Source organism: Bradyrhizobium sp. 6(2017), assembly GCF_011058295.2.
GTDB lineage: Bacteria > Pseudomonadota > Alphaproteobacteria > Rhizobiales > Xanthobacteraceae > Bradyrhizobium > Bradyrhizobium septentrionale.
Genome location: NZ_CP049289.2, coordinates 9,894,150 through 9,951,820 on the forward strand (window position 1 = coordinate 9,894,150; position 57,671 = coordinate 9,951,820).

Consider the following 57,671-nt stretch of genomic DNA (forward strand, 5'->3'; position numbering starts at 1 on the left):
CGTACTCATGCGCTGGCTCCGTTCAGGATTTCGGCGATGTGAATGAACTTCATCGGAACGCCGATGCGCTCGGCGCAGCCTCGCTGATGCATCAGACACGAGCTGTCGGCCGAGACGATGTATTCAGCGCCGGCATGCGCATGGTCGCTGACCTTGTCGTAGCCCATCTTGGTGGAAACGACCTCCTCGAACACCGAAAAGGTGCCGCCGAAGCCGCAGCATTCGTCGGGACGCACCGGCCGCGCGAACTCGATTCCGTCAATTTTGGAAAGCAGGTCGATGGGCTTGGAGAAGAACGGCTCGTGCAACTCCGACGGAAGCGCGTGCTTGAGCCGGCGCAGCGTGCCGCAACTGTTGTGCAGGCCGACCCGATGCGGAAATCTGGCCCAAGGAAAAGCGTCGACTTTCTGTATGTCATGCAGGAAATCGACCAGTTCGAAAGTTCGCGAGCGCACCTCCTTGACCTCCTCGGTCTGCTCTATCGCGAAATTGTCCCGCACGTGGTGGACGCAACTGCCGGATGGTGAGACGACGTAGTCGAAGCGGGAGAAGTTGCGCACGAACAGCGCCTCGGTATCGGCGCCTTCGGCGTCGAAACCACTATTGGCCATCGGCTGGCCGCAGCAGGTCTGGTCGGGAGGATAGTGGACATCGTGGCCGAACCGCTCCAGGAGTTCGAGCGTCGCGATGCCGACCTTTGGGAAAAAGGCATCAATGTAACAAGGGATGAAAAGCCCGATTCGCATTTGTATCTCCTTGGGTTGACAGCCGCGATCAGTAGTGTTCGGCTGTTGATCCCACTTTGCCTCAAGACGCTGCAGCTGAGAGCGGGCAACCGTTCGAGCCGGTTCGGTGAACGCTCACGCCGGCGCGCGACATAGTTTCAAGCGAGCGCCCCAAGAGTTCGTCAGCTAATCGGGAAAGTGTTTTGCGGCTTTGGAAGGAGCGCGCGCTTCGCACCACAGTCAGGCAACTGCCGCTCCGTTCTTAATGGTCGGATCATCCGAACGAGCGATGATCGAGCATTCTTTCCCTCACCCACGCTTGAGATTACCCGCGGAAACTGGTGTTCGCGCCGCCAAATCGACGGGCTCTGACCAAAAGCTCGCCGAAAAAGTCTGCACAAATGCGCTTGGTCCGAGAAACCGACGCGCAAAGCAATCTCGCTTAGGGGTTCCGTGTTTGTTACCATTAGTTGACAGGCTCTCGCGAGCCGCCGTTTAACCACGTAGGCATGCGGCGGTTCTCCGAAGGCTTGTTTGAACGAACGCGAGAAGTGTGCCTGGCTCCGCTGAGCTACAGCGCTGAGATCGCTCGCGCTGATATTGCTGTGTAGATTCTCCTCTATGAATGCGCGCACGCGCGCCATCTGCCAACCGGCCAATGCTGCCGGCCTGGAACCGTTGGCTCCCGAGTGACGTTCAATCTCCGACCGCAGAATGCATGATGCCGCGGCCAGCGAGGCCTTCGCCGCTTCCCGGTCGCTGTCGAGTTCACGCTGCGCCGTCTCAAGAAGCTGAGCCAGGCTGCTTGCCAAATAGTGGAACGGCAGACCGGCCGCAGACGGCGCGTCCGTGGCATTGTTTGGACGGGCTTCTGCTAATTGACGAGCAACGCCTCTCATACTCACGCTCCACCTTGTAGACACCATAGATCCCTTGCGTCCGACGGGGCGCGAGCGAATATCGACCGCGCACTGCTGTGTAGGACCCATTGTGGTGCATCCGCAGGTGGCTCGCGAGTACGCTCTGGTTTACAAAGCTGGATTGTTAAGGCGATCGAAAGGTACAACGCCGAGTTTTGCGGCCAGGGCGCGTTTCAACGATCGAATCGTCTATCTGTTGCCGTGCCCGTGTATGGGTTCGCCTAACGACGGCAAGGAGCGAATGACCGGCCAGTTTGGTTTGGCAGATACATGTTCGTTAGACAACTTCGCGCGCAGCTTTCATGGATTCCATTCCGCGTTGGGCAACGTGAATTGAAATAGGGCGCCGCGAGGTTCGTTTGGGGCAGCCCACAGCCGGCCTCCATGCGCTTTGATGATGGACCGGCAGATCGATAGGCCCATTCCTAACCCACTGGATTTCGTTGTGTAGAACGCCTCAAAAACACGATCCAGCTGTTCTGGATCAATTCCAGGGCCGGAATCTTTCACTGCAACGAGGGTACCATTTGTCTGGCTTGGCTCGGTTGTGATCAGTAGTTCTCTCTCTCCCCCTTCAACCGAGCTCATTGCTTCGACCGCGTTCAAAATCAAATTCAGCACAACTTGTTGCAGCTGAACGCGATCGCCTCGCACAGGAGACAGCCCATCCCTCAGCCGGGTTTGGACCGTGACCTCATTCTTGCTTAAGGCGCTGTGCGCCAGCACAACGATTTCGTCGATTGCGTTGTTGAGATCGAACCAATCCCTTCGCGGAGGGGCCTTCTTGATGTGATCTCGAAGGCGATCGATAATGTCTGCGGTTCGGTCGGCATCGCCAACCACACAGTCGAGGGCTTCCTTGACCTCGCCAAGGTCGGGCAAACGTTTCTTTAAGAAATTCAGTGCAGCTCGCGCGTTATTGCGCGCGCTGCCAATCGGCTGTTTAAGCTCGTGAGCTAACGAAGCCGCCAGCTCCCCCATCACGCTCAAGCGATTCATGTGCGCGAGATCTGACTCCAGTTCGCGCAACGCTCGCTCCGCTCGCTTGCTCGCTGTCAAATCGAGCATGAATACGACACACTCGGGACCCCCGTCCTGGAACAACGCGCCTCCAACTAGGACCGGCACCTGGCGTCCATCCTTGCGCACGAACTCATCTTCGTACGGCTGCAATGTTCCCGCCATCCCTAAGTCCGGGATTCCTCGCCGTGCATTGCTATCAAGCGGTTCGGACGGCCTGAGATCCGTCCAAAGCAGCCGGCCGGTTACCAGATCGTCGCGATCATACCCTACGGTACGGAGAAAGGCGTCGTTGGCCTCTCGGATGAGACCATCAAGATTTCCGATCGCGATTCCTATTATGTTTGCGTCCACCAGACGGCGAATTCTCGCTTCGCGTTCCGCGAGATCGTTATACAACCGGGTATTCTCGAGCGAGATCGCCGCCTGGGACGAGAGCACCATCAGCACGGTTATCCTGGCCGGAGTGAACACGTGAGACGCCAGGCTGTTCTCGAGATAAAACATTCCGGACAATTTGCCCTGCTTTACCAGGGGAAGGCAGAGCACCGAGCGCACGCGATTACGGCGCAGGTAGCCATCGGACGAGAACGGCGTCTTGGCTCGTGCGTCGTCGAGGATGACAGGCTGCTGGGTCCGGCGGACGTGCGCGAGGACCGTCGCCGGCAGGCCAGGCGCCGGGGCGTCTCCGCCAACAAGCCTGACGCTGACAGTTTTCGCCGTGCTCTTCGCCTCGGCCTCGACCCGCAAATCATCGCCGTGCGGAAGGACAAGAAGGCCGCGGTCGGCGCCGGCATGCTCGATCGCGATCGTCATGAGAGTCTCTATCAGCCTGTCCAGCAGGAGCTCGCCCGCCACGGCCTGCGACATGCGGATGACGGTCGCGAGGTCGAGGTGCTCGAGCGACGTCTCGACGGTCGGGAAGTGCGGTTGGGAGACCTTTGGCGCGGCTTCCGGGTGGCGTCGGTCAAGCTGGGCTACCTTGCCCAATGCCCCCCAACGGCGGTAATAGTCCCGCGCCTCGCATCGGTAGCTCTGCGCTATTCTCTCTAGCCCACGACCGGCGAAGAAGTTGGCTGCGAGCTCGGCGCCGAGTGCTGCTTCCTGGATGAAGCCCTTTTCCAAAGCCGAGCGAACGGCCTGCTCATAGAGGCGCATGGCCTCGCTGTCACGGCCTTCCAGACCCGCAAACTCTGCAACGGCGAGGTCACGCTTGTGCGCGTAGGTGTGCGGCGCAGTGTCGGCGAGCGTCTGGAGCGTGGCGAAGCTTTCTTTAAGGCTCTCGCGAAGTGGGTTCGGCTCCGAAGTGGGTGCAGATCGGACGACCGCCAGGAGCGCCAGTGCATGGTAGAACTGAAAGGTTCCGGCCTGGATGTGGCATCGCGCCGACCATAGCGACGGTTTGGCGTTTTCTGCGGCTTCGAGGGCGGCCACAGGATCCCCCATCAGGTAGCGGAGCTGAAGCTGGAGAATCCAGTAAAAGCACTGGACGACCGGGATACCCGTTCGCAGCAAGGTCGCTTCATCGCAGATGAGGTTGTCGTTCGAGGTATCGCCTCTTAGCGTCGCGATGTAGCACTGAATCGCGAGCAGGATATCGATGATATGCGCATATCCTTTCTTTCGGACGAAGGTCAGGGCGTTGATTGACTCCGGCCAGATCAGATCAAGACGATCGCCACGGGCCAACTGGTTTGTGATGCGGTGCTCCGCACTTAGGGAGGCATACACGACCTCGCCCGTCTCCGCGGCGGCTTTGTCCGCAACGTCAAGGCATGCCAACGCCTCATCGATTGTGCGCGTCCAAAGAGTTGTCATCTGCAAGATGACATAAGCGGCGGGCCGATGCGCCAGGAAGTCGTGGCGCTCGGTAACCGCCACTGCCACCCGGGCAAACCGCTCGCCGTCTTCGAAGCGGCCGAACGTGGGACCGAGGATTATCCCCAGGCCGCCGTATCCGAGGATGCCGGATGCACTATGTCCGAAGTCGATCGATAGCTTGATCATCCGGCAGGTAAGAATGCCATAGAGATGGTGGTCGACGAAGTAGGAAGACTGGCCGAGGGTCACCAATATGCCGCTGAGCGCGCGGATTTCAGGATCCTCCATCAGCGGAAGATCAATGAGATTCTCGATCGGTCGAGATCCGATCCGGCGCTGCAGATCGTGGTATTCCTCGCGAACATCCTCGGCGGTCGGGCGCTCGGAAAACGTCATCTCGAACATCTTCAGGCACTCGAGCGCTGTGCGAAGGGCCAGCGCCATGTCGCCATGGAGCAGCTGAAGCGTGATCCTGAGCCTAAAGCCCTCCGTGCGATCCGTCTTGGTTCGCGCGTTCGCGAGCAGCAATTCGATGAGTTCAGCGGAGACGGCCGAATTCGCGTTAGATAGTTCGCACTCAGCGCGTTCAAGCAACAGCTTGAACGCAAGCTCGTAGGCCTGCTCCCAACCTTGATCGCCGAGCGTCGCGAGGCCAGAGGCGAAGTAACTGCAGGCGGAGGCGTATGCTGTTGAAGCCTTTGCCCGCAGTCCGGCCTGGAGATTGAGCCGAGCTATGCGTGCCTTCTCGTCCGGATCGTTGCACGCCGAAACTCCCAGGTTCAGCTGGTTGACGATGTCGAAAATCCGTTCGGCGACCTCATCATCCGTCAGTGCGGCCAGCAGCCGTTGCCCTGCGTGGAAGTGAAGGGCTGGCCGCCGGGCGTCGGGTATAAGTGCGTAAGCTGCTTCCTGGACGCGATCGTGAAGAAACCGGTAGTGCCCTCCGCGCGAGACGATGATTCCGGCTTGGACCGCCACACGCAGGCTTTCATTGAGTTCGTACTTGGGTGCGCCGAGTACCAGTTCCAGCGTTGCGATCTCGGCATTGCTGCCGAGGCACGCCAGCAGCTTCAGCGCGTCCTGGGCACTCGACGGCAGGCGCCTCAGCCGCCCGACCATGAGATCAACGAGGTTATCGGTGAATCCTTTGGCGTCAATTCCCTCAAGGTCCCAGGTCCAGGCGTGAGTCTTCGGGTCACGCCTGATGAGGGCCTCTTCGGCCAGATTGGTCAGGAACTGCACGGCAAAGAACGGATTTCCACCCGTCTTGCGATAGATAAGGCCGGCTAGCCTATGGGCACGCGTCGGCGGACAGCGCAACGTATCGGCAACGAGTTGGGTGACATCGGCGAGCGAGATCGGGCCCAGCGCGATTTCTTCGACAGGCGTTCCCGCTTGGCGGATGGCGGCCATTGTGCGGAAAAGCATGTGGTCCAGTCCGACTTCGTTGTCCCGGTAGGCCCCGATGAGCAGCAAATGGCCGATGTCCGAATCGATCGCGAGTTGCTCAATGAAGGCGAGCGTCGCCGGATCGAGCCATTGGAGATCATCGATGAAGATCAGTAGTGGATGCTCCCGCTGAGCGAACACGCCCACGAAGCGCTGGAGTACGGCCTGGAAGCGAAGTTGAGCATCGAACGGTGCGAGATCAGGCAACTCTGGCTGGGGACCGATCATCCGTATCAGCTCAGGAATCAAGTCCGTGAGCAGACGACCGTTGGCCCCAATCGCCTCGAGAATGCTATCACGCCAACGCGCGATTTCGGCCGATTTTCCATTCAGGATTTGGCGGATCAGTCCCTGGAATGCCTCGGCCACAGTTGCGTAGGGGATGTCGCGGCTGCGTTGGTCAAACTTGCCGGAGATGAAGATGCCACGCGGAAGGACGATCACTTTGTGCAGTTCGTTGACTACCGACGATTTGCCGATCCCGGAATAGCCTGACACAAGCACGACCTGCGTTTCGCCGCCGCTGGCCACTCGATCGAAGGCCGTCAGCAGTGTCGCTACCTGACTTTCGCGTCCGTAAATGCGCTCCGGTATAAGGAGGCGATCCGGCGCATCGCTCGCCGCAAGCGGGAATGGCTCGATCCGGCCGGTCTCTTCAAGCGCGGAAAGACATGTCCGCAGGTCGGCTTCGAGGCCGGCAGCAGTCTGGTATCGGTCTTCCGCAGCCTTGGCGAGCAGCTTCATCACAATTGAAGAGACCTGCTCCGGCGCGCGAGCCGCAAGCACGTTTGGTGGCGCGGGCTCGCGCGCGATGTGACAGTGAATCAGCTCGATCGGATCTGAGGTCGTGAAGGGCAATGTGCCCGTCATCAATTCGTAAAGAGTGACGCCGAGCGCGTACAAATCGCTGCGGGAATCGGTCGCGCGGTTCATGCGACCGGTCTGCTCTGGCGCCATATAGGCGAGGGTCCCCGCGATGACATCCGGGGGCTCTGGCGCATGAAGCTCGCGGGATAAGCGCGAAGCCAGGCCAAACCCGGTGAGCCGTACCTCCGTGCCTCCATCCATCACCAGAATATGGGCGGGTTTAAGGTCCTTGTGGACTAGCCCATGCTGGTGAACCTTGCCCAGCGCCGAGGTGATGCTGACAGCCAAACGCAAGAAGACTCCGATCTCCAATGGAGCTCCGAGAAATCTAGCCAGCGGCTGGCCTCCCCCATCGTTGAGTAACAGCGTGGTGCGGCCGCCTTCGCGCTCAAGAGCCAGAGGCTTCACTGCCCATGCCGGGTCCAGCATGTCCCGCAATGCGTATTCGTGAGCCAAGCGATCGAGGCTAGCGGGTGTCGGATGTTCTGTGGCCGGCAGAACGAGCAGCACGGCCTGCCGGCTGCCATCAGTGTTCTCGCGCCAACCTCGGCTGAACAGGAGCTCGCCGTCTTCCCAAGAATCCGAACGGCTGCCATCCCGAAACAGCGCATTCAGCGAATGAGGGCTCATTATCCGATTTCCGGCGTGGGGCTGCTGAGCCCTACCTCGAAAACAAGGTTTAAGCGCAGCGCATTGCGACCCCCTCTTCGTCGACCGTCTTCGTGGGGCAATCGCTGCGCGGCAGTAGGACGCGATGTGGATATGCTTGCGCTAGCTAAATCTTGGTTTAGGCAGGGCGCGAAGAGGATCGCGCGCCATCGTCCCTACTTCGAGCAGCTCGGTGAACCGAGCGGGATCGTAAGCACTCCGGGGGATTCGGCTGATCGGTGATCCGGTGACGACAGGCTTTGGCGTTGAGGGTGAACAATTCGGCTGGCTAGGAGCGTTGCGATTTCTCAGGCACCAGGTTGAGCCTGGCCGCCATTTGGCCGAACTCGGGAAGCGAATGAGCGTTCATCTTCCGCATCGCCCTGCTACGATGGACCTTCACCGTCGCTTCGGCAATGCCGATATCGCCGGCGATCTGTTTGCTAAGGCTCCCCCGCGCGACCTGAATCATGATTTCTCGCTCCCTTGGGCTTAGCGTCCCGAAACGCCTTCTGAGGTCGGCCGTCGCGCTTTCATTTTCTCGACGGACACGATCGCGCGTCAGGCCGAACTGAATTGCATCAAGAAGCTCCTGATCCCGTATTGGCTTCGTGAGGAACTCAATCGCGCCACCCTTCATGGCTTGCACCGACATCGGAATATCGCCGTGCCCGGTTATGAAAATGATTGGTAGCTCTCTGCCCGCCGCCGCGAGCTCGCGCTGGAATTCAAGACCGCTTTCCCCCGGCAACCTCACGTCCAGCACCAGGCAACTGGGCCCCGTCGGCGCTTCAGATCCGAGAAACTCGGAAATGGACGCAAATAGCTTGGAATTCAATCCGACGGATCGCAACAGGCGCCCGAGCGAGTTGCGAAGATCGACGTCGTCGTCGATGACCAGGACCGTTGAAGTTGCGTCAAGCATAGCTGCCGCTCGAGCCTGCCAAAGTGAGCCTAAGTCTCCATTCGCTAAAATCGGCCAGTGGCAACGAGCCTAATCCCAATCCGCGAACGTGAACAAGCCCGGTGTCGACCCGCGGGGGCGGCATAGACCATGATTTAGGCGGTGAAACTACCCGGCCGTTATTGTGGGGATGATTTGCTCAGTCAGCAAGCCGGCATACGCCAAGGTTTAGGGAGGTCGAGATTGCCCGGCGGCGCACTTTGGCGCAGGCTCAGGTCTGCAAGTCTCATGCGGCCGCGGCACTATCTTCGGAACGCCTGTATGACATAATTGAACGTACTGCTGGAGGCCGTATGCCGAAACGGTCGTTGGTCTCGGTCGTCGAAGATGATCAGTTCTTTCGCGAGTCAATGAGAAGGCTCATGAGATCACTGGGCTACAGGGTTGAGGCCTTCGCATCGGCAGCCGACTTCCTCGCCTCCCCTCGTCTTGGTGAGACTGCCTGCTTGATCGCTGACGTCAACATGCCTGTGATGACCGGCATCGAGCTCCACAGACACCTCATGGATTTGGGTCACACGATTCCGACAATTCTCGTTACAGCCTATGCTGACGATGACGTCCGGACCCGTGCGCTGAATGATGGCGTCATTGGTTACCTTCGAAAGCCGCTCGACGAGAAGCATCTAAAGCGATGTCTTCATGCGGCTCTCCAGTCTCGTCGGCCTGGCAATTGATGATTTCGCTTCCGCGCTCGGCAAGGTGAGCTGAAATATCGCACCGCAGGGTTCATTCGCCTCTGCCCACAGCCGCCCACCATGGGCGTCGATGATAGACCGGCAAATCGACAGCCCCATCCCCATGCCGCTGGACTTCGTGGTGTAAAAAGCATCGAACACGCGCTCGAGATGCGACGGATCGATGCCGGGCCCGGAATCTCGCACCGTCACAAGGACGCCTGTGTGGTCTTGCTCAGTGCTGATCAACAGCTCTCGTGCCCCTGCCTCTCTCGATCCCATCGCCTCGATCGCGTTCAGTAGCAGGTTCAGGACCACCTGCTGCAATTGAACACGATCGCCGTGAATGGGAAATAACCCCTCAGAAAGCCGGGTCTGAACCGTGACGCCATTGTTGATGATTGCACTTCGCCCCAATACAATCACCTCATTGATTGCCGCATTGAGATCAAATTGCTCTTTTCGCGGAGGCGCCTTCTTGATCTGCTCACGGATCCGGACGATCATGTCTCCGGCGCGATCGGTATCGCCCACAACGCAGCTAAGGGCATCCCTGACCTCACCCAAATCCGGCGGCTGCATGTCCAGAAAATTCTGGGCTGCACGGGCGTTGTTGCGGGCGCTGGCGATCGGTTGCGTGATTTCGTGAGACAGCGAGGCGGCCAGTTCTCCCATCATGCTCACGCGGTTCATGTGGGCGAAATCCGATTGCATCTGCTCCAATCGCGCCAGCGCTTGTGTGCGATCCTCAATGTCCGTCAGTAGGAGGTACCAGCGCGCGATGCGTCCGGAGTCATCGCGAACTGGGACGTGGCGGTTTTCAAACCACCGATATTCGCCGTCGAAGCGCCGTAGGCGAAGTTCGAAGTTGAAGGGAATCCCCGAGGTTATCCCTCTCTTAACAAGTTCAAGAACATGGGGAAGGTCTTCAGGATGCACCACATCGCTCGTTCCCCAGTTCTTTAGCCATTCCAGCGATCGGCCAAAATACTCGAAGAGTTGGCGGTTGGCGGTTTCGAGTTCACCGTTCGGGGCCAAGACCGCAAGCAGACCGGCTATCCCGTCAATTGCTGAACGTGCACTTCGCTCGCTTTCACGCAGCGCCTCCTGGGCGTGCATGATTGCCGTCACGTCTGTACCGGTGCCTCGATAGCCACGGAATTCTCCGTTGGCGTCAAACATTGGCTTGCCGCTGGCCCTCACGTACATCGGAGAGCCGTTGCCGCCCAACCCGCGATATACGAAGTCGCGGAACGGTTTACGTGAATCGAGGGTTGCCCAGACAAGCCGCCACTTCTCGGGTTCCGTTTCAAGGTCGTAAGCGTGATCCCACCACGCCGTGCCGAGTCGGTGGGCCGCGGGTGCGCCAAACGCATTCTCGGTCAGCTGCGTGAATTTGTAGTCCGGGCCGATTTCCCAAAACCAATCCGAGGCGGTCTCGGCGTAGTCGCGGAACTTCGCCTCGCTCTCCCGCAATGCTTCTCCGGCCCGCTTGCGCTCCGTCACGTCGATCTGTGTGGCGACCACCTCGACCAGCTCCCCATTTGTGGAGAACACGGGCTTGCGAATCGATTCGACGTATTTGGTCGTTCCGTCGGGTAGTACGATTCTGAATTCGCTCGAAAAGCCTCCTTTTCCGTTCTGCGCGTTCTCAACCTCCGCGCGCACCCGGTTTCGGTCATCCGAGTGGATCCGTTGCCACACCGCTTCGCGACTTGGGAGGCCGTCAAGCGGATCAAACCCAAAAATTCGATAGGTCTCCTCGGACCAATAGAGAATTGTCGACGCGTTGTACGTTGACGCACCGGTGTGGCTCAGCCTCTGTGCTTCAGCTAGATGGGCTTCACTGCGGCGTAGCCGGTCTTCGGCCTGCTTGGCTTCATCGACGTCAACAGAGAAGCCGTACCACTGTACAATCCGCCCCTCTCGGTCGCGCAGTGGCTCACCGCGAGCATGGTGCCAACGATATTTGCCGTCTGCCGCCCGACACAGACGGTGCACAGCCTGGTACGATGCTCCGGTCTGAATTGCGTGATAGAAAGCCTTAGCGGTTTCTGGAAGGTCCGCCGGGTGCACGAATGCCTCCCAACCACCATGCTTAAAATCCTCAAGTCGCATGCCGCTGTAATCCAAAAGGCGCTGGCTGACATGGGTCGGTTCACCATCGGGCCCCGCCGACCAGAAAAGGCCTGGTACCGTATCGATGATTTGGCAGAGCTTGTATTCGCTTTCCCGAGCGGCTTGCTCTGCGCGCTTAAGCTCCTCAATATCCACGTTCACCCCGACCCACTGCAGCAGGGTCCCATCTGTTGCCCTGAGCGGTTCGACGCGGCTGAGGAACCAACGGTAGTCTCCTTGAGCGTTGCGAACTCGCTGACTAAACTCAGCCGCCTCACCCATGCACAGACAGGTTGACCAGGCTTTGCGCGATTCTTCGCGCTCGTCGGGATGCAGCAACGGGATATGGGCGTCCCACTGTGCGCCAATGTCGATGCCGAAACGTAAGGGATGGTCATTGGGAAGACCGAGGTAGTCCGCAGTTCGCCTATTCACGAAGGTGAGCCCGCCGGACGGAGCCGCGTACCAGGCATACGCCGGAATCACATTTAGGGTGGCTTGCAGCTGTGCCAGGAATTTGGACTGTTCTTCGGCGTTCTTGCCTTCATTAGCGTCGACAGTAATCTTCCGCTTTCGGGTTTTGTGCATCGACCGACCCTATGGCTAACTTTTTCGCTCTGGATACATTGCGTCAGGCAATCTTATCGCAAAAAATTCGTGAGAGCCGCGGTCCGAGTACGCGGCGTTCATCGAATGCGCCACCATCTGTCAGCTCTGGCGTTGAGCTTCCGACTTGACTTCGGCAGAAGAGGCCCTAGGCGCACCGCGGCCGCTGTCCGCCCTGCCGAAATCTTACTGCATCGTCTGAGAATTGCCAGCCGTCGGAGGACATCGCCCGAGTGCTCGGACGGCGAGAGAGCCGTCGCGCTGGAACGACATGCTATCGCTCAAGCAGGCTGGTCAACGAGCGTGCCGTTCTGAACGCGGTCGATCGCCTGATCAGATTGGCGGCGAACCGCGAGCTTCCGGGCCGACGGATCGCGTAGGCCTTCCAGCAACTGAAATAGAAACTTCCGGCGCCTTGACTGGCAGTGCGAGTCCGCGGGATCGCCAAATCGGACGAACGAGGGATCACATTCGCGGTCCGCGTTGAACCGCTCTCAGTTCTTCGACCCCATCTCTGTACTCGCGGTAGCAGTGGCGCAGTGCGTCGGACGGTAACAACCTGTCGATTTTCTCTGCCACCCCACAAATCGCGACGGCCATTCCGAGGAGCTCAGACACACAATCGCCATCCCGCATCGGGATCTAGGGGCGTGAACCCTTAAATTCAGAGTGGTCGGCGGACGTCCGCTTTGGTGCGCATTTCGGACTCACGTCGGACATAACGTCACTTCCGAAAAGGGCCACAAACGGAAGTCGCCGAATTGCGCGGGCTGGACGCCTCGCTCTGGGCTCCCTCATGAAGCCGATGGCAGCCAATGCTTTCGTCAGAGTTGTTTCAGATTGCAGTAACTCGTATCCGCTAGCAACGAGTTACCTTGGATCGAACCGGGGCGTTACAGCTTTGAAGTTGGCGAGATTGATTGTGGCGGCATGAGCATGGCTGGCTGCAAGCCTGGCGAAGTAGAACTGACCGCCAGTGACTTGAGAACTCCCGCTAACCTCTCGGCCGCCGACCGCATCGCGTTCACCGACAAGTGTATCGCCCACCGCCCAGCATCATTAGACGGCGCCGCCCGATCAGCAGCGGCGACCGGAAAAAGAAAAGGATGGCTAGGCACATGCGAGCGCCTCCGTCCGCGACGCCTGGCCCGAACATCCGGAACTAGTCCGGCAGGCCAGCTAGCGAGCGCAGCAGCGGCACGCTGTCTTTTGCGATGATGCCGTTGGGCAACTCCATCATCTTCTTCAACGCCACGTCGCGGCGCTCGCCGAGCTTGGCGCGGTCGTCGACGGTCAGGCCCTGCATGACCTCCTTCAGTCGCGAGGCGCCGAGGTTGGTGCAGTAGGCGGCGCTGCCCGGCTGTTGGCGCCAGGACGCGTCGAGATCGCCGGCGTCGACCCCGTCGAAGCCGATCTCCTCGATTAGGCCGATCACCACATCCTTGGCCCGCCGGTCGTCGCCCGTGACCGGCAGGGCGATGCGCTCCGGCGAGCCCTTGGGGCGCCCTTGATTTCGGAGGCTGTCAATCGAGATGTTGCTGAACGCCTTGACGACCGGTCGTCCCAGCTGCTCGGCGACCCACCTCGTCTCGGGCATGCCGCTTTCCAACGGCTCTATGCGTCCGTCACGCATGGAATAGTAGTTGCCAGTGTCGACCACGATGAGGTCGTGGCGCGCGCCATCGAATAGATTGGCCGGAAATTGCTGGATAGCCTTCATCGGCACCGAGATGATCAGTACATCTGACTGCTTGGCGACATCGACGACCGACACCGCCGTCGCGCCGACCTCCTTCGCCAGGTCGGCGAGAGTCTCGGGGCCGCGGGAGTTTGCGATCCGCACGTTATGCCCCGCGTCCTTGAGCTTTCGTGCGAGGCAGGCGCCGATGTTGCCGGCGCCGATCAGACCGATTTCCATGGTTTCTCCGTTCTAGTGGCTTTGCGTCCTTGCGGCCCGCCCCTCTGGCAGACCTTCGGCGGGTCCCCCGCTGCGCCCAGTCAATGAATGTGACCTAGGCCAGATATGGGGCTATGCATGTCGAAAGCGCAAGAACGCCTAGCGACAGGACTTAGTCAGATGGGTAGGACTGCCTCGGACGGACAAATTCTGAGAGACAGCCGCAGGGTCGGAAAGGTGCTTGCGCGCGTCGGCGACAAGTGGAGTGTGCTCATCATCGTACTTCTCGGCGGCGGGGCCCGTCGCTTCAACGAGATCAAACGGAGCATCGAGGGCATCTCGCAGCAGATGCTGACAAGAACGCTGCGAGGGCTGGAACGTGACGGCGTTGTCAAACGGACAATACTTGCGTCCAGTCCCCCTCAGGTTGAATATGCTCTGACAAATCTCGGTCGGTCTCTAAGCAAGCCGGTGCTTGCCCTCGGGAAATGGGCGTGTGAGCACATCGAAGAGGTCAACGAAGCGCAGAAGCTGTTCGACGAGGGAAAGCGGCATGCGGACTAGCGCCCGGAAGATGCTGGTGCGCCGCGGTGTGCGAACCGGATGACATCCGAGGAGCTCGCGCGACCACGAATGAGTTTCACGTCCTCTGACCGCCATGCCCGCTTTGGGTCAGACTCGGAAGTCGGAACGCGCAGCCGTGAGGTCCGCTTCACCCCTGACGTCGGACTTCGATAGCCAGTGCGGCATCTTCCGAAGAGGGCCACATCCCGACTCACGCGCCGCGGCAAATAGCTGCTTCGTTCGATTAAGTGGTGCCGAAGCAGCAAAGGCGGGTTGGGCTCAGCCCAAACTTAGTGCCGAAACTGCCGTGCTGCTTGAGCATATCCAATCCGGCGTTCGGGCGGAATTGGACATCGCGCCGTACCCCGAGCGAGTATCAGGCGCACGTCGTCGGCAAAGACTTGCTCCAGAACGTCCTGTTGCGCAGGACTTCCTCCGAGACGGTACATCCCTGTCGAGGATTGGTTTCAGGAGGTCGACGGCACGGGAGTGTTCACCTCGCCGATTCGCCAGCGCTCCCTCAGATATGGCCAAAGCTGTAGTTCCAACGACGGCCCCTGTCGCCAAGACCGAACGAGCGCATCGCATCAAGCGTCCTACGGCGCGGAACTTGCGGACGCGCCACTTTGCCCTATGGCCACTCCATTGCTAATGCCCTCGCTCGGGGACAATCTCGACTAACGAGCTGGTCATTAGGTGGATTTCGGCTTTCGAGGATCATGTGTCCGCTTTTCCGAATTTGCAGATCTTGCACAAGCTCATGGTCGCGTTTGCGGCAGTAGTTGCGATCATATTTGTGAGCAGCGCGATTGTATACGACAGGCTTCGCGTGATCGAAGCGACCAAAAATTTGCGGGTCCACACCACTGACGTGTTGGACACGCTAGACATGGCACTAGAGGCAATGTTGGATCAGGAAATCGGTGTGCTCGGCTATTTGCTCACCGGCGACCAGAAATTTTTGGAGCCCTATCGTAAGGGCGGCCAAGTCTTCGGCGTGGCGATCAGGAGGCTAAGGGACCTCACCTCGGACAACCGCGCTCAGCAGAGCCGGCTTGATGAATTAAACGAGCTCGCGACGAAGTGGCGCTCGGAGGTCGCCGAGCGGAAGGTCGCGCTGATGGCGAACCCAAAGACCCGCGAGGAGGCACACGCGTTGACGGTCTCGGAGGTCAGCAAAACCGCAATGGACCTCGTCCGCGGCAAGCTGGACGAAATCGACACGGTTGAGCGCGACTTATTGGCAAAACGCGACGTCGTGCAGAAACAGGCGTACGCGACTGCATATGCAATGACCATTCTCGGCGGCGCAGCCTCGCTCATGACCGCAGTGCTGATGGGCGTTCTACTCACGCGCACCATCACGATGCCGATCACCCGCATGACCAGCGCCATGGCAGCATTGGCCAGGGGCGACACCAGCATCGAAGTCCCCGGGGTTGGCCGGGGCGATGAAATCGGTGCGATGGCGGCGGCGGTTCGAGTGTTTAAAGAGCGCATCATCGAACGCGAGCGGACCCAGGCAGAGCTCGCGCACTTCAATCGCATCGCGACGGTGGGGCAGCTGACGGCCTCGATTGCCCATGAGGTCAATCAGCCGATTTCCGCGGCGGTCACCAACGCCGAGGCGGCTCTGCGCTGGTTGGGTGCCCACCCGCCCAACCTCGATGAGGTCCGTCAGGCCCTCACCTGGATCGCCGCGGACGGGAAACGGGCCGGGGACATCATCAGCCGGATCCGAGCCCTGATCAGGAAGGCGCCACCGCCCAGGAGCCGTTTCGACCTCAACGAAGCCGTCCTCGACGTCATTGCCCTGGTCCGGAACGAAGTGCTGAGGCATCGCGTCTCGCTGCAGACGCAACTCGCCGGGGACTTACCGCAGATCGAAGGTGATCGCATTCAGCTGCAGCAGGTGATCCTCAACCTGGTCGTCAATGCCGTCGAAGCCATGGCCAGCCTCGACGAGGGGGAGCGGGAGCTGCAGATCAGAACCGAAGCGGACGCCGTCGGCGGCGTGCTCGTCAGCGCGCTGGATTCCGGCATGGGATTCGAAGCGTCGAGCATGGACCACATCTTCGAAGCCTTCTACACAACCAAGCCCCATGGCATAGGCATGGGCTTGGCCATCTGTCAGTCGATCGTCGCGGCGCACGGGGGACGGATGTGGGCCACCGCAAATAAACCTCGGGGCGCCATATTTCAGTTCACCCTACCTCCGAAGCAGGCCGGGGCTACTTCCGCCGAGCACGATGGCCAAATGCCGGTGGGGTGAGGTTGCGGGTCTTGAGGAGCGAAAGCGTTGTTAGCGACGGCAATGTCTGCTGCGGTCGCCTTGCGCTCGGATATCGCTTTTGGGGCGATGATGGCGCTCGACCCACGACGCTTGCTAGCACCCCGGCCCGGGTAGAGTCCGACGACGCCGACCGGTGCAGCGGAATTGGCCAAATTGCCGAACTCCTGTGCGAGGTTTGGCCGCGTCGAACGCGCGCTCGCGGCGGGTTACCAGCCGGCGACTGTGCCCCGCGATGCCGAATGGGGTGAGCGTTTCTTCCGCCTAGCTGACCCCGACGGCCACGAACTCAGTTTCGCTCGACCTTTGCTTCCGGCTTCCGTCCAATAGCGGATCGAAGCGGCCTGCATTCCAACCGTCGCTGCGAGAGGGTATTGTTCCGACAGACGGCCATCGCCCTGACGGCAGCTTCGGCTCGGGCTATGGCGCGGTCTCTCGAGCAAAGATCAAAGATGGCAACGAACGGTCGCATCGTCACCGTATTCGGCGGAACCGGTTTTCTCGGCCGCCGCATCGTTCAGCATCTGCGCGATCGCGAGTTTCCCGTCCGGGTCGCGTCAAGGCATCCAGATCGCGGGCGCAGTCAGTCTGGCCCTCATGATCCGCAGCTTCAATTGGTCCAGGCCGATATTCACGACGTACGGTCTGTCGGGGATGCACTTGCCGGCGCTTACGCCGCCGTAAACGCGGTCAGCCTTTACGTCGAGCACGGTCGGGAGACGTTTCATTCCGTTCATGTAGAGTCCGCCCAACGGGTAGCGGCCCAAGCGCACCGGACCGGAGTCAAAAGACTCGTTCACTTGTCAGGCATCGGCGCCGATGCCGCGTCTCAATCGCGGTACATCCGATCGCGCGGCGAAGGTGAACTGGTGGTCAGTGCTGCGTTCGCCGGCGCACATATCATCCGACCCGCCGTCATGTTCGGACCGGACGATGCGTTTCTGACGACCATCCTTAACCTTCTCCGCCGGCTGCCGATCTATCCGATGTTCGGCCGCGGCTCGATGAAACTGCAGCCGGCCTATGTGGAAGATGTGGCGGAAGCGACGGTTCGGATCATCCAGCGAGCCGAGACGCGACCGACGATCTTCGAGTGCGGCGGCCCTCGCGTCCACTCTTACGAGGAATTGGTCGGAATCGTCGCGCGCCAAGCTGACCTCGCGCCCATCCTGGTCCCCATCCCGTTCGCCGTTTGGCACGCGCTCGCATGGGCTTCCGAAATACTCCCGGAGCCACTTCTCACGCGCAATCAGGTGGAGCTCTTGCAGATCGACACCGTGTCATCGCCGGAGATGCCAGGCTTTGTCGAACTTGGGATTTCGCCGTACTCGGTTGAGGCAATACTCCAAGAGATGCTGTCGAAGCGCGGATCAAGAGGGCTCATCGGTTAAATCCGCTTCAGATGGCCGGTTCGCGCGCTACTGTTACAGGACGCTATGGTGTATCCGGGGTTCGACGGCGGCAATATGACTGTGCGCCGTCGGCAGCTGCAAATGACGCGATGGGTCATTCGCGTCGATTTGATAGTCAAGCAGTCACTTCCGGTATACCCACAACTCCGGACATGCCGCTGCGCCGCGACAATTGTCGCTATGGGCCACATCCGGACTCATGCATCATTTGAAGGCGGTCGGCAGTCTTGGGGTGATGGAGAGTCCGAGCTGGCTTTGCTGCTTTACGACGAAAAAGGCCCTCCGCTCATCCTGGTCCTAAACCATTGCAAGCGTATCGGGTGCAGTCCTCATAAACACCTAGACACTCGAACGATGGCAACTGGTTCAGACGACGACAGTCGCGATAACGTGCACGACAGGTGTTTATGCATTGCTGTTTGGTGGTCTGGGCGCGTGCCAAGGTAGCAGGGCCGCGATTTGTCTTCAGCGGCTCTTGCTGCGGCGTCGACGGCGTAGTCTGGGCCAGCGCCGGTGCCGCCCCGCATAGCAGGAAGGCGATGATCATGCAGCCAGTCTTCATGGCCTTCGGTTCTTCATTGTCATGAGCAATTCCAACTTTCACCACCCAAACGCATGGGTTAGGCCGTCTCTGAAAACGACTGCACGGAAAGCGCATTCATCGCTTTACCTGTCGTGTTCGGGCGCCCCGTAGGGGCACCCGCGTGGTCGTCTTGCGCGCGGTCGGCTATTGGCTCCCGTGGCTCGGCATCTTCTTGAGCTGCTCCATGACCTGGTCGAGGTTGTAGCTAGCCGGATCCTGCATCGGCGGGAACGCCTTGTAGGTCTCAAGCTCCGCGAGCCACAGCGCCTGGCCGATGGGCAGAAGGTTCCAGTCATATATGTAAGCTGTGGCGGGCGCGGCGAGCGCGCCGCTGAACCAGAAAGCCGTCTTTTTCTCGGTACCCCACGACATCTCGAATGGATCGCGCTTGAGGTTTACCATGCCAGCCACGAATTGGGTCTGTACTCCCGGGTTCACGAACCCCGTCGCGGTTTCGGGCGCAATCGCGAAATACATCTTCCAATTCTTGTAGCGCACCGCCGACGGATGCGCGCTGGAATAGTAGAAGAAGACCTCGCGCGCGGATTTCTCGGTCTTTCCCTCCAGGTAGTCGCGCTGATTGAAGCCGTCGAGCGTGGTCTTGACGATGCCCGGGTAGCTGCCGGCCTCGATTTGCGCCTTGAGGCCGTCGCCCTTGGGGCCGCCTGCGATGTCGACGAACGTGGGCAGCCAGTCGAGCGAGGCGAAGATGTCGTCCTTCACCGTGCCCGGCTTGATGACGCCCGGCCAGCGGATAACGCACGGCGCGCGCATGCCACCTTCCCAAGTGTTCATCTTCGAGCCCTTGAATGGCGTGACGCCGCCGTCGGGGAAGGTAAAGGTCTCGGCGCCGTTGTCGGTGGTGAAGACCACGATGGTGTTGTCGAGTTGGCCCATCTCCTGCAGCTTCTGCAGCACGTAGCCGATATTGTCATCCATCTGCTTCATGCCGGCTTCGTTGACGCCCCAGTCCTTGCCGCCGGGCTCGCCGACCATGGCCATGTACTTGTCGTTCAGCACGGTCGTGACGTGCATCCGCGCCGGGTTGTACCAGACGAAGAACGGCTTGTTGGTCTTCTTGGGATCGTTTCGGTCGAGGAAGTCAATGACCTTGGCTGAAATTTCCTCGTCCACCCCCTTCGAACGCTCGAGGGTCAGCGGGCCCTGGTCCTGGCAGGTCTGGTTCTTCGCCGTGCCGTCGGAGGACTTGCACCAGATGACCGGACGCGGCGGCGTCAGGCAGGTCTTTGTCTTCGTCACCGACTTCGGATCCACCGCGCCGGGTACTTCCGCAAGACCCGGGATCGGTGTGTTCCTGCAGGGTGGGGCGACGGTTTGCTGGGTCGGGGTCTTGTTAATGTCCTGGAAACTCACGCCCTGCATCGCATCCAAATGATACAGATAGCCCCAGAACTCATGGAAGCCGTGGGCGGTCGGTAACGCATCGGTGTGGTCGCCCAGGTGATTTTTGCCGAACTCGCCGGTGTTGTAGCCGAGGTCGCGCAGGAACCACGCGAGCGTCGGCGTGCCGGGCTTCAGGTAGGTCGGGCTTCCCGGCAGCTGCGGCGGGATCATGCCCGTGCGCAGCGGGTTCATGCCGGTTAAGAAGGCATTGCGCCCTGCCGTGCAGCTCTGCTCGGCGTAGTAGGTCATGAACTTGGCGCCCTCTTGTCCGATACGGTCGATGTTGGGCGTATCGCCGACCATCAGCCCTTGATGGTAGATGCGGGGCTGCATCCAGCCGATGTCATCGCCCATGATAAAGAGAATGTTTGGCTTCTGCTGTGTTTGCGCTTCCGCTGGGGTGGTGGCCGGTCCGAACAGCGACACCAGTGTCGTGGCGCCGAGAAGCGCGGCGCAGGATCGCTTGTGCCAGCCTGTCGCAATTTTGCGCAGCAGGTTTGGGATGCCAGATGGATTGTGTGTGCAGCTAAACATGGCGTCACCATCCTTTTTTGCGGGCGTCAAAGGCGCCGCGCCAAATGCATGGAAAGCTTGCTCAGAACCGTGAAGCACTCGCCGTGCCCATGCGGCGAGTGCCCCGTGAGAGAACGGCACGAAGCCGTCTAGATTCCATTGATCTAAATCAAGGGTTGGCTGCCCCCCTGAGGGGCCATGTACGCCTCGGGACTGGACACGGATATGATGGCGCAGCGGACAGTCGAGATCGTGGTCGATGACGATGCGGGCCTCCTGAAGAGCGTGGCGCGGCTGTTAGCGCAACACGGCATCGAGAGCCGCACCTTCGCCTCGGCCGAGGCGTTGCTTGAGAGCGACAGGGCTCGTCACTGATGTGTTCAAAATTGAACATCCGGAACTGCCGAGATATGGCCATACTCGAATCATGGTCTCAAAAACGAAACCGCTTAGCCCGGAAGAGTTTGCTTCCTTGCTTATAGTCGGCAACACGTCTGGCGTAACCAGCCCTCCAGCAGTGATCCCGGCCGAACACAGCGCCCGGCTGATCACAATGGGTTACATGGTCGAACTATCGGGCAGGCTGCGAATGACCACGCAGGGCCGAATGCAAATATGTGCGGGACAACTCATCACCTGGGCAGGCTCACAACGCCCCCAAGCCGAATAATGCTTGGTGGCGTTGCGCTAGCCCCGGATAGAGCAATCCTCCGGAGCTTGCCAAATCAGCACACGGCTTAGCTCTCGTCTGAGCAAAATTGCTCACTCTTTAATTTAGATGTGATGTTAGTCCGAGAGCGTCGAGCCGCGGGGTCCGGTGGGCGATGCTTTCGGGCAGTTGGGTCCGAGCAGTAGCAGGCATTGAACGCGGTTTATTACTAGTTCGTTCGAAGACGGCGACCTTGATTGTAAACAAGCTCCCAAAGTTCGCTGGCGTTCCAAAGCTCACTCTTCCCTTCAGTGAGCGCTTTAGCCACTGCACTCGCGAAACCGTCGCCAGCTGGAGGCTCTCTCGAAATGATCCGATAGCGATCCAATGAGGGGCTCGTCGGCATCGCCATCGTAAGCCGCCGACAAATATTTGCAGCCACGGCGGCTGCATCGGCTGGAGGTATGCACTTTTCGTCGCGCAAGGTTTGCCCGATTATTCGTTCTGCTTTGCCCGCGTCGATTCGAAGTTCTGTCATTTTTAGCCCCATTCTGAGGAAGCCACTCTGCTCTGGGAGCGCCGAACTCTCGGCCGTCTTTGACAAAAGACGATGCTTGTTAACTAAGCACGATTTGACAAAATACAATCGGTTCTTGGCCAGTCAGCGATACCGCGACGTCCGAACGAGGCGTTTACTGGTTCAACGGGCGCCACACGGACAAATGCGCGAGGTCTGAGATGGGCCACTTTCGGAAGTTTGGCCTCGTGACAGAGATTTCCGGTCCGCCCTCGGAAGCGGACATCGTCAGGTGAAAACGACAGGTCCGAAAAGGGCCAACAACGGACATGCAACCTGATGGGTTTTTGCATAGACCCTCGCGCGGGGCGAGCGTAGGTTTGTCGTGCCAACCCTCACTTGAGCCAAGCCATAGACCGGAAGGAGCGTTCAAATGTTGACGAAACGTGATCTTCTTCGTTCAGCCGCCTTGGCCGCAATTACGGCGTCAACGGCAAAGTCCGTCCCGACGTACGCTCAGACGAGCACCGACCGCCCAGGGTTTTTCAAGGCAAAGGACATTGCTGAGGCAGGTTTCATCTATGGCCTGCCGATAGTGATGAACTACGGCGTCATGTACGAGTACGCCGTCGATCGCAATTCGGGGCAGTTCAAGGCCCCATTCAATCAGATCAAGAATGAGCCCAACGTCTTCACCTACAAAGACACGGCAATTCCTACGCCGAACAGCGACACGCCCTATTCGTTCGTGTGGATGGACTTGCGGATAGAGCCCGTCGTCCTTTCGGTCCCGGCGGTAGAACCGAAGCGTTACTACTCGGTCATGCTCTGCGACGGCAATACCTATAACTACGGCTACATCGGCAGCCGTGCCACGGGGAACGAGGCTGGTGATTACATGGTTGTTGGACCGGACTGGAAAGGCGCGACCCCGCCCGGTATCAAGAAGGTGTTCCGGTCGAGCACCCAGTTTTCAGTCGCGGGATATCGCACCCAGCTTTTCAACGTGGATGATCTCAACGGCGTCAAGCAGGTTCAGGCTGGCTACAAGGTGCAGACGCTTTCTGTCTATCTGAAGCAGCCGGCTACGACGGCCGCCGCACCAGCCATCGATTTTCCGAAGATCGACAAGGAACTCGTGAAGACGAACTTCTTCGAGTATCTCGACTTCGCATTGCAGTTCGCTCCGCCGCAGGAGAACGAGAAGGAGATACGCGCAGCACTTGCGAAGATCGGCGTCGGACCCGGCAAGACCTTCAACTTCAAGGACCTCCCGCTGGAGCAGAAGCTCGAAGTCGGCCTCGGCATGAAGGAAGGTGAGAAGAAGGTCGATGAGGCCGTTGCAAACGCCGGTATAGCGATCAACGGCTGGCGGGTTAGCGGTCTTCCGGGCGACGGTGCCCACTATAATGGTGACTGGCTGAAGCGCGCCGCGGCAGCGAAGGCCGGAATTTACGGCAATGACCCTGCGGAAGCGACCTATCCGCTCACGCGCATTGATAGCGACAACCAGACACTCGACGGCAGTAAGCACAACTACACCCTGACATTTCCGCCAGGCCAGCAGCCGCCAGTGAATGCCTTCTGGTCATTGACCATGTATGACGGAAAAACGCAGTTCCTTATCGAAAACCCGATCAACCGCTATCTGATCAACTCGCCAATGCTGCCCAACATGAAGACGAACTCCGACGGATCGCTGACCCTTTATATCCAGAATAAGTCGCCGGGCACCGACAAGGAAGCCAACTGGTTGCCTGCTCCGAACGACACGATCTATCTTGTGATGCGCCTATATTGGCCGAGGACGGAAGCACCTTCGATCTTGCCGCCGGGCGAAGGGACATGGCAGCCGCCCGGCATAAAGCGGGTCGCATAGGACGACCGAGATAGCGGCCCCCGCAAGTACGAGCACCGCGCTGGTGAATTTCACCGCGAGTGCGCGCGGCTGTCTGAAAGGATGCAATGTCGCCTTTGGGGTCATTTGCGGCCTCAATCTGGGACGCGCGTGGGTCCGCTAAGGGCCAATATCGGAAGTAACGGACACGACGTTGCGGCGTACGCAGAAGCAGCCCAATCTGACAGACGAGGAACGCCACGTATGGGTGCGAGCGCCATGGGATATGTTACAGCCTAGCTTGGCGAACGGGCACGATGCCTCATGACTTACACGCCGGCCATCGGTCTTTGTCTGCTGCCGATGTCAATGCTCACGGTCGTCTCGCCGCTCGCTATGAACACTCAAACACCCGCGGGCACGAGGCAAGTCGCGGCCCGCGACCGTTCGCTGCCCAGACTTCAGCGGCTCCGTTGGCGATCACCGGCGATAGAGAAAACGTCACGAGGTCCGGCAGCTCGTTCATGGTGTAACCCATGTTGGCGTAGTGCAGGGTTTGGTCGTGCATGAATTTGTAGGTATTGCGCTGAGCCTTAATCAGCTGAGTAATCTCGCTGTTCCCCAGATGGGCCTTCTCACTTGACCAAGCGCACCTTATGGTCGCGCTGGTCAAGCGACAGCGTCGGGAGCAACGGCAAAAATTGGCACCTGTTGATCATAGCCTTTGATCGTGATGGCTCCGAGAGCCTGTAACGGAAATTGTCCATCAACCGCCGCAGCCACAACCTCATCTACGAGTATCTGCCCATCGATCGCGGCAGAGCACAGTCGGGCAGCCAGATTCACGGCGTTTCCGATTGCCGTGTAGGCAAACTGACCTTCGTATCCAATGCGCCCCACGGTCGCCGGGCCCATGGCAAGTCCAATTCCGAGGCCAATCCCGTAGCTCCGCTTGCGCCAGCCCGCCGCGAGGCTTTGCGCCGCTGATCGCAACTCGATCGCGAGGTTGAGCGCCACGAGCGCGGGATCCGGGCAACTCACCGGAGCGTTGATCAACAGCATCAACCCGTCGCCGGCAAAGTTGGTCAATGTCGCCCCATGTCGGACGATGATGGTTCCAACGGCTGCGTGATATTCGTCGAGGACGCTCATCACGACCTCTGGCTCGTTGCGATTCGAAAACGACGTGAAATCGCGCAAGTCGACAAAAACGGCCACCACCTCCCGCCGCTGCCCCTCGAGCACGGTATCGTCGCCGGCACCCTCGACAAGCTCGGCAATCTGCGGGGCGAGGAAGCGCTTCAACCGATTGATGCGATCGGATTTTTCCTTTGAGAGGCCAAGCTCCCTTGCCATTTCATTGAAGCGAGTGGCCAACCGCTCGATCTCGTCGCCCGTCGAGATGGTCACGCGGTGATCGAATTGACCGGCACCGACCCGCTGCGCACCGTCTTCGAGCAGCCGAATGGGGCCCGACATCCGTCCTGCGAGCCAATAGGCCAGCACCATGGCAAGCAAGGAGCCGATCGCCACCAGCAGCAGCGAACGCCACAGCGAGGCGCGGATGGGAGCAAATGCTTCCGCGGCCGGTTGCTGGACAATCACGGTCCATTTGAGGTTGGGGACTTCCGTCGCAAGGGCAACGACGGGGCGGCCGTCGATATCTTCCGTTTCGGTAGCAGAGTCGGTGGATTTGGCGATATCGCGCCGGAGACGATTGAACGCGTCGGCCGTCGCGTCACCGCGCAGCACAAGGCTTATGTCGGGGTGGGCCACTAGCCGGCCGGTGTCATCAACGACGAACGCTTCTCCGGTCTCGCCGATCCTGATGGCCGTGACCACATCCCAGATCAGCTTCAGGTTGACATCCGCGATGGCGAAGCCGGTCGCGCCCCGGTTTCCGCTCACTGCGATCGTCATGTGCGGTTCCGAGCCGCGCTGATATCCGACGGGGCCGTACCACACCTTGGAGCCGCCCTCGCGCAGTTTGTCCACGGCGGGGTCGCTCTGAAAGTTCGTGTCTTCGCCAACGCGGTTGATTGCCAGTCGGGATATCATCGCGCGCTGGACGCCTGCTCCATCGAACAGCGAAACCGAGGAGGTCGCCGGCACCTGCCGCAAAAGGCGCTGAGCGTCAATTTTGTGCTGTTCGTCCTGGCTATCCGTCCAGGGAAACTGCACGAGCCATCCGAGCTGGTCGCGAATGCCATCCGTAAAAGCCTGAATCCGATCGGCGGCCGATCGGGATTCGGATCTGAGGAGTTCGGTGAGATGAACGCGTTGCTCGCGATAGCCAAACCAGGCTTCCCCCATCGCTCCCAATGCCAAGGGCAAAACCACGGCAATGAACAGCGTGAAGAAATATTTGACAAAAAGCGTCTGGTGCGGCTTCGGCACGTGGAGTACCTTTTGAAAGCATCACTTCGCGCCCGATACTATCACGCCATCGAGCCCAAGGCAGGTTCAGGCAGGCTCGGCAATCCGGCGGCCGCCTTTGGGCGCCTCAGCCGGGTGAACCCTTTCAGGGTGCGCAAAGACAAATTTAAATCACCACGTCCGTTTGGGGGTGGCGCGACATGCATCGACGCGCGTTCCTTGCTTCGACACTAGCCGCGACGTTCGTGCCGCAGTCGCTGCTGGCGCAATCCACGGAGAATGTCCGTCGCATCGGCTGGGTGACCGCACAGACGGCGGCGAGTCTCGCACCCTATATCGAGGCATTCCGCCAGGGTCTCAGCGAGCGTGGTTATACCGAAGGGCGAAACCTCGCGATCGAATACCGTTACGGCGAGGGGATCGACGGCCGTGTTCCGGAGCTGGTCCGTGAGCTGGTGCGGCTGCCGGTCGACCTGATCGTGGCTCAGGGGACGGCGGCCTTCGAGCTTCCTCCGCTCTATCTGCCCGTCGTCTTTGTGATCAGCGCGGATCCCGTTTCTTCCGGCTTTGCGGACAGTCTCGCGAAGCCTCGCGGCAACAAGTCCGGCCTCACCCTGATGGCGGTCGAGCTCATGGGAAAACGCCTCGACCTGCTCAAGGAGATCGTCCCTAACCTTCGTCGTATCGCGGTTGTTGGCAACCCCGAGCATCCCGGCGCGCATCTCGAACGCGGCGCTTCCGAAGAAACGGGACGGCAACTGAGGCTCACGATCGACTACTTTCCCACCGAGACGCGGGAGAAGCTCACGGCCGCGCTGGCGGCGATGGCCGACGATCCTCCGCAGGCAATCTCCATTCTCGCCGACGGCTTCGCGGTCCAGAACCGGCAGACGATCATTGATTTCGCGATGAGCAAGCATATCCCGGCCATATCCGGATGGCCGATCTTCGCGCAAAGCGGGGCGCTCTTCACCTACGGGCCGAAAGTTGCCGATTCCTACCGGCGTCTTGCCTACTATGTCGACCGTGTCTTCAAGGGCGCGAGGCCTGCCGATCTGCCGATCGAACAGCCGACGACCTTTGAATTCGTCATTAACATGCGCACGGCGAAGGCCCTAAATATCACGATCTCGCCGTCCCTGCTGGTAAGGGCCGATCGCGTCATCGAGTGAAATGATCTCGGGCAACTATCGGTGTCGCGATCATGATGGAGCGTGTGCGCTCGTGATTCGGCGCCGACTCGCTCAGATCGATCGACCATTGATCCAGATTCTCGGCACAGGCTTGCCGGTCTTCCCGCAGAGCCAAGACTGCAGGATCAGTTGAGAAAAATGAGGTTCTTCCTCGTCCACTTCCGCTCCGGGTCAATCGCGTCGGTTTGCCGCTGGGCCGGTGACTTCCGGTCTGACCGGATATGCGGACATCGTCAGATCGGACCGGCATGCCTCGAACGTGCCAACACCAGACTTGCCACACATCAGCGGCATTGTTCCAGACGCCGCAACAACTGATCGCTGTCACTCGTTCCTCGCTTCGACCTCTCTCTCAAGGGAGAGCAAAGGCGAAAAATATTCAAAGTTGTTTTTGCTCTTGCTCGAACTTTGCGATTTTGTGATCACCCTGCCAAAACTCAACATCAAGATTTCACAAAAGTAAATCGGGCGTCTGTCCAATCACTTTCACTAAATTCTAGTTTAAGCCCGAGGACCAGAGCACGATCATTCCTGTGACGATCGCTTCATTCAATATGCTGGCCGGTGTTTGCGGGCACTGTCGCTGACCAATTCTGACTGCGTTCGCGTCGGACCGCGATATGCAAAGATTTGACCCTGTCGAAGGTATGGTCGGCGAAGTTGTCTGCCTTCGTTCGGATCGAGCATACCGCCGCACTTCGGCCACTAGGAGAGTTGGAGAAACAGATGGTAAATCTGGAGACGACCATCCCGGCGTCGCTTAAGGCAGCGTTGGACGCCGAGATCAGAAGGACCAAAGGCACCGCTTCGTCTGTCGTCACGGCCGTCTTGTCCCAATACCTCGGCGTACCGGTTCACACGCTATTCCAGGTCTCCATCTCGGGTGCGCTCGTCGCGGGCGTTTACGACGGAGAGGTCAGTGTCAAGTCGATCCTACAGCATGGCGATTTTGGCCTTGGCACCTTTGCCAATCTCGATGGCGAAATGGTCGTTCTTGACGGGCGAGTCTATCAGGTGCACGGCACCGGTTCCGTGTTGGAAGCCGGCCCCGACGCTGGCGCGCCCTTTGCCGTGGTGACGCGCTTCTCTCCCCAAACGGATGTTGAAACCGAACCGGTCGCGAGCTTCAAGGATCTTGAAGATCGCTGCGACGGGTTCCGGAATTCGGGCAATATCTTTTATGCGGTCCGCTTGGATGGGCACTTCAGGCAGGTCCGCACCCGGGCCGTCAATCCGCCACAGCCTGGCACGCGCCTCGTCGATGCGGCCAAGTCACAGAGCGAGTTCACTTTCACCGACATCGACGGCACGCTGGTCGGCTTGTGGTCGCCCGGCTTTTCAAGCGCCTTCAGCATCTCCGGCTATCACTTTCACTTTCTTTCAAGCGACCGCCAGCACGGCGGACACCTGCTCGACGTTGAAGCCGGCCCGCTCCGACTTCAAGTCGAGGCGCTGACGGATTTTCACCTGGCTCTGCCGGAATCAGAAGCCTTCCTGAAGGCCGATCTCAGCAAGAATACTGCTGAAGAACTCGCCTATGCCGAACAAGCTCACTAGGAAACAGACAATGCACAAGGTGCTAGATAAAACCCAACAAATCGGTGCCGAACTTGTGGTTCGCGCACTCGAAATGCAAGGCGTAACGCATGTCTTCGGGGTTCCCGGCGCCAAGATCGATGCGGTCTTCAATGCGCTTGTCGACTCGACGATCAAAACGGTTGTCTGCCGGCACGAGCAGAACGCGGCCTTCATTGCAGGCGGCATTGGCCGCATGACGGGTAAGGCAGGTGTCGCCATCGCAACGTCTGGACCCGGCGTCTCCAATCTGACCACGGGCCTCGCCACGGCCAATTCAGAGGGTGATCCAGTGGTGGCGCTCGGCGGCGCTGTTGCCACCTCCGAAGCGCTGAAGCAGATCCATCAGACAATGGACGCGGTCTCGATCCTGAAGCCGGTGACCAAGTTCAGCGCGACCGTTGGCGCTCCGGATCAAGTCAGTGAGGTGCTGGCCAACGCCTTCCGAGCAGCCGAGTCCGGCCGGCCAGGCGCATCCTACGTCAATTTGCCAAAGGATGTGATGACCGAGCCGTGCACGCACGAGCCGCTGCCGGCGCCCGCCTTCGCCGGCCTCGGTCCGGCTGACGGTGCCGGGATCAAAGAAGCCGCGCGCCTCATCAACGCTGCATCGAATCCGGTAGTGCTGCTGGGAATGCTTGCCAGCAAGCCGGCCAATACAGAGGCACTCCAGGCCTTCATTGGCAAGAATAACCTGCCGGTGGTCGGCACCTTCCAATCAGCAGGCGCCGTAGGCGCGCTGTTATTCGATAACTTCGGCGGCCGGGTCGGCCAGCTCGCCAACCAGCCGGCTGACCGGCTGCTCGAATCCGCTGACCTTATCATTACGGTGGGTTATGATCCCGTCGAATATGCGCCACCGCTCTGGAACGGCAAGAGCCAGCGCAAGATCATCCACATCGACGTTCTGCCGGCGGACCTCGACAATTGCTATAGCCCTTACGTCGAACTGACTGGCGATATCGGCCAGACCTTGCAAGCCTTGACGCTACACCTTAAGCGGGCGCAGAAGCCGGCGCTCTCGTCGGGACTCCTCGGAACGATCGCCGCTGAACGTGAGTTGCTGAGCCAGGAAGCGGCTGCTCGCGGCGGCGTGCCGATCCATCCATTGCGTCTCGTGCACGAACTGCAACAGTTCCTCGGCAGCGACGTCACCGTCTGCCTGGACATGGGTTCGTTTCATCTCTGGATCGCTCGCCATCTCTATAGCTTCAGACCTCGCCAGGTCCTCATCACGAACGGCCAGCAGACTTTGGGCGTTGCCCTTCCCTGGGGCATTGCCGCCTCGATCGTCCGGCCCGCGGAGAAAATTCTCTCGATCTCCGGGGATGGCGGCTTCCTCTATTCCGCTATGGAACTGGAGACCGCGGTGCGCCTCAAAGCCAACATGGTTCACATGGTCTGGATCGATGGCACTTACGACATGGTAGCCACACAGGAGAAGTTAAAATACGGCCGCGCGTCTGGGACCGACTTCGGCCCAATCGACTACATCGGATATGCAGAGGCATTCGGCGCGACGGGTCTCATGATCAACAAGCCCGACGACATCGTTCCCGTAATGAAGAAAGCCTTTGACACGCAAGGACCGGTGATCGTCGGAGTCCATGTGGACTATCGCGACAATCACAAGCTCTTCGAGATGCTCCACGAAGACAGCATCCACTAATGCCGCGCTAACGATGTCGCGCGATCTGTGGGCCTAGGCCGGGAGAATTCGCGCGATGCGCGTCCGGCCGGCGATCGTCGGCTTTGCCCTTAGTTGCGGCCTCAGAGCGGCGCGCGAGGGGCAATCGGCCGTAGGGCCCTGGCTTTGCCTGCAGGGTTTGCTCTCGCGGTTGCGATGGAAGAAAGCGGCGCGCCCAAGCATCGATGCCAAGTGCCTGTGGGACTTCAGGTTGATGGCCGGCCCTATGGCGCTTGATGTCTCAGTTGAGTCACGTGTGGACGGCGCCCTGGCAAGAACGTTCTGATGCTTCCTGCAGCATTGGTCGGGCGCGGTCACGTCCGACCTGTTGATGCGGCGGACCGAATGTCTGTTGAGGGTCAATCGCGTCATTTTGGCCGCGGGCTAACCACTTCCGGTTTGCCCCCAGCTCCGGACATCTCGCTGCACCGCGCTAAGTGAGGTGATGGCCAGTACCGGAAGGCGCGCTGTACTAAGAATCCTAGTACTTTTGCTAGTGACCCGCGATGAAGGCAAGTACGGCCTCGTGATAAGCGTCAGGGGCTTCTCCTGGAACAGTGTGGGATGAAGCGGGGATTTTTACGCGAGTTCGTTGAGGCAGACATCGTTCCAGTTCGTCAACGATGCGTTGGAAGAACTCGGGACTGCGCTCACCATTTGTCACAAGCGTCGGCGTTGAAATGCGCTTTGCCATGACCGGCGCATACCAACCGCGAGAGCCAATGGACTCGACGGTCTCCTAGGCAGTTTCGAAGACCGTCATCGCGGACCTCTAGGTGGCGTGGACACTTATCGCATCCATAGAACGATGGCACGCGCAGTTGGAGGTCAGACTGGCCTCGGGATCATTCGCGGTCCGCTGGCGGAAAGCGCCCTGCGCCTGCGAGGCCGCGTGGAGCAGAGATACGCCTGGAGGCGAGTATTTGACGCCCGAGGTGCCAAGTCGGCTCTACGCGGCCTCCTAGCCCATTATGAATGCCTCGGGCCAGTGGATGTCGTTGCGCTTAACTGAACCGGTCGAAACTTGCCGGCGCCCTTCGTGTGGCGGCGGACCATCGCCCCTAAGCTGCCCGTCGCGGACCCTCCTGCCGGGTTGATTGTGCAAACCGGCAGTTCAGCCACGGAACACCGTGCATCTCCGGCGACCGTGAAGCCGTGGAATGCGCGCGTCCAAGGAACCCGCGAACAAGACACGCCACGGGTCAGCAGTCTTGGATTCAAAGAGTGACCCGGTTTGCTTCAGGCAAACTTGAACATGCTGGCGTCGAGCTGTCCCGGCGCGATGCCGATCAGCCAAACCGCGCTGCCCGCGGCGTCGGTGATGATCGTGGTGTTGATCCCGGCAACGTAGGTCTCTGCTGCCTGAACATCGGCGAACGAATGCAGCGATGTACCCGCGAAGCTGACGAAGTCGTTCACTCCGCCCGTGTTGAAGTCCTGGACGACCATGATCTCCTGGCTGGTGTCGCTGATGTTGAATGTATCGGTGCCGCCGCCACCCCAGGCGTAGTCAACCCAGCCGCCGCCGGTGATCTGGTCGGCCCCGGTGCCCATCAGGAAGACGTCGACGCCGCTGCCGCCGGTCACCGTATCGCCGCCGTTCGAGCCGTAGACGTAGTTCTGGCCCGAACCACCGTAGATGACGTTGCCGTCGGTCTCGCCCGAGGAGATGAAGATGTTCAAGCCCGAACCGCCGAACATGGTGTCGACGCCGGTGCCGCCGTAGAAGTAGTTGGTGCCTTGCCCGCCATAGAGGTAGTCGGCACCGGCTTCGCCGTACATCACGTTGACGTCGCTGCCGGCGGTACCTCCCGAGCCGATCAAGGTGTCGGTGCCGGCACCGCCAAACAGATAGTTGAAGCCGGATCCGCCATACTCCACGTCGTTGCCGTCCTCGCCCAGCAGGACGTCGAGCCCGGTGCCGCCGATCAGAACGTCATTGCCGGCACCGGCATAGATGTAGTCGTTGCCGTCGCCGGCATCGCCATAGTCGTCGCCGTTGCCGAGCACGAGGACGTCAAGTGCGGCGCCGCCGGAGGCGGTATCGTTGCCGTCACCGCCGTAGAGCAGGTTGCTGCCGGAATTGCCGGTCAGGACGTTGGCCAGTGCGTTGCCGATTCCAAAGAGATTTCCGGAGCCATCCAGCACCAGATTCTCGACGTTTGCGGTCAGGCTGTAGTTGATGGTGGTGTGAACCGTGTCGGTGCCTTCGCCGGTGTTTTCGACCACGATGTCGCCGGGATCGTCGACGTAGTAGGTGTCGTTGCCGAGCCCGCCAGTCAGCCCGTCGGGCCCCGCTGCGCCGTTGAGAACATTGTCGCCCGCGTTGCCAGTAATGGCATTTGCTAGAGAGTTGCCGCTACCACTAATGTTCTCGGTTCCAGCGAGGGTAAGATTTTCGAGATTCGCGCCGAGAGCGTAGCTGATGCTGGAGTGGACGATGTCCGTGCCTTCGTTGACGCCCTCCGTCACTACATCCCCTGGATCGTCCACGAAGTAGGTATCGTTGCCGGCGCCGCCGACCATCGTGTCGCTACCCGATAGACCATTTAGAGCGTTGTCACCACCGTTTCCGACAACTGTGTTGTCTTCGGCATTGCCGATGCCAATCTGCGCATCGCCTGTGAGCTGCAACTCCTCGACACCGTCGGGTAGGACGTAATCTAAGCTAGCGACGACAGTGTCATGGTCAGTCGTTGATGGGTCGCTGACTTGGTCGAGGGCGTTGTCAACATAGAAGACGGTGTTGACGTAGCCGCCAATCATGACGTCAGCACCGGCACCACCGTCGACCGTGCCGCTGGCGTTACCAGCATTGATGATGTCGTCACCACTGCCGCCGTTGAGCGTGACCATGTCTCCGCTCGGCGTGGTCGGTGCGCTTTGATCGATCTTGACCATCAACACGTCGTCGCCATCACCAGCATCGATATTCTTATTGCCCGAGCCGATCAGTATCACGTCATTGGAAGCTGTACCCGTGACGGTCTGGTCGCCATCGCCGGTGTCAGCATAGTCGTATCCAGTACTCAGCGTGATAGTGGTCGATCCGGCTGCAAAGGTCTGGACGTTGACCGGCGTCCCGTCCAGGTGGACGATGAAGTCTGTCGGGGTCATCAGCGCAGCGATGCTGACCGCCTGACCAGCGGGTGCGCTGACAGTACTGGTTGCAGATAGCGGCCGCAGAGCGGATTCGCCGGTCCACATCAAGTTCTCGACGCGATAGGTGCGGCCGATCAACTCGTCCTTCGTCGCATCATAGCTCTGAGCGCCCGGCTTGCCGGTCGGGTTATAGATCAGATCGTAGTAGGTCCCGAAACCGTCCGAGAGTTGGTTCCAGTGATAATAAGCGCTAGTGCCTTTGAGGATGATCGTATCTGTTCCGGCACCCGCATCTACGGTGCGCGTTGGATCGGACGCCGTGGGGCTGTTCCAAAAAATGTCATCATTGACGGGGCCGATCCCGCCAAGCACATAAGCGTCAGTGGCAATGGTATGTGTCTGATGGCCGGTCGAAGTGCCAACGGCGACTTGTACCTGAGGGCCAGTGTAGACATTGTTGCTGGCGAGGTTGCTAGCGAGCGATAAGCCCAACGCGGTCGCGGAGAACGGGCTGCCGGCGTCTTTGGCATACGAATAGAGCTTCGCGACGTCTGGCGTGTAGGTCGAGCTTGAATGCTCAAAGAGTCCCGTTACGGCATTTCCAATGTCGCTGTTGAGAAGAACATTCGAGCCTTCTCTGAACTTCTGGTTTGTGATCGCGACCAGCGCAGCAGCTGCTGTCCCTGACAAGGGTCCCAGAGCAGCAAAGGCATCGATGATAGCCTTCTCGACGCCTGGCTGCGTGATGAATGGCACCTTCGTGACCGGATCGTCGGTATGGACAAAGTTCTCAATTCGACTGTCACTTCGTGGTGCTCCCGGTTCATCCGATCCGGGGGAGCCATCAGTCCATGCTCGCACCGTATACTGCGATGTATCAGGCGTCGCTCGCATGAAATATTGGACCATCGCGGCCCCAAGGCTGTGTCCGGAAACGAGGACACTTGTGATCCCATTGGTTGGGTCATTGATGTAGCGATGGATCGCTTTGATCAGCGGCTGATATCGCGCGTAGTGGTCGTTGAAGTTTAGATAATCCAGGAAATCTGAGTACTGGTCAGTTCCCCGAAAAGTCAGCGAAAGTGTGCGAACGCCGTTTACCACGCCAGTCAGCACCAGCGCGTTGCTCTCCGCGTTGCCGTGACCACCAATCGCGCTGTAGCGGCCATCGACAAACGAGTAAGCCGACGGACCTGCAAGCTGATCAAAATTTTCCGGCTTCAGGCCCAGTTCGAGCGCCGAAACGGGGTGCCAGTTGTCTTGCGACACAAAAGGATCGGGCAGAATGAAAGTCGGATCCTCATAAGCAAGTGGATCGTGACCTAGGCCACTTGGCTTCGGCCAACTCGTTTTGCCGTAGGCGTCCTGCGCCAGCAGCATCATTTCCACGGCGATACTGCCGCCTGCCCGCGCGAGGTCAACTTGATTGCTCACCGGATTGGCGAAAGTGACTCTCTCAATATCCTTTGTATTGAAAGTGTATTGAGTGGGGCCCAACGGAGCGTAGTTGATCTCGGTTCGCGTATTGGCCCAGTTGCCCCCGAATGTCACAGAGAACGAATAGTTGTTAGGTGCTCCGGGTAGCCTCAAAACGTCTTCGTTGCCGGTGCCTGTCGGGTTTGCTCCACCATTGAGAGCCTGCGTCGTACCAACCGTGAAGTCCTGAAAATTTCCGAAGCTCCCGGTCTGGTAGTCAAACACGTCCACGCCGTCGCCGCCCAAGGCAACGTCATTTCCTGGCGACCCGAAAATAAGATCATCGCCGCCCCCGGCATCGATCTGGTCGGAGTCAAGGCCGCCGTCGATTGTATCGTTGCCAGCACCTCCGGCGACGGTGTCATTTCCGTTGCCGCCAAACAGCGAATCATTGCCGTCGCCGCCGTCAAGCAAGTCGGCTCCATCGTCGCCGCTCAGAACGTCGAGGCCGACTCCACCGTAAAGCGAGTCACTGCCCAACCCGCCGTCGAGGATATCCGTGCCGTTTCCGCCAGAGAGGAGATCATCGCCATCACCGCCGGCGATCTTGTCGTCGCCAACTCCGCCGGCGACTGTGTCGTTTCCCGGACCGGCGTTGAATGTCTGGCCAAAACTCCAGGCAACACCTGTGACACCTGGGATCGTGCTCGTGTCTGGAAGTGTAACACTGTCGTTGCCATTGAGGGCGCTATAGAGATTCGCACCGCCATCGATAATTGCGGTTCGTTGGTCCGAAGTCAGACTTTTGAAATTGACGATGTCGGCGCTGGTGGTGAACAAGCTCGTCATGGTTGGTAGAGTTATCTCTGCCCATGCGAATGTATGATAGGTTAAGCCGTCGAAAGGAGGATCGCCTGGCAACGGAGGCAGGGCGGGTGAGATGACGGTTGGACCAAGTAACTCTGATGGACTTGGCTCCGAGCCGACTAAGAACGAGTCGGCAATGGAGATTTGCATGATCTCTCGATATATTTCTCCGGGCGCGGGATTTGAGAAGCCGTAGTCGAGGAGGTCGTTATAAAACAGCGCAAGATTGTCGAACGACAAAGCAGGTGTTGGGTCCACAAGAATTGAGACCGAGACTCGAGGATCCGTCAGTTGGTAGCCAAGGAATTCTAGCGGATGTACGGCTGGCGACTCTGGTCCACTGATCGATACCGTGACGTTGTAATTGTATCGCACCCAATACGTCGCCATCGATTGCTCCTAGGCGCGCCGCCATCAACGGGTCGAGTACCTCTTTGAGATAACGAAGCAACGGTGGCTGCAGAACCAGGTCGGCCGCTCTCAAGTGGCATCGACGCCTCGGCTGGTCAGTCTTCATTCCAGGCCGATCCGCGAGACGCCATTTCTACAGAATGCCGTCCCGCTAGGAATATGCCATTTGATGGATACTTGGATTTATGCGGCGATCTGCCTCATCCCCTAAAGTGAGTATATCCGCCGTTTGATCTGACGCCCCGCGTACCAACACGGATGCCTCAGGACAGCGAGCCGGGGTGTGATCGCCTCATCGACATAGGCGAGCCGGTGCGGATCCGAGTTAACCTTGCGCGAGTCGCAGCGCGAGCGATGGCCACTATCGATTTCCGTGTCGCGTAACTCAATTGGCAGGCAGCGAAGCCCATCCTGGCGACGGTGATGGCGCGTGCGGTCGGCCCGTATCGAAAATCGGTGTGGCCAACGTTGATCCAGCTTAAACAAGCCACACCACATGGTAAATTGAGTAGTGTCCTTGTGGTGGGACTGTGAAAGTGAGGAATGCAGCATCACAGTCCCGTCTGAGCACCATAAAAGTGACGCCTACGCAACACGGTCCCGCCTGAGGGCCAGTCATGGCCCTGACATGGGACTGTTAGTGTCTGACATGGGACTGTGAAATGAATTATTGGGTGTCCATCTCATGAAATCCTTGCTCGCTGTCACAAGCGTGGCTTGAGTGTCGTCCGGAAACTCTGTCAGTAGCCATTCAGTTGAAACGCGGCCCTTCATGCTGAAACCGCTTCTCTTGCTTACCCTAATGAAGCCATGGGCAACAAGGCACTGAAAGCAGCGCTGGGCCGTACTACGTCCGACGTTAAGCGCCTTGGCGGCTTCTCTAACGCTGTAGGGGATCTTACCATTGTTAGAGTTCGGGCCCCTGTAACGCCTCGCCAGCTCAACGTAGAGCGCTCTGCAATTGCCGTCGAGCGCCTGCCACGCTGCCGAACCGAGCATATGTTCCGTAAGACTGACAAAGCGCCCGCGTGCTCGCGCGTCTTGTCGGGTGCGCTGATGGTAATCACGCCGGTTTGTCATTCTGCCGCCTCGGTATACGAATCGATCGCGTCATCGCGCCTCGCCGAGTCCGTTTATGGCGGCATATAAATTCGCGAGGTTTGCTGGCAAGCCGTAGCGGCGCTGAACATATCGCCCGCCCGGTGTTAGGACGACGGCGTCACGATTGATTGCATATTGGCCGAGAGGAGTCAGATCGAAAGAGGACTGACTTTGTACCCGATTGCGCGGTATCCGATTGCGCAGTATCTTCTGCATTGTTGTGTCTCTGCTTTGCGGTTGAGGGACGACATTTCGCCGGCGTGAGCTTCCTCTCACGTCGGCATTTTCATTTTCGTCCTCTGACAGTGACGGAAACCGGCAGCGCTGTCGGTGGCGAGATGATCGGCGATGCGGCTGTAAATCGAACCGAATCGTCATGCCGAGCCTGTGCAGCCGCCATTTTACCGAAGGGCTCTCCGGGCCCAGCCGATACATCGATTTTGATGGGCGCGCTCGGCATAGGCCCTGCAGTGGCCTTTCGCCGGACAAACTTCTCGCCCATCACATCGAACTGAGCAGCTTTTCCTATGAGGGCACTCATCGCGACGGCTTGCGGCTTGTGAGACCAAACCATGCAGATGTGATCGTCGGGGTTGTTGCCCCGGCTCAAAAGCACTCTGCTGGCATCAAGCAGCGGCTGTCGCGTAGCGCGGCAGATCAACTCGTCGGTGTCCCGTAGATGAGCATCGAACCGATCGTGCCGGCGTCGACCACGACCATCGCACGCTGGCTTCACAATGATTGTGTGGAGCATAGCGAATCAGGCTGAGTTAGCGCGACGTACTTCGGACGTGGATCTGACCAGTGGCCCAATCTTCCTCTGGGCCCAGGCGTCGAGTCCCGATGTTGGATAGAGCGGGAAACGGCCGGCCAGGCGGAAGGGCGGCCCGTCCGAGGACGTGCAGGCAATCTTGGCCAACGTTTTAGGGCTGCACGGAATGCTATAGGTCTCCGTGACGTATCGCGCAGCCTCGGTCCGTCGCAAATGCCGGTCTAGCTTAGCTACTTCATCTTTGAGGGTATCCATCGGGGCCTCGCTGTAGCGCTGAGAACGTCCCAGCAACTGCAGGAGTATGCAGCCGCGCCGACCGAGCTGATTTCTTAACTAGGTCTTTTTTTGCACCTAGTTGCGGATTCGATCTATATAGGCGATGAAGGCCTTGCGGCAGGCTGCTTTCAAACCCCGATCAGGCCAGCCAATTCCTTCGAAGATAGCCGCGCAAAAATCGACAAGTTCTTGGCTCATTTCTAGCGGCTTACCGCCAATCCGCCACGCTTCGCAAAGGTTCACGATGAAGAACTCTCGAAGGGTGGTAGGCCGCCTCCCACCAGCCTCTTTTGTGACTGCAAGCGATTGAGAGAGGGCGACCTCGATTTCCTGTAGGATAGCGGCTAGCGTACGTGAGGGACTGTGCTTGACCGCGTGGTAGCGCCCCTTCTCGGTGTCTTCTTCGATGTAGACTTGACGGCTCCTTAATCCAGAACGCATTTCAGCGCGACCGGTCGATGGCGGCGGCAAGGCCTCCTCTTCAGGAAATTTCTCTCGTAACCATCTCGTGTTGAGCATCCGACTCACCGGTAGAGGCATCGCTGACCGCAGGCTAGCCCGACCCACTGGACCAATACCGCTTAGAAGCTCGGATGCCTGTCGAATCCTTCCCACCGCATCCTCGATTTTTTGTCGATCCGCATCTCGGCTTGGCCGTAGCCGCACTTCTCGCATCAAGAGGTGCCATTCCCTTATGAGATTCAATATCCACTTCTTCGCTGCGTCGCGGCGCTCGAACTCGAATGCGAAGGCGTCGAAGATGGCCCTTAGGCAATCGTCGTCGATGGTTTTCGGTTCTGGAAGATTGGCGTCAGTGATCACAAACCCTTTGAGGGGCATCTTTGCTCCTCCGCTGGAGCAGTTCCGCATTGTGGTCGACGGCGGGCCGGTGCGGTACCAGCTTTTCGGGCCGTCGCCCTAGCCGCGTCGATTAGTCAAGCTCTTCTCAGATGGGTCACTTTGCCTGGCTTGCGCCCTGTCATGGCCTCGTCGATGTGACGTGCAATTTTGTCGGCCGCCGCCAGCAACGCCGAGTCGATCTTGTGGATGTAGCCTTCGGTAACCGATGCCTTCGAATGACCTATTAGTCCCTTGATCGTCGGAATCGAGTAACCAAGGTCCTCGGCCGTCGAGCTAAACGAGTGACGCAAGCCATGACTGGTAATGCCAGGCACGTCTTGTGACGATACGCCTTGTAGCCATCGCGTTAGCCCTGTGTGGTGCTTCTTGGGGTTTGTGATCGAGGGGAAGACGTATTTCGAATTGGACTTGCTCGAGGCCGTTTTCAGAACAGCAAGGGCTGCCGACCCAATCGGGCGTATACTCTTGCCGGTTTTGGTGTCGCCAAGCCTGAGCGCCATGCCTACGCCATCGACTTCCGTCTTCAGCAGCCCCTCAATCTCGTCGAGCCGACAGCCCGTCAGGGCAGCGAGCTTGCTGGCCATAACGCGCTGCCAGTGATGCCCGTTAGCTTCCGCGACAGCCAGGCATTTGCCGAGACTCCGGTACCCAGGGTCATCCAGGCGCCATTCCCGATTGCCATCCTTGGGCCGAACGATCCCGTTGATGGGATTGTCCGGCCTGTACCCCTCCGCGACTGCGTAGCTGAAGACACCGCCCAGTAAGCCCATCGTACGGGCTGCCGTGCCTTTCCCGCCCCTCACGATAGCCCGGCCTCTCGCCTTGGTCTTCACATCGGCGGCCGACTTTCCGCTGATGACGTCGCGCTGGAAACGACCGGCATCGGTGGACGTAAAGCCCTTGACGGTCTTCTTGCCAATCAACGGGATGATGTGCCGGTGGACTCTTCCCTTGTCGACGTAGAGGGTGGAGTCGCTCTTGGCCTCACCGCGGCGCGTGAGAATGAGACCCCTTTCGGCCTTATCCAAGTACTCAAGGGCCAGTTCTTCGACGGTTAAGGCGCCGCGGGCCTGCTTCTTCACCTCGGCCGGATCGCTTCCCCTCACGACGTCGCTCAGCGCGAGCTTGGCCTCTTTCCGGGCCTCCTCCGCGGTCAAGACCCCGTACCGACCGATGGTGAGGCGCCGGCTGCGGCCATTAGCGTTTCGGTACTGCACCAGGAAGGACTTCGCGCCGCTTTTCTTGACCCGCAGGCCAAATCCCGGGAGTTCGTCGTCCCAGATGAACAGGTCGGCGCCGAACGTTTCGGCAGCATCGACAGTCCTTTTGGTGAGCTTGGCCATTTTCCCTGAGGTAAGCGCTGGGTAAGCAGGCGCCGGAAAACGAGGGAAATTCAGAGCAACGACCGTAACCCTCAAATCTGGCGGCTTTCAGCCTATATCTGAGCGCCGGCAATTCCAAGGGATTTCAGGTAAGCAAGGGTAAGCTATCCACCCTTGCCCTCCGAAGGCAAAGGTCACACGTTCGAATCGTGTCGGGTGCGCCACTTGCGTACAAAACCACGAACATTTCCGTTCTCAGTCTGTTTGCCGGCGACGGCAGCCAGGAGGATATCCTCGGCGCCTTCACCCTTCTCGCTGTGCAGGCGATGAAACGCCTCGCGCGCTGCCGAACGCCAGCCGCTCGGCCAGCACGGCGGCCTGGGTGCGCGATCCCACCCCGAGCTTGCGCAGGATGGTCGAGACATGGCCCTTGACGGTTTGCTCGGCGATGCCGATTTCGGCCGCGATCTGCTTGTTGAGCTTGCCTTCGACGATCATCGCCAGGATGCGCAGTTGTTGCGGCGACAGCGAGGCCGCGCGCGCCGCCAGCTCCACGTCCTCGCTCTGGATCGAGCCCCGGCCGCCGATGTTCGGCGGCATCCAGATTTCGCCGCCCAGGATGCGCGTGATGGCGTCCGCCATCGCCGGCAGGCCGAGCGATTTCGGGATATAGCCGGAGGCGCCATAGGCGATGGCGCGGCGGATCGTGGCCGCATCCTGCCGCGCCGAGATGATCGCGACCGGCACCGTCGGAAACTGTGCGAGCAGGACGAAGAGCGCCGCAAATCCCTGGATGCCCGGCATCGTCAGGTCGAGCAGGATCAGGTCGATCTCCTCGATGCGGCCGGGCACCGCCGCCAATACCTCGTCGAGCGACTGGCAGGGAATGATCTCGAGATCGGGAAGCACGGCCGACAGTGCGCTCTGCAGCGCGGCCTGCACCAGCGGATGGTCGTCGCCGATGACGATGCGTGTGGTCATGCCGGGTGACGGTCCTCATGGGTGGCGAGCCGACGGGTCAAGGCCTCGCCGCTCAGGAAACGTCGCAGCGCAGCCGGCTTGACCGGCTTGAGCAGGATTTCGCAGCCGCGCGCCTTCGCCGCGCTGCGAACCTCCTCGCTGCGATCGCCGGTGATCAGCAGCGCGCGCACGTTGTACGCCGATGCGCGCCTGAGATCGTCGAGAAAATCAAGACCGCTGCGGCCGCCGTCAAGGTGGTGGTCGAGCAGCACGACATCGGGCGGCCCGGCGGTTGCTGCCGCCATCGCCGCGGCCGGGTCTGTCGCAGTCACGACATGATGGCCCCAGCCCCCGAGCAGCGCCATGAGCCCCTGCAGGATCGTCGCATCGTTGTCGAGGCACAGGATCGTCAGCGGTTGCTCGGCCGGCAGCGGCGCAGCCGCAGCGCGCGCACGGCGCAGCGTCGCACCGGGACCGGACGCCAGGGGTAAGGTGACCGCAAAACAGGAACCGTGGCCGGGACGCGAGCGCACGTTAACGGTGTGTCCGAGAAGGCGCGAGATGCGGTCGACGATCGCAAGCCCGAGGCCGAGCCCCTTGTCGGCCGCGGGCACGAGCCGCTGGAACTCCTCGAATATCCGGTCGCGGTCCGTCTCGGCGATGCCGATACCGGTGTCCCAGACCTCGATCCGGAGCGCGCCGGCCTTGCGCCGGCATCCCAGCAGGATACGGCCTTTCGGCGTGTAGCGCACCGCGTTCGACAACAAGTTCTGCAGGATTCTGCGCAGCAGATGCGGATCGCTCCGCACCACACAGGCGCAATCAACGACGCGCAAGGACAGGCCGCGCTCACGCGCCATGGCGTCGAACTCGACGCTGAGCTGCGCCAGGAGATCGGCGATCGGTAAATCGACCGGCTCGGCGCGCACCGCACCGGAATCATAGGAGGAGATGTCGAGCAGCGTGTCGAGCATATGCTCGGTCGAGCGCAGCGCCGTAATCGCGCTACCGGCCAGCCTCCGGTCCTTGTCACCGGCGCTCGGCTGTACCCGCAAGCTTTCGTCAAGCGCCGACAGGAATAACCGCGCCGCGTTCAGCGGCTGCAGCAGGTCATGGCTGGCGGCTGCGAGGAAGCGCGTCTTGCCGAGATTGGCGTGCTCGGCGTCCGCCTTGGCGCGCTCCAGCGCTTCGGTCCGCTCACGCACGCGCAGCTCCAGATCCTCATTGGCCCGGCGCAGCGCCTCGGCGGCGCGATGCCGTTCGGTGACGTCGGTGTAGGTCGAGACGTAGCCGCCGCCGGCGATGCGGTCATAGACGATTTCGAGCACGGTGCCGTCCGGGCGTTTGCGCTCGTAGACATAGGGCCACACTTGCGTCGCGACGTCGCGATTGACCAACAGCGCGGAGAACTCGGCCGCCGCGTATTCGCCGCGATCGACGTTGAAGGCAATCAGATCGGCGAGCGGCAGGCCGACGCGCACGAGATCGCGCGGCAGATCGAGCAGCTCGATAAAGCGACCGTTCCATGCCGAGATGTTGAAGTCGGCGTCGAAGGCGCAGATGCCCTGCGGCACGCTCTCCAGCGTGCTCTGCAAGAGATGGCGGTTGAAGCGCAGCGCTTCGGAGGCCTCGTCCAGCATCGCCATCGCCGCGCGCCGCGACAGCGAATGGCCCTCGAGCGAGGCCGCGATCACCACGCGCGCCGACGCCGCGCCGATGGCGCCGGCGAGCAGGTTTTCCGTGAAACGGATCGAATCGAGATCGACAAGGCCCGACGGGTCGAGTGCCGGCGCATGGCCGGCGCGGCGCGCGGCGAGATAGGCGTCGAAGGCGGCCACGCCGCGTTCGCTGCCGACAAAGCGGATCGCGAGCGCGCGCAGATCATCGAGCCGGACCAGGACGCGAGACGACAATGGCGAGGCGGTCCCACGCGCCGCGCCTTGGGTGAAAGCCGCGGCCTGATTGCGCTCGATGGTCGATTGCCGTCCGAGCAGCGAGAACAGCACGAAGCAGGCGATATTGACGCTGAGGCTCCACAGCGTGGCATGCGAGATCGGATCGAGCCCCTCGAGACCGAACAGCCCACCGGGCTTGAGCCATGGCAGCAATCCATCGCGCGCGATCGGCGCGAGCGCCGGCCATAACAGCCCGGCGGACGGCAGCAGCAGTGTGTAGGCCCAGATCACGAAGCCGACCGCGATCCCGACCGAGGCGCCGGCCTTGTTGGCGCGCGGCCAGAACAGGCCGCCGATGAAGGCCGGCCCGAACTGCGCCACCGCCACGAACGACAACAGGCCGATCACCGTCAGCGGATAGCCATGATTGACCAGACGGTGCATCAGATAGGCCAGCAGGAGGATGCCGACGATCGAGAACCGGCGCACCGCCATCAGCGTGCGCGATACCGACCAGTTCGCCGCGCGCCGGCCGAGGAAGCGCCAGCGCAACAGCAGCGGCATGATGACGTCGTTGCACAGCATCGTACTCAGCGCCACCGCGGTCATGATCACCATGCCGGTCGCGGCCGACAGCCCGCCCAGGAACGCGATCAGGCTGACGGTCTTGGCATCGGAGGCGATCGGCAGCGAGATCACGTATGTGTCGGGATCCATCATGCCGCCGAACCGGGCCAGGCCCGTGGCGGCAATCGGCAGGATCAGCAGGCTGAACGCCGCAAGATAGAGCGGATAGAGCCACGCAGCGGTGCGGGTATGCGCGGGCTGTTCGTTCTCGACGATCGCGACATGGAACGCCTGCGGCAGGCACAGGAAGGCGATCGCCGAGATGATGATGGTCGCCGGCCAGACCGGCTGGCCGATATCGAGCGACAGGACCTGCGCGAGCTCTGGATCGAGACGAACCTGCGACAGCAGCTCGCCCGGTCCGCCGGCGATGCCGAACAGCACGAACAGCGCCACGATCAGGAACGCGACCAGCTTGACCACGCTCTCGAACGCGATCGCCAACATCAATCCGCGATGATGCTCGCTGGCATGAACATGGCGTACGCCGAAGATGATCGCGAACAACGCCATCGATGCGGCGACTCCAAAGGCGGAGTCCTGCCAGAACTGCAACGCCGCGCCACCGGCCCGTTCCGGCTGCAGGATGAGATAGTCAAAACTCTTGCCGACCGCCTTCAGCTGGAGCGCGATATAGGGCAGCACGCCGAGCAACGAGGCCAGGGTCACCAGCGCGGCCAGCGACTGGCTCTTGCCGTAACGCGCGGCGATGAAATCGGCGATCGAGGTCACGTTCTGCGCCTTGGCGATCGCGATCACCTTGACGAGCAGCGGCTGGGCGAACAGCAGCACCAGCGTCGGGCCGAGATAGATGGTGACGAAGTCGAGCCCGCTGGTCGCGGCCCGGCCGACCGACCCGTAGAAGCTCCAGGAGGTGTTGTAGACCGCGAGCGTCAGGCAATAGCTGACCGCGGCCGTCCACGATGTCGGCGACACCAGCGGACCGTCGACGCTGCGCCGGTCGCCCCACCAGGCGATCAGGAACAGCGCGGTCACATAGGCCGCCGAGATTGCGAGAACGAACCAGCCCTGCAAGGACACCTCACGCACGAGATCGGCCCGCGACAGGTCGCGGGCCGCCGATACTAGAGCGTTTTCCAGCGAAGTGGACACCGGTTGGCGTGAACAAAACGCGTCAAGACAAAACCGAGGGCATCGACGGCCGGATTCGGGACCCGGCCGCCAATCGAGCCGTCGGCCTTAGGCCGCTTCGCTGGCCGGGCGCGGCTGCGACAGCCCCTTGAGCGCCAGGTTGACCACAACCGCCACCACCACATTGGCCGCGAGGGCGATGAGGCCGGTGTAGATGGCAACCTTGCCCGCGCCGAAGTCGATGCTGTGCAGCGGCTTCAGACCGTCCGACCAGGCGATCAGCGAACCACCGACCAGACCGACCGCCCAGCCGACCAGCAGCGACGTGCTCGAGAACCAGTTCAGGTAGAGCCCGAACACCAGCGCCGGCAAGGTCTGCAGGATCCAGAGGCCGCCGAGCAGCTGCAGGTCGAGCGCGAACTGCGTCGGCATCAACAGGATCGCGAGCAGCGCGCCGACCTTCACCAGCATCGAGGTGATCTTGGCGACCTTGGCCTCGCCCGCCGGCGTGACGGCCGGGTTGATCCAGACCTTCCAGAAATTGCGCGTGAACAAATTAGCGGCGCCGATGCTCATCACCGCCGCCGGCACCAGCGCGCCGATCGCGATCGCGGAGAAGGCAAAGCCCGCGAACCAGCCCGGGAACAGGATCTTGAACAACGCCGGCACGACGTCATTGTTGCTGGCGAGCTTCAGTCCGGCCGCGTGGCCCATATAGCCGAGCAGCGCCAGCAGGCCGAGCAATAGCGTGTAGGCCGGCAGCAGCACCGCGTTCTTGCGAATGGTGTTGCCTCCCGATGACGCGAAAATGCCGGTCAGCGTGTGCGGATACATGAAGGCCGCCAGCGCCGAACCCAGCGCCAGCGAAGCATAGGGGACCACCTGAGCCGGTGCCAGCAGGATGCCGCCGGAGCCTTTGGCCTTGAAGGCAGCGTCCGCCGCGGTGAAGATCTCGCCATAGCCGCCGAGCTTCGACGGCACGATCGCGATTGCGGCGATCACCACGATATAGATCATGATGTCCTTGACGAAGGCGATCAGCGCCGGTGCGCGCAGGCCCGACGAATAGGTGTAGAGCGCGAGCACCAGGAAGGCGAGCACGAGCGGAATCTCGCCGTGCAGGCCGAGCGCCTTGATCGCGACCTCCATGCCGATCAGCTGCAGCGCGATGTAGGGCATCGTCGCCAGCACGCCGGTGGCGGCCACGGCAAGCTCGAGGCTGCGCGAGTTGTAGCGGCCACGCACCACGTCGCCGGCGGTCACGTAACCCTTGTCTTTCGCGACCTTCCACAACACCGGCATCACCGCGAACACGAAGGGATAGACGATGATGGTGTAGGGCAAGGCAAAGAAGCCGTAGGCTCCGACCGCATAGACCAGCGCCGGAACAGCGATCACTGTATAAGCGGTGTAGAAATCGCCACCGACCAGGAACCAGGTGATCCAGGTCCCGAACTTGCGGCCACCGAGGCCCCATTCGTCGAGATGGGCGAGCGTCTCCGGCTTGCGCCAGCGCGAGGCGACGAAGCCCATGCCGGTGACGAGCACGAACAAGGCGATGAAAACGGCGAGCGCCGCGCTGTCGACATCATTCAACATTGCGCACGCTCCTGTAGACGATCCAGGTGAGGAGCGAGGTCAGCGGCACCCAGGCAAGCTGATACCAATAGAAAAACGGGAAACCGAACAGCATCGGCTCTTTGATGTTGTAGAAGGGCACGATCATCAACCCGATGAACGGCAGCAGCAATAGCAGGCGTATCAAGCTCTCCTCCCCTGTCGTGAGAATGATGCGCGCTTCGCTGCGCGCGACTTGCGCACGCTATAGCGCCGATCGTGCTGTTTTCTGCCCCCTACATTCGCTCTACGGCACCCCCATACTTTCGTATCGTCGCGCAGATGTCCGCCGCGCCCTCGCGCGGCGACGAGCGGAGGCTGTGCCGGCTGTCACAACAATGATGATCGGCTCAACCCGCACCCGGATGAGCCGGGCGGTGCTCGCCGCCCGGGCGACTCCTGTCCTACCTCTGTTGTGGCATCCGTATTGGTGCGCCGGGCGCCAGATCAAACGGCGGATGTGGCCGAGCCAACCCGGTCGTACCCGGTGGCACCTCATTGCTGGCCACGCGCGTATTGACGTTCTCGAACGTCGCAAAAATCGCTGCGATAAGCGCAATCGCGAGCGCGACTGCAAATATGATCAGAGCGGTTCGGTGATTGGTCATCGCAATGTACTCCAACACGACCCGACTCAACGTCATCAGCTGCGGTCGAGTTCCAATCGGTCTTCTCTGGCGTAGCCTATTTGAGCCATGCCATTTGCATTGAAGTGTGTAGCCTCGAAGCCATCTGCATTTCTTAACCGCCGCGTGGGGGATTTCGGTGAAAGGATTGTTGTTGGCGATAGCCGTTCTTGTGGCTCTTTACATAGCGGATCAGCAGTTCGCCCAAGGCAAGTACACCTACGCCGTCCAGCGCATGGCGGCTCAGATGAGGCACTCGTTCGGAATTTGATACCGCTGGACCCGCGCAGGCGTGGGAGCGAGCCGGGAATGACCCGTTCGCGCGAAAAAACACCAGCGCCGAAAGCGCTGGTGCTGAAGTTCTAGGGACGTGTAGCGTTCGTCCCTTGCGGATTTTCTTGCAGAACTTGCCTTCGTAAGGCAACCCGCAATTTGTCTGATCGCAATTAGCATTAACGACGCTGAATACCGATCGTTCGGGAACCCGCCGTCGGCATGGTGGCTCGGAGAGCGATAAGCCACGGATGTGGAACGGGCGACCGATAAAGGGTTCGCCGATCACTTCATCCGAACAGAAGAGCGCCCACGCCGGTGATGAAGGATAGCAGCGCTAAACCTATCAGGCTGTACTCGACGCCATCCATCTTGATCAACTCAGAACGGGGTCCTCGGCCTGCGCCTTGAGGTGCGGGTCTGAAGGACGCGGCGAGCCCCAACTCAGGGGGTGAGCTGGGGCTGCCGGGGCTAGGAGGCTGAGCGGCCAGCCTCCACTTGTGACGTTACGGCTTTCCCGAATTTGGTCTACCAAGATTCGCACTTGCTGCGGCGCGCTACTACCATTGCCCCACGCAGGCCCCTGCCAAGCCAGCAATCACTACTCGGTGATACGCTGAAGAGATCATATTTTTCTCATACAGCGCACCGATGCCTCGGACGCCGCGGGCTACGGTGCGGCCATGTAATCCATTTGGACCAGGCCCATTGGCACAGCGTGTATGACGTAAATGGGCTACGGCTACATTGGATATGCGTCGAGGCCCATCAACGAAGCCGCTCACCGCCAGGCTTGAGATCGCTCGGATTGCCTTCTGCAACAGTGCCAACCTCAGGCACCGCGGTCTCGGTGAATTCAATGATGAGCTTTCGTCTTTGGGGATCTCTAACTTTCGAGAACGCTCTGATTAACCTCAAGGTCTCGATCTCCTCGCGGTTTTCGCTCATGACAATGCTCGATTCTCGTCGAAGCGCGCCAATGCTGCTTCGATGATCTCGACTTCCCCGCGGAGGATATCGCTCACGACAGACGGTCCGACCCCGTGCGTTTGAACATCATCCAACAGCTGCCGCCGATGATGTTTGAGCTTCTCCAGCGCCTGACGATCCTTCAACGACACGAAGCCGGCGACGATTTGCTCGATGGCTTTCATTAAGAGCAACTCTGCAAAATAATTAACGTAGTGCAATCGCACGAATTAAGCGGCCTAGCCGTTTCCTGACAAGGGCTAGGCTCCCATGCGGTGCTAACAGCGTTAATGCTCAGCCCGTAAAAACCACGGGGGCGCTGAAGACCGCTAGGCCATTGACTCCAAAGCTTGTGCTGAAGCGAAATCTATCACAGCGTATGCTTGGCAGATGTCCTCGAATTGTTCGAGTTGATGCAATGACAGTCGGAATTTATTGGCTGGAGCCCCGAGACCTGCTGCGCTTCAGACGAGCGATCCGTTTGTAGTCAATCCACAACTCGATGAACTCGTGCGCGTCGAGATAATCCTCGGCTTGCCGCCTCGCCTCTTCGTCGTTGCTGCAACGAAGTTCGTACGTTGCGCGTGCGACGCCGGCCGGATCGACTCCGAATGCCACGTAAGGTTTGAGTCCTTCAATCATTTTTGTCTCCATGACTTAATGCAGTACGATTGACGCTGCCTGGCGTCGGACGATCTGATTGCAATCAATGTATGTTAATGAAGAGGCCGCTGGCGCTGGACAGCGGCCTCTTGGACCTCATCTCAAATGAACGTCTTGGAAATGAAAACGCCGCCGAAGGTCCGGCAGCATTTGACGGCGGATTCGCAATGCCGTGGAGTCCAGAGATGCTTATCCACAGCCGGAACTCATGCCACGTTGCGAGTGCGACACAGTTTCCCGTCGCGCGAACTCACCAAATTGCGGCGCCGCTGGGCGGTGTACCGCGCCACCGGTTTGAACCGTGTCGAACAACGGCGAGACATAGACCTAGGCAGTTCCCGATTTTTTGCAGGAGCCTCGTCGTGGCGTGTACGGAACCGGAGATCACTCCTTGGCCCGATCGGGTCCGGCGCACCGGCGAGCTAAAGGTATTCCCCGGGGCGAGTTTCACCCCGAGTGTCTGGGTGAATGATCTCGATACAGCGATCACGACGATTAACGACCTTCTCAAGCAGAATGGCGTCTATCTCGCCTTTAAGAAGGCTGACAGGGCGGCTGGCAGCCCGATCGTTGCCGAGACCTATCCGGGTTCCGGCCTCCACGGCAGCGCCGTGCAGACCATCATCGACTCACGCAGCGGCCCTTCGATGGATTCAGTGAAGCTGCGGGTGCCCGCAACTCCGAAAGTCGGCAGGGTTGACGCTGGGCAGGCCATGCGTCTCCACATCCTGGTGCACGAGCTCGTCCACTGCATCGGCCTCTCGAATTGCGCACACAGCAACGATGACGTTTTCGTGGGTACGTTAGTGATCGACAGCAGCGGCTCGGTCCCGCCCCCGAAACTCGGCGGGCACACGATCTCGAGAATTAAGAAGGCATGGCCCGAGACGTGGGTCAGCGTGCAGGGCGCCGCTCTCGCCAAACGGTCGGCCGATGAGTTGAGAAAGTCGATGGAAGGAATAAAGCTGTAGGATGGCTCTACATTTTTAGCGCACGCGACCTGCCCGGCGGCGAGCTTCCGGGGGCGCGGCCCCTTCCGGCGATGCGAATTCCGGGCGTCCGGCGCCGGGTTGATCTCGCTGCCGAGGTTTGCTGGCCTATACCGCCGCGCGCCCGTTTCGGTCCGGCTGCGGAGTGCCGCCAGCTTCGACATTGCGCCAATCCGAGCGCGCGTCTTCCGCGCTTTCAAAGATGTGCGCGGCGACGCCGCGCCTTTCCAGCGCTTCGCCGAGCTTGATGCGCAGGAAGCCCGACGTGGTGTAACGGGAGACGCCCGAATAAAAACGGTCGGTCAAGACCTGCACCATCGCCGAATATTCGTCGAGCAATTCGGGAACGATCGAGAAGTTGTCGTAATTGACGATCGCATAGACGCGGCGATCGAGGCCGCCGAGCCTGGCTTCGACGGCGTGCGCGATCGCATCGATGTCGCTCCGGCTGCGCAGCGCGAAGCGTTCCAGGTTGACGAAGAACAGGTTCTGCTGCTGATCCAGGGTGAAGCGCCGGTCGAGCGGAATCGTCAGCAGATCGCTGCGCAAATCCATCGGGCCGTCGCGGAAGATCCGCGCGTCCATCAGCGGCGGATCGCGCGGAATCAGCGGCCTGAAATCCATCAAGCGGAGGATGTCGCGCTCGATATCGATGCCGGGCGCCACCTCGATCAGCTCGAGGCCGCCTTCGGTTAGCGCGAGCACGCAGCGCTCGGTGACGTAGTGCACGGTCTGCCCGCGTTTGGCGGCGAAGGCACCGCTGAAGGTCACATGCTCGACTGCCTCGACGAATTTGCGGGCTTTGGCTTCTTCGGCAATCACCAGCCTGCCGTCGGTTACGCCAATGCGCTGGCGGCCCGCGCCGAACGTGCCGACGAAAATCACCTTCTTGGCGTTCTGGCTGATGTTGATGAAGCCGCCGGCACCGGCGAGCTTGGGACCAAATTTGCTGACATTGAGATCGCCGGCGCGATCGACCTGGGCGAGGCCGAGGAACGCAGCGTCGAGGCCGCCGCCATCGTAGAAATCGAACTGATAGGGCTGGTCGATCACTGCCTGCGTGTTGACGGCGGCACCGAAATCGATCCCGCTCGCCGGCACGCCGCCGATCACGCCGGGCTCGGCCGTCAGCGTGATCAGGTCGATCACCCGCTCCTCGTTGGCAACCGAGGCGATGCCTTCGGGCATGCCGATGCCGAGATTGACGACACTGTTGGCCTTGAGCTCGAACGCCGCCCGGCGCGCGATGATCTTGCGCTCGCTCATCGGCATCGGCGGCAGCGAGCCGGCGTGCAGCCTGATCTCGCCGCTATAGGCCGGGTTGTAATGCGTGCCGAAGGTCTGCCAGTGGTTTTCCGGTTTTGCCACCACGACGCAGTCGACGAGGACACCGGGGATTTTCACTTGGCGCGGATTGAGGCTGCCGCTTTCTGCGACGCGCTCGACCTGAGCGATGACAATGCCGCCGGAATTATGCGCCGCCATGGCGATCGCCAGCGCTTCCAGCGTCAACGCTTCCTTCTCCATCGTGAGATTTCCGTCGGCGTCGCCGGTGGTGGCACGGATAATCCCGACGTCGATGGGAAACGTCTTGTAGAACAGGCACTCCTCGCCGCCGAGCGTGACCAGTTCGACCAGCTCCTCGATGGTGCGGGCGTTGAGCTTGCCGCCGCCCTGGCGCGGATCGACGAAGGTGCCGATGCCGACGCGCGAGATATGGCCGGGGCGACGCGCCGCGATGTCGCGGAACAGATGTGTGATGACGCCCTGCGGCAGATTATAGGCCTCGATCTGATTTGCGATCGCGAGCTGCTGTAATTTGGGCGCAAGCCCCCAGTGGCCGCCGATCACGCGCCTGACCAGGCCCTCGTGTGCGAAATGGTTGAGGCCGCGGTGCTTGCCGTCTCCCTGTCCCGCCGCATAGACCAGCGTGAGATTGCGAGGCTTGCCCTGCGCGTAGGGAGCGTCGGTTTCGTTGGCGAGATAGAGCTCCTCCAGCGCGAGGGCGATCTCTTCGGCAAAGCCGATGCCGACAAAGCCGCCGGTCGCGACCGTGTCGCCATCGCGGATCAAGCGCACCGCTTCGGCGGCCATGACGATCTTGCCCTTCTCCGTCGTGCGCAGATAGGACAGGGCCGGATGCTGGCTCACGTCATTCCTCCCGATTATCGTTAGATCCTGGAGCCCCGTTCCGAATTCAATCGGAACGGGCTCTGGACCAACCCGGTGACGTAATAGACCGCGATCACGAAGAACACCGCCAGCGTCTTCAGGCAGGTCACCGCAAAGATATCCTTGTAGGACTGCTGGTGCGTCAGCCCGGTCACCGCAAGCAGGGTAATGACGGCGCCGTTGTGCGGCAGGGTGTCCATGCCGCCGCTCGCCATCGACGCGACGCGGTGAAGCACCTCGGGCGGGATGTGCGCCGCCTCCGCCATGGCGATGAAATCCTTTGCCATGGCGGCGAGCGCAATCGACATGCCACCCGAGGCCGAGCCGGTGATGCCGGCAAGCGAGGTGACGGTGATGGCTTCGTTGACGAGCGGATTTGGGATCGTCTTCAGCGCATCCTTGATGACGATGAAGCCGGGAAGCGCCGCGATCACGCCGCCGAAGCCATATTCGGACGCGGTGTTCATCGCCGCCAGCAGCGCACCGCCGACCGCGGCCTTGCTGCCCTCGGCGAAGGTCTTTTTCAATTTTGGAAACGCGAATGCGAACACGGTGAGAATGCCCGCGATCAGTGCGCCCTCCACTGCCCAAATCGCCTTGATGCTGGCGATCGGCGTGGCAATCGAATGGTCGAGCGCGAGCGTCAGATCGTAGCTCGTGCCATAGACACGCTCGATCAGGCCGCCGAACACGCCGGGAAAGCCCCCGAGCAGCAGGTTGACCACGAACACCACGATCAGCGGCAGAAAGGCGACCGCCGCCGGCGCCAGTTCGGTGGTATCGACCGGTGGCGGCTCGTTGCTGTGCCCCTCACCATAGCCCTCGCCGGCAGCCACCGCCTGGCGTCGACGCCATTCAAGATAGAGCAAGCCGAACACGAAGATGAAGATCGCACCGATCGTGCCGAGGATCGGCGCGGCGCCGTTGGTGGTCTTGAAATAGGTGGTCGGAATGATGTTCTGGATCTGCGGGCTGAACGGCAGCGAATCCATCGTGAACGAAAAGGCGCCGAGCGCGATCGTGCCGGGAATCAGACGCTTTGGAATATTGCCGGCCCGGAACATCTCGGCGGCGAACGGATAGGCGGCGAACACCACGACGAACAGGGAGACCCCGCCATAGGTGAGCACCGCGCAGACCAGCACGATCGCCAGCATCGCACGCTGGCTGCCGACGAGACCGATCACCGCCGCCACGATCGATTTGGAGAAGCCGGAGAGCTCGATCACCTTGCCGAACACTGCGCCCAGCAGGAACACCGGGAAATACAGCTTCGCGAAGCCGACCATCTTGTCCATGAAGAGACCGGTGAAGGCGGCCGGCACCGCGCCGGGATCGGTCAGCAGCACCGCACCCATCGCGGCGACCGGCGCGAACAGGATGACGCTGAAGCCGCGATAGGCGACGAACATCAGGAAAACGAGCGCGGCCAGTGCGACCAGAAAGCTCATCTGTTTCTCTCCCGGGGTGTTGTTCTTTTCGGACTCTTCTTGCGCATTCGAGATGCGTCATCCCGCGAGCAGAGCAAGCTCCAGGCCAGTTGCCTCGCGATGATGCAAAATGCTTGAAATTCCGGCAATTCGGCCGGCAGCCGGTTGGTCGGGGCTGTGAGTTGCCTGTCAACTTTCCGAGACTCGCGACAGTTTCAGTCTCGATCGTCAGACAGGCGAGGAGTCCGATGCGGCCAGCCCGAACTTGGCGAGCTTCTTGTAGAACGTCGCGCGCGAGATGCGCAACATCCGGGCCGCTTCCGCAATCTGCCCGTTGGCGGCCGCAAGCGCGCCTTCAAGCGTCCGCTTCTCGAATGCAGCCTCGGCCTGGGCATAAGGGACGACTGCGCCCGCCGCCTGCGGCGCGGCGCCCCTCTCCTCGGCGCCAACTGACAGGATACGGGCGAAGTCATCGCCGGCGAGGCGGCCCGAGTCGCTGAGAATGAGGGCGCGCTCCAGCACGTTGCGCAGCTCACGGACGTTTCCAGGCCAGTCATAGCAGGCGAGCGCGGCGAGGCCCGACGGCGTGATCTTGGCGTTGAGGTAATCGCCGGAGCGGACGATGTCGTCCAAAAGCCTTGCGCAGATGTCCGGAAGATCACCGGCGCAATCGCGCAACGGCGGCAGCGCGATCGTGAGCACGTTGAGGCGGTAGAACAGGTCGGCGCGGAAGGTGCCTTCGTTGACGCGCTTCTGCAGGTCGACGTTGGTCGCAGCGATGACGCGGACGTCGACTTTCGTGACCTTGTCGGAGCCAACCGGCTCGATTTCCCGCTCCTGCAACACGCGCAGCAGCTTGCTCTGCAGTTGCAGCGGCATTTCACCGATTTCATCGAGGAACAGCGTGCCGCTATCGGCGCTCCTGAACTTGCCGTCCCGACCTTTGCGGTCGGCGCCGGTATAGGCCCCCGGCACTGTCCCGAAGAACTCGGACTCGATCAGCGTATCCGGGACAGCGGCGACATTGACGCTGACGAAGGGTCTTTCGGCGCGCGCCGAAGCGTTGTGGATGGCCTGCGCCAGCAGCTCCTTGCCGGTTCCGGTTTCTCCGGTCAGCAGAACCGTCACATTCTGGCGCGCCGCCCGGCGGGCGAGGTCCTTGGCGCGCCCGATGCGCTCCGTCTTGCCGACATAATCATCGAAGGTAAACCGCGCGCTGCGCGGTTGCGACAATTGCCGTTTCGCCAGCCTGAGGTCGCTTTCGAGTTGGCCCATCCGCGCGATCAGCGGCTTCAAATTGTCGAGACGGTCCGACAGCACGAAGCCGATCGCGCCGATGACGTTCCTGTTCTCGTCCTCGATCGGCATGCGCGTCACCACAAGCTGCTCGCCACCGAGTTCCATGATATCCAGCAGGATCGGCTCGCCGGTGTCGGCCACGCGGCGCATCAGGCTGTTCGGGATGATCTCCTCGATGGGGCGTCCGATCGCCTCGGAGACGTGTCCAAGGCGAAGCGAGTGAAGATATTTTTCATTGACGTAAACGACGCGCCCGTCGCGATCGATCGCGATGGCGCCTTCGCAGAGATCATCCAGGCGCTCAAACAGCGTTTCCATGGCGCGTGCGCGGATGGTCGCGGGATCGCTGACGATGGGCTGGCGATCAGACATCGGTTGCGAATGGCCCTTCAACAATGAGCGAACGCGGATGGTGACCCATGCGTCCCGTCCCACGCTCCACTTGTCTCCAGAAGGGGTTGGACCCGCGAAGCTGACTGGTTTGCGGCAAATCTAGCAGGAGATTGCATGATTTCACATCAGCGCCGGACAAAACTTCGCGGTCGGCGCAGCGCCGCAACTGCATCGTCAGCGCGATAATTATATCGCCATTTCAATAGTATAAGCATCCAGCCGCGGCCCGTCAGCTTCGGCTCAGCAGCTGCCAGGTCGATGTGGCATGCGCGATCGGCTCGCCGGCCGCGTTGGAGGCCTGGGACTGCAGGAAGAAGGTCTTCCGGCCCTTCTTCAGAAAGCTCGCATGGCAGGTCACGCGCCCTTCGCGGACAGCGCCGAGATACTGCACCTTCATCTCGAGCGTGGTGCCGGGACCCGCGACGTGGTTGACGAGATGCCCCATCGAAATGTCGAGCGCCGTCGCGAGAACCCCGCCATGCAGCGTCCCTTGCGGGTTGAACAGCGGCCTCTCGACGTCGAAGGACACGATGCACGTCTCGCCCTGGTAGGTGATATCAAGTCCGAACAAGCGGGACAGGAAGAACGACCCGAATTCCTGCCGCTCATCCTCGACGGCGCGACGCAACATCTGCTCGGCGATATCTCTCATGGCGATGCTCTCATGACGACGCTCTCTTGGGCGATCGCACGAAGTTCCGTCCAAACTCTCCGAACGCACCTTCGGCCGCGAATCTCTCAAGCCGATCGTCGGTCCAGCCGACCCATTCCGCAAGCACCTCACGAGTGTGTTCGCCAAGCATGGGTGGAGGCGTGGAAGGCGCGGGCCGTTCATCGCCGAACCGGGTCGGCCTGGCGATGAACCTCACGTCCCCCGCGGCCGGATGGCTGACGGTCTGGACCATTCCCCGCTGCGTGAGTTGCGGCGTCTCGCAGACTTCGCCGACCGACTTGATCGCGCCGCAGGGAATGCCCGCTGCGCCGAGTGACTGCAGCCAATCGGCGCGGGTCTTGCTGGCGAAGATCGGTGAGAGGATCGCGACGAGCTCGTTTCGGCTCGCCGCGCGTTTCGGGGCGGTTGCGAAGCTGATGTCTTCGATGAGGTCCGGACGGCCGATGACGTCGCAAAAGGCCATCCAGAACTTGTCGTTGGCGACCCCGACATTGATCCAGCCATCGCTGGTCTCGAACGGCTCGTACGGGCTGATGGTCGGATGGACATTGCCCCTGCGCTTCGGACTTTCTCCCGAGGCGAAGTACATGCCGGCGTTGAACGTCAGCAGCGACGCCATGGCGTCTAGCATCGAGACGTCGACCCGCCCGCCCTCGCCAGTGCGGCTCTTCCGCATCAGGGCCGCCAGCACCGACTGCGAGGCGTACAGGCCGGTGACGAGATCGGCGATCGAGGTGCCGACCTTGGTCGGCGGTCCGTCCGGATCGCCGGTGATGTCCATGACACCGGATTCGCCCTGGAGAATCAAATCGTAGCCGGGACGTCCGGCGTCGGCACCGGTGCGGCCGAACCCCGAGATGCTGCACAGGATGATGTCGCCCTTGCGAGCGCGCAGCGCGTCGAAGCCGAGACCCCATTTGTCGAGCGTACCCGGGCGGAAGTTCTCGATGACGACGTCCGCCACGGAGGCAAGTTCGAGCACCGCGTCGCAGCCCGCCGGCGACTTCAGATCGATGGCGCAACTTCGCTTGTTGCGGTTCACTGATAGGAAGTATGCGCTCTCGCCGCCGATGAAGGGCGGCCCGTAGCGACGGCTTTCGTCGCCTTGCCTGGGATCCTCGACCTTGACGATGTCGGCGCCGAGATCGCCGAGCTGCATCGTGGCAAAGGGGCCGGAGACCACCCGGCAGAGGTCGAGGACCCTGATGCCCGACAGCGGCTCGCGATCAGACGATCGCATCGGCGAGGTCCTTCATCGTCGGCACCAGGATGTCGGGCTGGTGCGGGGTGATGCCGAACGGGCGGCTGCGCCGGTCGATGAAGGCCGTCCGCATGCCGGCGGACTTGGCGCCGATGCAGTCGAAGGCATGATTGGCGACGAACAGCACTTGCTCGGGCTTCACGCCCATGATCTCGGCCGCCTTGGTGTAGGTCGCGACATGCGGCTTGAACGAATTGGCTTCGGTCACCGAGATCACGCGGTCGAACGGGACCTTGTGATATTGCTTTGCGGTTTCGAGCATGTCGGGATCGCCGTTCGAAAGCACCACCAG

General features: G+C 60.6%; 35 protein-coding genes, 1 tRNA gene and 1 pseudogene (2 of these 37 cut by a window edge). 12 read left to right on the plus strand and 25 right to left on the minus strand.

Translation table 11 applies throughout. The features are described from left to right. The 5 genes from G6P99_RS47000 to G6P99_RS47020 form a co-directional block, all read right to left on the minus strand. Window positions 1–9: the beginning of a lactate utilization protein B gene (locus tag G6P99_RS47000; RefSeq protein ID WP_165126918.1), read on the minus strand. It extends 1,545 nt beyond the left edge of the window; 9 of the gene's 1,554 nt are visible here — the first part of the coding sequence; it begins with the start codon at window positions 7–9; its stop codon lies beyond the left edge, outside the window. Continuing rightward, window positions 6–746: a (Fe-S)-binding protein gene (locus G6P99_RS47005; RefSeq protein ID WP_165126920.1), complete on the minus strand. Its 741-nt coding sequence runs from the start codon at window positions 744–746 to the stop codon at window positions 6–8. Before G6P99_RS47005 ends, G6P99_RS47000 begins: the two co-directional genes overlap by 4 nt. A 161-nt stretch (window positions 747–907) precedes the next feature. After that, window positions 908–1,624: a helix-turn-helix domain-containing protein gene (locus tag G6P99_RS47010; protein ID WP_165126922.1), complete on the minus strand. Its 717-nt coding sequence runs from the start codon at window positions 1,622–1,624 to the stop codon at window positions 908–910. A gap of 321 nt (window positions 1,625–1,945) precedes the next feature. Continuing rightward, complete coding sequence (locus tag G6P99_RS47015) at window positions 1,946–7,432, minus strand: trifunctional serine/threonine-protein kinase/ATP-binding protein/sensor histidine kinase (RefSeq protein WP_165126924.1); 5,487 nt, start codon at window positions 7,430–7,432, stop codon at window positions 1,946–1,948. A gap of 307 nt (window positions 7,433–7,739) precedes the next feature. Beyond that, window positions 7,740–8,375 carry a response regulator transcription factor gene (locus G6P99_RS47020; RefSeq protein WP_165126926.1) on the minus strand — a complete coding sequence of 212 codons (636 nt, stop codon included), beginning with the start codon at window positions 8,373–8,375 and terminating at the stop codon, window positions 7,740–7,742. A gap of 401 nt (window positions 8,376–8,776) precedes the next feature. On the opposite strand from G6P99_RS47020, the gene G6P99_RS47025 reads away from it, so the two are divergent. After that, complete coding sequence (locus G6P99_RS47025; RefSeq protein ID WP_246709438.1) at window positions 8,777–9,091, plus strand: response regulator transcription factor; 315 nt, start codon at window positions 8,777–8,779, stop codon at window positions 9,089–9,091. Here the strand turns inward: G6P99_RS47025 and G6P99_RS47030 are convergent. Both G6P99_RS47030 and G6P99_RS47035 read right to left on the minus strand, forming a co-directional pair. Next, window positions 9,041–11,797 carry a PAS domain-containing protein gene (locus tag G6P99_RS47030; protein ID WP_165126930.1) on the minus strand — a complete coding sequence of 919 codons (2,757 nt, stop codon included), beginning with the start codon at window positions 11,795–11,797 and terminating at the stop codon, window positions 9,041–9,043. The two genes, G6P99_RS47025 and G6P99_RS47030, sit on opposite strands and share 51 nt — an antisense overlap. Window positions 11,798–12,977: 1,180 nt before the next feature. Beyond that, window positions 12,978–13,733 carry an NADPH-dependent F420 reductase gene (locus G6P99_RS47035; protein ID WP_165126932.1) on the minus strand — a complete coding sequence of 252 codons (756 nt, stop codon included), beginning with the start codon at window positions 13,731–13,733 and terminating at the stop codon, window positions 12,978–12,980. A 159-nt stretch (window positions 13,734–13,892) separates the two neighbouring features. Between G6P99_RS47035 and G6P99_RS47040 the strand changes: the two genes are divergently transcribed. From G6P99_RS47040 to G6P99_RS47055, 4 genes and pseudogenes are all read left to right on the plus strand, one after another. Continuing rightward, window positions 13,893–14,276 carry a winged helix-turn-helix transcriptional regulator gene (locus G6P99_RS47040; RefSeq protein WP_165126934.1) on the plus strand — a complete coding sequence of 128 codons (384 nt, stop codon included), beginning with the start codon at window positions 13,893–13,895 and terminating at the stop codon, window positions 14,274–14,276. Between the two features lie 721 nt (window positions 14,277–14,997). Beyond that, complete coding sequence (locus tag G6P99_RS47045; RefSeq protein WP_165126936.1) at window positions 14,998–16,548, plus strand: CHASE3 domain-containing protein; 1,551 nt, start codon at window positions 14,998–15,000, stop codon at window positions 16,546–16,548. A 210-nt stretch (window positions 16,549–16,758) separates the two neighbouring features. Further along, window positions 16,759–16,896: pseudogene (locus tag G6P99_RS47050) on the plus strand (VOC family protein); the annotation flags it as partial. A gap of 122 nt (window positions 16,897–17,018) precedes the next feature. After that, on the plus strand, window positions 17,019–17,957 hold the full coding sequence (locus G6P99_RS47055) for a complex I NDUFA9 subunit family protein (protein WP_165126938.1): 939 nt from the start codon (window positions 17,019–17,021) through the stop codon (window positions 17,955–17,957). A gap of 748 nt (window positions 17,958–18,705) precedes the next feature. Here the strand turns inward: G6P99_RS47055 and G6P99_RS47060 are convergent. Continuing rightward, a complete protein-coding gene (locus G6P99_RS47060) occupies window positions 18,706–20,319 on the minus strand; it encodes an arylsulfatase (protein WP_246709828.1) in 1,614 nt (537 codons plus the stop codon). A gap of 387 nt (window positions 20,320–20,706) precedes the next feature. Between G6P99_RS47060 and G6P99_RS47065 the strand changes: the two genes are divergently transcribed. Together G6P99_RS47065 and G6P99_RS47070 are read left to right on the plus strand one after the other, a co-directional pair. After that, on the plus strand, window positions 20,707–20,853 hold the full coding sequence (locus G6P99_RS47065) for a hypothetical protein (protein ID WP_334261894.1): 147 nt from the start codon (window positions 20,707–20,709) through the stop codon (window positions 20,851–20,853). A 1,224-nt stretch (window positions 20,854–22,077) separates the two neighbouring features. Beyond that, complete coding sequence (locus G6P99_RS47070; RefSeq protein ID WP_165126940.1) at window positions 22,078–23,523, plus strand: DUF1254 domain-containing protein; 1,446 nt, start codon at window positions 22,078–22,080, stop codon at window positions 23,521–23,523. Between the two features lie 627 nt (window positions 23,524–24,150). Here the strand turns inward: G6P99_RS47070 and G6P99_RS47075 are convergent. Next, window positions 24,151–25,878 (minus strand): adenylate/guanylate cyclase domain-containing protein, encoded by a 1,728-nt coding sequence (locus G6P99_RS47075; protein ID WP_246709440.1) that lies wholly within the window; start codon window positions 25,876–25,878, stop codon window positions 24,151–24,153. A gap of 179 nt (window positions 25,879–26,057) precedes the next feature. Here G6P99_RS47075 and G6P99_RS47080 point away from each other — a divergent pair, with 179 nt between their 5' ends. From G6P99_RS47080 to alsS, 3 genes are all read left to right on the plus strand, one after another. Beyond that, window positions 26,058–27,029: an ABC transporter substrate-binding protein gene (locus G6P99_RS47080; protein ID WP_165126942.1), complete on the plus strand. Its 972-nt coding sequence runs from the start codon at window positions 26,058–26,060 to the stop codon at window positions 27,027–27,029. A 747-nt stretch (window positions 27,030–27,776) separates the two neighbouring features. Continuing rightward, window positions 27,777–28,607, plus strand: a complete 831-nt coding sequence (budA, locus tag G6P99_RS47085; RefSeq protein ID WP_165126944.1) for an acetolactate decarboxylase — start codon at window positions 27,777–27,779, stop codon at window positions 28,605–28,607. A 10-nt stretch (window positions 28,608–28,617) separates the two neighbouring features. Then, on the plus strand, window positions 28,618–30,294 hold the full coding sequence (gene alsS, locus G6P99_RS47090; protein WP_205751467.1) for an acetolactate synthase AlsS: 1,677 nt from the start codon (window positions 28,618–28,620) through the stop codon (window positions 30,292–30,294). Between the two features lie 1,257 nt (window positions 30,295–31,551). Here the strand turns inward: alsS and G6P99_RS47095 are convergent. From G6P99_RS47095 to G6P99_RS47105, 3 genes are all read right to left on the minus strand, one after another. Then, window positions 31,552–36,087: a hypothetical protein gene (locus tag G6P99_RS47095; protein ID WP_165126946.1), complete on the minus strand. Its 4,536-nt coding sequence runs from the start codon at window positions 36,085–36,087 to the stop codon at window positions 31,552–31,554. A 2,245-nt stretch (window positions 36,088–38,332) separates the two neighbouring features. After that, on the minus strand, window positions 38,333–39,097 hold the full coding sequence (locus tag G6P99_RS47100) for a hypothetical protein (protein WP_165126948.1): 765 nt from the start codon (window positions 39,095–39,097) through the stop codon (window positions 38,333–38,335). Between the two features lie 95 nt (window positions 39,098–39,192). Next, a complete protein-coding gene (locus G6P99_RS47105) occupies window positions 39,193–40,461 on the minus strand; it encodes a tyrosine-type recombinase/integrase (RefSeq protein WP_165126950.1) in 1,269 nt (422 codons plus the stop codon). Window positions 40,462–40,589: 128 nt separating this feature from the next. Here G6P99_RS47105 and G6P99_RS47110 point away from each other — a divergent pair. After that, window positions 40,590–40,664, plus strand: a tRNA-Arg gene (locus G6P99_RS47110). 79 nt (window positions 40,665–40,743) lie between these two features. Here the strand turns inward: G6P99_RS47110 and G6P99_RS47115 are convergent. The 7 genes from G6P99_RS47115 to G6P99_RS47145 all read right to left on the minus strand — a co-directional run bounded on the left by G6P99_RS47115 (window position 40,744) and on the right by G6P99_RS47145 (window position 49,141). Beyond that, window positions 40,744–41,421: a response regulator transcription factor gene (locus G6P99_RS47115; protein ID WP_035976470.1), complete on the minus strand. Its 678-nt coding sequence runs from the start codon at window positions 41,419–41,421 to the stop codon at window positions 40,744–40,746. Beyond that, window positions 41,418–44,972, minus strand: a complete 3,555-nt coding sequence (locus G6P99_RS47120; RefSeq protein WP_156928461.1) for a hybrid sensor histidine kinase/response regulator — start codon at window positions 44,970–44,972, stop codon at window positions 41,418–41,420. Before G6P99_RS47120 ends, G6P99_RS47115 begins: the two co-directional genes overlap by 4 nt. A 150-nt stretch (window positions 44,973–45,122) precedes the next feature. Then, window positions 45,123–46,613 (minus strand): monocarboxylate uptake permease MctP, encoded by a 1,491-nt coding sequence (gene mctP, locus G6P99_RS47125; protein WP_029079465.1) that lies wholly within the window; start codon window positions 46,611–46,613, stop codon window positions 45,123–45,125. Then, a complete protein-coding gene (locus tag G6P99_RS47130) occupies window positions 46,603–46,779 on the minus strand; it encodes a DUF3311 domain-containing protein (protein ID WP_029079464.1) in 177 nt (58 codons plus the stop codon). The genes mctP and G6P99_RS47130 overlap by 11 nt, the downstream gene beginning before the upstream one ends. A gap of 1,519 nt (window positions 46,780–48,298) precedes the next feature. Then, window positions 48,299–48,478, minus strand: a complete 180-nt coding sequence (locus G6P99_RS47135) for a hypothetical protein (protein WP_029079463.1) — start codon at window positions 48,476–48,478, stop codon at window positions 48,299–48,301. Then, window positions 48,475–48,684 (minus strand): hypothetical protein, encoded by a 210-nt coding sequence (locus tag G6P99_RS47140; RefSeq protein WP_029079462.1) that lies wholly within the window; start codon window positions 48,682–48,684, stop codon window positions 48,475–48,477. Before G6P99_RS47140 ends, G6P99_RS47135 begins: the two co-directional genes overlap by 4 nt. Window positions 48,685–48,931: 247 nt before the next feature. Next, entirely contained in the window at window positions 48,932–49,141 is a 210-nt protein-coding gene (locus G6P99_RS47145; protein WP_029079461.1) for a hypothetical protein, read from the minus strand. A gap of 485 nt (window positions 49,142–49,626) precedes the next feature. Here G6P99_RS47145 and G6P99_RS47150 point away from each other — a divergent pair, with 485 nt between their 5' ends. Continuing rightward, window positions 49,627–50,133, plus strand: a complete 507-nt coding sequence (locus tag G6P99_RS47150) for a hypothetical protein (RefSeq protein WP_156928451.1) — start codon at window positions 49,627–49,629, stop codon at window positions 50,131–50,133. 126 nt (window positions 50,134–50,259) lie between these two features. On the opposite strand, the gene G6P99_RS47155 is transcribed toward G6P99_RS47150, so the two are convergent. From G6P99_RS47155 to G6P99_RS47180, 6 genes are all read right to left on the minus strand, one after another. Continuing rightward, entirely contained in the window at window positions 50,260–52,302 is a 2,043-nt protein-coding gene (locus G6P99_RS47155) for an acyl CoA:acetate/3-ketoacid CoA transferase (protein ID WP_029079459.1), read from the minus strand. 20 nt (window positions 52,303–52,322) lie between these two features. Beyond that, window positions 52,323–53,774, minus strand: coding sequence for a GntP family permease (locus G6P99_RS47160; RefSeq protein WP_165126952.1), 1,452 nt, complete (start codon window positions 53,772–53,774; stop codon window positions 52,323–52,325). Between the two features lie 207 nt (window positions 53,775–53,981). After that, a complete protein-coding gene (locus tag G6P99_RS47165; RefSeq protein WP_051346092.1) occupies window positions 53,982–55,424 on the minus strand; it encodes a sigma-54 interaction domain-containing protein in 1,443 nt (480 codons plus the stop codon). A gap of 250 nt (window positions 55,425–55,674) precedes the next feature. Beyond that, window positions 55,675–56,097, minus strand: coding sequence for a PaaI family thioesterase (locus G6P99_RS47170; RefSeq protein WP_029079456.1), 423 nt, complete (start codon window positions 56,095–56,097; stop codon window positions 55,675–55,677). Between the two features lie 10 nt (window positions 56,098–56,107). Next, window positions 56,108–57,358 (minus strand): CaiB/BaiF CoA transferase family protein, encoded by a 1,251-nt coding sequence (locus tag G6P99_RS47175; protein WP_165126954.1) that lies wholly within the window; start codon window positions 57,356–57,358, stop codon window positions 56,108–56,110. After that, window positions 57,345–57,671: the 3' portion of a haloacid dehalogenase type II gene (locus tag G6P99_RS47180; RefSeq protein ID WP_029079455.1), read on the minus strand. The gene runs 375 nt beyond the window's last position; the window shows 327 of its 702 coding nt (coding positions 376–702); its start codon lies off the right edge, out of view; it ends in the stop codon at window positions 57,345–57,347. The genes G6P99_RS47175 and G6P99_RS47180 overlap by 14 nt, the downstream gene beginning before the upstream one ends.

Coding starts and splice junctions, on each gene's coding strand:
- G6P99_RS47005 (WP_165126920.1), bottom strand. CDS start 746: ATGCGAATCGGGCTTTTCATCCCTTGTTACATTGATGCCTTTTTCCCA.
- G6P99_RS47010 (WP_165126922.1), bottom strand. CDS start 1,624: ATGAGAGGCGTTGCTCGTCAATTAGCAGAAGCCCGTCCAAACAATGCC.
- G6P99_RS47015 (WP_165126924.1), bottom strand. CDS start 7,432: ATGAGCCCTCATTCGCTGAATGCGCTGTTTCGGGATGGCAGCCGTTCG.
- G6P99_RS47020 (WP_165126926.1), bottom strand. CDS start 8,375: ATGCTTGACGCAACTTCAACGGTCCTGGTCATCGACGACGACGTCGAT.
- G6P99_RS47025 (WP_246709438.1), top strand. CDS start 8,777: ATGAGATCACTGGGCTACAGGGTTGAGGCCTTCGCATCGGCAGCCGAC.
- G6P99_RS47030 (WP_165126930.1), bottom strand. CDS start 11,797: ATGCACAAAACCCGAAAGCGGAAGATTACTGTCGACGCTAATGAAGGC.
- G6P99_RS47035 (WP_165126932.1), bottom strand. CDS start 13,733: ATGGAAATCGGTCTGATCGGCGCCGGCAACATCGGCGCCTGCCTCGCA.
- G6P99_RS47040 (WP_165126934.1), top strand. CDS start 13,893: ATGGGTAGGACTGCCTCGGACGGACAAATTCTGAGAGACAGCCGCAGG.
- G6P99_RS47055 (WP_165126938.1), top strand. CDS start 17,019: ATGGCAACGAACGGTCGCATCGTCACCGTATTCGGCGGAACCGGTTTT.
- G6P99_RS47060 (WP_246709828.1), bottom strand. CDS start 20,319: ATGGGCGATGACATCGGCTGGATGCAGCCCCGCATCTACCATCAAGGG.
- G6P99_RS47065 (WP_334261894.1), top strand. CDS start 20,707: ATGGCGCAGCGGACAGTCGAGATCGTGGTCGATGACGATGCGGGCCTC.
- G6P99_RS47070 (WP_165126940.1), top strand. CDS start 22,078: ATGTTGACGAAACGTGATCTTCTTCGTTCAGCCGCCTTGGCCGCAATT.
- G6P99_RS47080 (WP_165126942.1), top strand. CDS start 26,058: ATGCATCGACGCGCGTTCCTTGCTTCGACACTAGCCGCGACGTTCGTG.
- budA (WP_165126944.1), top strand. CDS start 27,777: ATGGTAAATCTGGAGACGACCATCCCGGCGTCGCTTAAGGCAGCGTTG.
- alsS (WP_205751467.1), top strand. CDS start 28,618: ATGCACAAGGTGCTAGATAAAACCCAACAAATCGGTGCCGAACTTGTG.
- G6P99_RS47095 (WP_165126946.1), bottom strand. CDS start 36,087: ATGGCGACGTATTGGGTGCGATACAATTACAACGTCACGGTATCGATC.
- G6P99_RS47100 (WP_165126948.1), bottom strand. CDS start 39,097: ATGCCCCTCAAAGGGTTTGTGATCACTGACGCCAATCTTCCAGAACCG.
- G6P99_RS47105 (WP_165126950.1), bottom strand. CDS start 40,461: ATGGCCAAGCTCACCAAAAGGACTGTCGATGCTGCCGAAACGTTCGGC.
- G6P99_RS47115 (WP_035976470.1), bottom strand. CDS start 41,421: ATGACCACACGCATCGTCATCGGCGACGACCATCCGCTGGTGCAGGCC.
- mctP (WP_029079465.1), bottom strand. CDS start 46,613: ATGTTGAATGATGTCGACAGCGCGGCGCTCGCCGTTTTCATCGCCTTG.
- G6P99_RS47135 (WP_029079463.1), bottom strand. CDS start 48,478: ATGAGCGAAAACCGCGAGGAGATCGAGACCTTGAGGTTAATCAGAGCG.
- G6P99_RS47140 (WP_029079462.1), bottom strand. CDS start 48,684: ATGAAAGCCATCGAGCAAATCGTCGCCGGCTTCGTGTCGTTGAAGGAT.
- G6P99_RS47145 (WP_029079461.1), bottom strand. CDS start 49,141: ATGATTGAAGGACTCAAACCTTACGTGGCATTCGGAGTCGATCCGGCC.
- G6P99_RS47160 (WP_165126952.1), bottom strand. CDS start 53,774: ATGAGCTTTCTGGTCGCACTGGCCGCGCTCGTTTTCCTGATGTTCGTC.
- G6P99_RS47165 (WP_051346092.1), bottom strand. CDS start 55,424: ATGTCTGATCGCCAGCCCATCGTCAGCGATCCCGCGACCATCCGCGCA.
- G6P99_RS47170 (WP_029079456.1), bottom strand. CDS start 56,097: ATGAGAGATATCGCCGAGCAGATGTTGCGTCGCGCCGTCGAGGATGAG.
- G6P99_RS47175 (WP_165126954.1), bottom strand. CDS start 57,358: ATGCGATCGTCTGATCGCGAGCCGCTGTCGGGCATCAGGGTCCTCGAC.